Below are 57,671 nucleotides of genomic sequence, written 5' to 3' on the forward strand. Positions count from 1 at the left end.
GGGCCTTTTACCTTTAATACTTTAGTGCCCCCACCAGTGTGTGGAGGAACCTTTACCGATGGTGGAGGAACCGCGGCCAACTATAACAACAATGCCGATCAAACGGTAACGATTTGCCCTCAAAACGTAGGAGAAGTAGTTACAGTAACCTTCACAAGTTTCAACGTAGAGGCGACCAACGACGGATTGTATGTTTTCAATGGAAACTCAACTTCAGCACCACAAATTGCCAGTCCAAACCCTGCAGGGGCGGTACCAGGTGGATTGGCTGGAGCGTATTGGGGAACCACCAGTCCGGGTACGGTAACGTCTTCTAGCCCTGATGGCTGTTTGACCTTCCGTTTCCGCAGTAATGACACAACCACAGCCGCAGGATGGGTAGCTAATGTTACCTGTGCGGCACCTCCCGCTTGTCCTGCGCCTTTCTCTTTAGCACCCACCGTTGTTTTAGGAACCTCAGCTACGTTCAACTGGACGGCTGGAGGCACTGAAACACAATGGCATATTATCGCAGTCCCCTGTGGTTCGCCTGCACCCAATGCAGCGACTACTGGATTCACGGTAGCCAACACCCGTCCTTTCCAATTGACTGGACTATCAGGATTGACTTGTTATGATGTGTATGTTCGTGCCGTATGTTCAGGAACTGATTTGAGTAACTGGGCTGGTCCAGCATCGATTACTACACAAGTAGCACCTCCAGCCTGTGGCGGCGTGTTCTCCGATCCAGGAGGAAACGCAAACTATGCCAACAATACCGATTCAACGGTAACTATTTGTCCTGTAAATGCAGGTGATGTAGTGACGGTGAATTTCACTTTGTTTGCTACGGAAGCCAACTGGGATGGATTATATGTTTTTAATGGACCTACAATAACATCACCTCAAATTGCGAGTACGAATGGAGCTGGTAATGTACCCGGTGGTTTACCCGGTTCGTTTTGGGGAACATTGACAGGAGTGAATTTACCTTCGTTTACTTCTACCGATCCTAGTGGATGTCTAACATTCCGATTCCGTAGTGATGGGTCTGTAACAGGAGCAGGATGGTTAGCCAACGTAGTATGTGCGCCACCGCCAACCTGTCCTAATCCCAATACTTTAGTAGCATCGGCCGTTACTTCAAACAGCGCTACTTTAACATGGAATAACCCTAATACAGCGACAACTTGGAACGTAATTGCCCTTCCTTGTGGTTCGCCAGCACCCACTGCAGCTACGACTGGATTTACCGTAACGACTACCAATCCTCATGTATTTACAGGATTAACACCCGATACTTGTTATGATTTATACGTACAAGCAGTTTGTCCTGGAAACGACTTAAGTAACTGGGTTGGCCCAAGAACTATAACCACACAAATTGCCCCTCCACAATGTGGTGGAATATTTACCGATCCTGCAGGCGCTACAGCCAACTATGCTAATGGAACGGATTACACTGTTACGATTTGCCCCACTATTCCTGGGGAACAAGTAACGGTAACTTTTACTGAATTTAATACCGAAGCCAACTGGGATGGTTTGTATGTTTTTGACGGAAACTCAATTACAGCACAGCAATTAGCAAGTACCAATGGCGCAGGAAATGTTCCAGGTGGATTACCGGGTTCGTACTGGGGTAACTTAACCGGAGCAAATTTACCAGGTCCGTTTACCGCTTCAAGCGCCAATGGATGTTTAACGTTCCGTTTCCGCAGCGATGGTTCTGTAAATGCACCAGGATGGATTGCAAATGTAACCTGTGCTCCACCACCAACCTGTCCAAAACCGTCTAATGTAATTGTAAGCAACGCTACCACTACAACGGCGCAAATTTCTTGGACTGAGATTGGCACAGCGACGCAATGGGAAGTATTGATTTTACCCGCTGGTTCGCCGGTTCCAACCGCTGCATCTACAGGAGTTGTTACAACTTCCAACCCTTACACTGCTACGGGATTAAATCCTGCTACGCAATATGTAGTTTATGTTCGATCATTATGTTCGCCTTCAGATATCAGTTTGTGGTCTAATGTAAGAGCTTTCAATACAGTTATCGCTAATGATGAATGTATTAATGCAACCGTTACACCCGTAAATACTACGAATACGTGTACGGTATTTTCAAGTGGAAGTTTGATTGGAGCGACAGCATCTGCACAACCTAACACTTGTGGAGGCACCGATGATGATGATGTTTGGTTTAGCTTTACAGCGACAAGTACAACACATACGATTAACTTAAATAACATTACAGGCGGAACCACTGATTTGTTCCATGTATTGTATTCAGGGACTTGTGGCGCATTGACTCAAATTTATTGTAGCGATCCTAATAATAGTATTGCGAATAACTTGACTCCTGGACAAACCTACTATGTACGTATTTACTCTTGGACAGCGACACCTAATCAAACGTCTAGTTTCCAAGTTTGTATAGGCACTCCAACGCCTCCACCAAGCTGTATTACCAATACACCAGCTGGGAATACTTGTGCAACCGCAACCCCTATTTGTAATTTAAACGGGTATTGTGGTAACACTTCGGCCTCGTATACTTCAGATTCATGGCCAGAATTAACGGCAGAATTCTGTGGTTCACTAGAGAATAACTCTTTCTTATCGTTTGTAGCTTCAGAAACTACGATTTCATTTGATGTATGGGTAACCAGTAGTGAAGATAACAACGGTATTCAAATTATGGTATTCGGTGCCGCAAACTGTGGCTCTGGACCTGTTACCGAATATACCTGTTGGAGCCCTGGGAATGTTCCTGCGGGATCTACTACCATTACGGCTACGGGATTAACAGTAGGGCAAACCTATTATATCATGATTGATGGTTTCGCGGGTGACGTTTGTGATTATGTTATTGCTTCCAACTCGGGGATTCAGGCTCCAGTTGAAATTACAACCTCGACCAATACCACAACTCCAACCATTTGTTTGGGTCAAACCGCAACCTTAAATGCATCCGGTGGAAACGGCGTGTTTACATGGTCAACGCCTTCAGGAAGTTTAAGTTCTACAACAGGTTCTTCCGTTGTATTTACACCACCTGGAATTGGAACTTTTGATATTACAGCGACTTCAACCGCGGGTAATGTTAACTGTCCTCAATCGGCATCGAGCACGCAAACTATTACTGTTGTTGATTATTTTGTACCAAACTTTAATCCAGTATCGAATTTCTGTGCTGGAACAACGGCACCAACATTACCATCGACATCTACGAATGGTGTAACAGGAACTTGGTCACCCGCTGTAGTAAGCAACGTGGAAGGAACGACCACCTATACCTTTACACCCGATGTAACGTTTTGTGCCAATCCCACAACGTTATCTATCACGGTAGATCCTGGAATCACACCAACATTTGTAACTCCAGCTCCGATTTGTCCTGGTTCACCTGCTCCCGTTTTACCAACTACTTCCGGAAATGGTATCACTGGAACTTGGAATCCAGCTACGGTTAGTAACACAGCGACAGGAACCTACGAATTTACACCCGATCCAGGACAATGTGCTTCTAATGTTACGTTGACTGTTACGGTTTTACCAAGTTGTGATTTTGGTAGTTATGCCAACGCGGTTTGGTTGACCAATTGCGAAACTTCTAATTTCTTTAATACGCAGGGAACAGGAACCGATATTATTGGTCCAACGCAAAACGTTTTCCCAAATAGTGATTTAGGAACGTATGTTCAAAATTCAGGATCATTAAAATTACGTGGGGCTGAAGTAAAAACCTTCAAGTCAGCTACAGCCAATGTTTGTAGTGCACGTTTATTCTATCGAATTTATCCTGTATCAGGAACCCCTGGAACCTTTACTTCCATCGATCTACCATTTTTTGATGATTGTACGATAGACAGTGACTCCAATGGTTCAGTAGATACCTTCCCAACAGGAGGTCCTTGTAACATTCGCGACCAAAAATGGCAACGCGTATTGAGTGATGCCCAATCACCAATTGACCTGACTACCTTCCCTCCTGGGGATTATAATGTTGAAGTATATTATGAATTAACGGGAGATGTAAACTCACCTTCACAATGTGACGACACTCAATTGATTAATAATGGAGGTGCTAACTTCATTGCTACTTATACCATTCAATCGCAACCCGTATATGCAAGTACCAATCCAACCACTTGTGGAGGAAGTGATGGAACCATTACTATCTCAGGTTTGGCGCCCAATACCTCATATAATGTTGGCTATACCTTTGCATTGCCTAATCCACCAACCTCTTACACTGCTGATAATTCAGGGGTAATTGTAATCACCGGATTAACTGCGGGTACTTACTCTAATTTCGTCGTAAGTGTGAATGGATGTATTTTACCAAACGCAACTCCAATTGTTTTGGTTAATCCTACTCCACCTACTGTAAGTGTGAGCAACGTAACGGTTTGTGCTACAAGTCCAGCAACCGTAACGGCTATTCCTTCAGGAAACAGTACCTATTCCTATGTTTGGACTGTGCCCACAGGCGCTACGGACCCAGGTAATGTGAGTACATTTGATGCCACAATCTCGGGTACCTATACCGTTACAATTACCGATACGGTAACCAATTGTGTGGGTAATACGGCGACAGCACAGGTAACTATAAACCCTGTTCAGACACCTTTGTTTGATTCTATTGCGCCTTTGTGTTTGAATGCAACCGCACCAGTGTTATCCACTACGTCCACTAACGGAATAACGGGTACTTGGAATCCAGCAACGATTAATACAAGTGTTGCCGGTCAGGGGATTTATGAATTTACACCCGATGCAGGACAGTGCGCAGCGACAGTTTCTATTACTGTAGTTGTAAACAGTACGCCTACTCCAGTGGTTTCGATTACACAACAAGCTACGTGTACTACACCTACAGGAACAATTACGATAACCGCTCCTGTTTCTAGTACAGGAACGGTAGCTAACGATTTGTTTATTTCAGAAGTAACCGATTCGAATGCAGGTTCTTTATCGTATGTTGAATTATATAATGCGACAGCGAATCCAATCAATTTAGGAACGTACTCTATTCAAACGGCTAGTAATGGAAATACCACTTATGGATTTACGCTGCCTTTGAATAATGTGAATTTAGCTCCAGGCGCAACCTATGTTATCGCCCTAGGAAACGATAATTTCTGTCCATCTACCCCAGGCGCTGACGGCTCTTTAGCTGCTCAATCTAGCGGAACGGGTTCGGTTAACTTTAGCAATGGCGGACATGATCATATCGGACTTTTCAATGGAACTACTTTAGTAGATAGTTGGGGTGTATTCGGTTCAGACAACTGGGCACCAACCTCAATAATAGGTACTGAAGGAGCTTCTTTCCGACGACTTAATACAGTTACATTGCCAAATACAACGTATAATAACGCCGATTGGACTGTTGTTGATTTTGCAGGGAATGGTGTTGCTAACTGTAGTAATAACGATTATAGTGGTATCGGCAACTTTACCCCAGCTACTTCAGGTCAATATGAATATGCTGTGGATAATGGAGCGTACCAAACCAATCCTGTCTTTGCGGGTCTAACTCCAGGACAGCATACCGTAATTGTTCGCGATGTGGTTACAGGATGTGTTTCAGAAGTTGTGACCATCACAATCGATACGCCACAATTATTGCCAGCCGTAACAGGAATTACCTATACAAGTCCGGTTTGTGCCAATGCAGTATCGACATTAACCCCCAACACCTCAATTGCTGGATTTACAACAGGAGGACAGTATACGGCTGATTCACCCAATTTGAGTATTGACGCTACTACAGGTGTAATCAATGTTGCAGCTTCTCAACCTGGAACATACAATGTGACCTATACCATCACTCAAAACACGGCCAACTGTCAAGAGGGTGGAAGTACAACCGTACAAGTTATTATTAATGCACAGCCAACAGTAACCGTATCAAGTGCTACAATTTGTGAAGGTCAAACTGCTACAGTAACGGCAACTCCAGGAGATGCTTCAACTTATTCGTATGTATGGACTGTACCAGCTGGAGTAACTGATCCCGGAAATGTGGCTTCCTTTACGACTACTGTTGCTGGAACATACAGTGTGATTATTTCGAATACAAGTACCACTTGTACAAGCAATAGCGCAAGTGGAACAGTAACAGTTAATCCGCTACCTACCGTTACCGTAAATTCAGCAACCGTTTGTCAAGGGCAATCGGCCACTATTACGGCAACACCAGGCGATGGAAATACATACAGCTATGCTTGGACCGTACCGTCGGGAGTAACCAACCCCGGAAATGTAAGTAGCTTTACAGCAACAGTAGCCGGAACTTATTCCGTTGTGATTACCAACACTGCGACCAGTTGTTCTAGCTCATCTGCATCGGGAACGCTCACGGTAAATGCGCTACCAACAGTGACCGTAACGGGTGAAACAATTTGTTCTGGCTCAACGGCAGATGTAACCGCTACACCGGGAGTTGCAGGTTCTTACACTTATGTATGGACAGTTCCAGCAGGGGCTACCAACCCAGGAAACGTTGCAAATTTCTCAACCACTGTGGCCGGAACGTATAGTGTAACGATTACTGATACGACTACAGGTTGTACCAGTACTTCTGCAAGCGGAACGGTAGTATTTGTTCCTTCATTTAACTTCACTATTGATGCAGGATGTAATGGAGATGAATATGTCTTGGAAGTTCAAGCGATAAATAATACATTTGACATCGGTGGAGCAAGTTTCGACTGGGTATGGATTAATGGCAGCACCTCAACTCCTGTAGGAGCCAATCAAGCTACCTTTAACGTAACCGATTATTTGAATTCAACTACTCAAGTAGAGGAATTACCGCTAACATTTGGAGTCACTGTAACCAATGCTGAGGGCTGTACACAATTCAACACCGTTGTGTTAACTTCAATTTATTGTGACATTCAAAAAGGTATTTCGCCTAACGGTGACGGGTTAAATGATTTCTTTGACCTTGAGCAAAAGAATGTGAAGCAGTTGAGCATCTATAATCGTTATGGAACCAAAGTATACAGCCGTGCTAACTACACGAATCAATGGTATGGTCAATCCGATAATGATAATGAATTACCTGACGGAACCTACTATTATGTGATTGAGTTCAATAACGGTCAGTCAACCAAAACAGGATGGATTTACATCAACAGAGAAGTGAAATAACAAACAAATAATAAATGAAAAATTTCAAAACGATGAAAAAACTATATTTCCTAACCGCTTTTGCACTGCTTGCCGTTCTCGATGCTAGTGCGCAGCAAGACCCACATTACACGCAATATATGTACAATATGAGTGTAATCAACCCTGCTTACGCTGGATCCAAAGAGAACATGTCTGGAGGTTTATTGTACCGCAAGCAGTGGGTTGAAATTGAAGATGCACCTACCACGGGAACCTTCTTTTTACACAGTCCCGTTGGAAAAAATGTGGGGTTAGGTATTTCTGCGATTACCGATAAAATTGGTCCAGTCGAAGAAAATAATATTTACACCGACTTCTCTTATACGTTGAATCTAGGAGGTGAAAGCCGTTTAGCGTTTGGACTTAAAGCGGGGGCCACTTTTCACAAAGTTGGCTTGTTCAGTGAAGTGTATAATAACGTACCCGATCCGAACGACCCTGCGTTTAGAGAAAACACCAACAGTACTTATTTGAATCTAGGAACGGGTCTTTTCTATTATACCAACAAGTTTTATGTCGCTTTATCTGTACCCAACATGCTAAAATCAAAACACCTTGATTTTAATGGGCGTCAGTTTGGTACCGAAACACAACACTACTTCTTAACGGGGGGGTATGTGTTTGACTTATCTCCTTCTGTTAAATTCAAACCTTTTGCCTTGGTAAAAACGGCTTTCCAAGCTCCCGTATCGTTTGATGTTTCTACCAATTTCTTGTTTAATGATAAGTTCGAAATTGGAGCAACCTACCGAAGAGAAGATTCTTTTGGAGCAATGGTAAACTATGCAATTACCCCCAACTTACGTATCGGATACGCTTACGATCACATCGTTTCGGATCTAAAAGTGACGACACCTGCTTCGCACGAGGTCATCTTGTTGTTTGACTTGAACTTCCCGAAAAAAGTTTCTCAGTCTCCTCGTTATTTCTAATCTTAAACCTAACTTTCAAAATGAAAAAACTATATATAGCTTTAAGTTTTGCAGCCATCAGCAGTTCTATTTGTGCTCAAAATAAAGACACAAAGACTGCAGATAAACTTTTCAATCGTTATGAATATGTAAAAGCTGCTGAAGAATATCAAAAATTGGTAGATAATGGGAAGGCAGATGGGTATGTTTACAAGCAATTGGCCGATACCTATTTCAATATGTTTAATTCAGCTGAAGCCACCAAATGGTATGCTAAAGCTGTTGAAACGGATCAAGATGCAGAGACCTATTTCCGCTACGCACAAATGTTGAAAGCCAATGGCAAATATGAGGAAGCCAACAAGCAAATGAGCAAGTTTGCAGCCAAAGCTCCCAACGATCAACGTGCTAAAGCCTTTAAAGAAAATCCAAACTATGTTCCTCGTATTCTGAGTAAACGGGTAGAATATACCGTTGATAATACTACGTTGAGTTCGGATAAATCAGAGTTCGGTGCTGTTTTATACAATAATGAAGTTTATTTTACCAGCGCCCGAAACGGAGCCCGTAAGAATTACGGTTGGAATGATGAACCATACCTCGATGTTTACAAATCCGTACGTAGTGATAATGGAACTTTAGCCGAGCCAACTTTAGTTTCAGAAGTTAATTCTAAATTCCATGATGGCCCTGTAACAATCACAGCTGATGGAAATACCATGTATTTTTCTTCCGATAGTTTCCGTGAAAAATCGTTCCAAAAGGACAAAGCAAATAAACTGAAATTAGGTAGAAACAATTTATATGTGGCCACTAAATCAGGTGATACTTGGGGTAATATTAAGTCATTACCGTTCAATACGAGTGAGTTCTCAACCAGCAATCCAAGCGTTTCTCGCGATGGGAAAACATTGTATTTTTCTTCTGATATGCCAGGAAGTATTGGTGGAGTAGATATCTGGAAAGTAGCTGTTAATGCTGATGGAACCTACGGAAAACCCGAAAATTTAGGATCTAAAGTAAATACTGAGGGCAATGAAAGTTTCCCTTACATTTCCGATGATAATGCTACCTTATATTTCGCTTCAAGCGGACGTCAAGGATTAGGGGGTTATGATGTGTATATGATTGATCTTGCCAAAGGAGGCGAGGCAGTTAACATGGGTAAGCCTATCAACACAGAAAAAGACGATTTTGCTTTTACTTTTAACAAAGACAAAAACATTGGATACCTATCGAGTAACCGTAATGGAAATGATGATATTTTCAGTGCAACCCCAATCTGTGGTGTTGATGTGCTTGTATTGGTTTCTAATGCTAAAACTGGAGAAGTTCTTTCCAACGCTAAAGTTTCAATCTTAGATGATAAAAACAATGTTATTGCGACTGAAACTTCAAACGATAAAGGAGAAGTTTCCTATCGTGTAGAATGTGACAAAGCCTATACAATTCAAGCATCAAAAGACGGATTTGAAGGAAATGCATTCCCAGTAGCTAAAAGCAAAGGACCCAAAGCCGATGTAAAAGCACCGTTGAACCCAATTGAAGTGATTGTAACCGAAACCGAAGTGGTTTTGAATCCGATCTTCTTCGAGTTTGACAAGAGCAATATCACGCAACAAGGCGCATTCGAATTGGATAAACTTGTTCAAGTCATGAAAAACAACCCCAACATGGTTATTTTCGCGAAATCACACACCGACCGTCGCGGAGGCGATAAATACAACTTGAACTTGTCTGAACGTCGTGCACAGGCTACCGTACAGTACATCATTTCTAAAGGTATTGACGCCGCTCGTATTTCAGGTAAAGGTATGGGTGAAACCGAACCCAAAGTGGCTTGTACGTCATGTACTGAAGCGGAACACGCACAAAACCGTCGTTCTGAATTCTTAATCGTTAAGAAATAATCCACAACGATAAATATCAAAAAAGACAGCTCATAAGGCTGTCTTTTTTGTTTTTAACACCAATTAATAGGCGCTCCTATAAAGATTGTGTTTTAGTAAAAAAATAGCGCTTAAAACGCTTTATTTACGCGCAAAGGGAAACATTAAACCCAACACGTGGCTTTAGCCCCCTAAAGTAGCGAAGCAAAATAAACTTATTTCACTACCACACCCCGCTGCCATAAAATCGGCACTTCTTCGGTCGCCCGTTCATTGATCGTATTCTTGCGGAAAATAAACTTTTTATCATACAACGTATTCCCAATAAAATACGTCACCATAAACTCATTGTTCAAGGCCAATACACTTTGTTCAATCATTTCAATCTTTACCGCCGAAACCGAAGGAACCTTAACATACGCATGCCGCAACAACGACGTTTTTTTCATCTCCCCATCAAGAGTACCAAAAGCTTTCGAAACGACCATCACACTCTCCAAATCATGGTCAGAATCGTTGATCAAAAAAACATACCACACCTTATCCATAAAGTCGTCATTCCACTCCTGAACAGCCGCCATAAATACGTTTTCAACTTTCGGAATTACAATATCTGCTTTCATTTTAATCTCGCGTTTATCTCAAAGGGTTACCCACAAAAAAACCGCATTTCTCTCGAGCTGCGGCTTACTATTTTAAATACTCGTTTTGAATTGCTCCAAAAAGCGCACATCGTTTTCATAAAACATCCGAATATCGCCAATCTGATACAACAACATCGCAATACGCTCTATCCCCATACCAAAAGCAAATCCATTGTATTCCTCCGGATTAATCCCGCAGTTCTTCAATACATTCGGGTCGACCATCCCACAACCCATAATCTCCAACCATCCGGTTCCTTTCGTAATGCGGTAATCGGTCTCTGTTTTTAATCCCCAATAAATATCGACTTCGGCACTGGGTTCCGTGAAGGGGAAATACGATGGACGTAAACGTATTTTCGACTTGCCAAACATTTCTTTGGTGAAGTATAAAAGCGTTTGCTTCAAATCGGCAAACGAAACATCTTTATCAATATACAAGCCCTCTACCTGGTGAAAAATACAATGCGAACGCGACGATACCGCTTCATTGCGAAATACCCGCCCCGGTGAAATCGTCCGAATGGGGGGTTTGTGACTTTCCATGTACCGCACCTGTACCGACGATGTATGCGTACGCAACAACACATCGGGATTCGTTTGTATAAAAAATGTATCCTGCATGTCCCGCGCCGGATGGTACTCGGGCAAGTTCAACGCCGTAAAATTATGCCAATCGTCTTCGATTTCAGGCCCCTCCGATACATTAAATCCAATCGTCGAAAAAATATCAATAATCTGATTTTTTACCAACGAAATCGGATGACGCGCACCCACCGCAAAGGGCATTCCCGGCCGTGTTAAATCGCCGTATTTCCCCGCATTGTCCGCACCGCTTTCCAACGATTCCTGCAAACTACGTACTTTTTCTTCGGCCACCGCTTTCAACGTATTGATCACCTGCCCAAACTCCTTTTTCTGGTCGTTCGGAATATTTTTGAACTCGTTAAAAAGCGCTTTCAACAACCCCTTACTCCCCAAATACTTAATTCGGAAAGCTTCCAACGCCTCTTTATTCTTGTCGTTGAACGCTTTAGCTTCTTCAATATGTTGTTTAATTGTATCAATCATGGTCCTGTAATTCTGCTGCAAAAATAGGATTTTCCGCCCAATTGGGGACACGAATCAGCCTTTCGTTTTTTATTTTTTTGGAGCAACAACCCCGTATTTTTTCATAACCTCCCTCCGGTGTTCCGCTGTAGTCCCTCGTTCCTCGGGCGCTGCCGCTTCACCCCGGGCTAGTTAGAAAGGGATGCATTTCAAAACGCAATTTTAAAAATCGCCTTACGTAATCAATCCGTTTTCCAAAAAATACCCCACAATCGCTTCTTTCATTAACAGCGTTTGCTCCCCTGCTTTCAACGCAGGTAAGGCATCTTTGGCCTTGAAATGCGGCCAACCGTCACGGTCAACGTAATCAAATTCGTAGTAGCCATAAGGCACCAACAAGCGACAAATGGCAATATGCATCAAATTGACTTTGTCGTCTTTTTGAAATTTTTGGTGAACTTTACCCAATTCTTGAATTCCAATAAGGTAAATGATGCCATCCAAATCCAACGGCTCTCCATCGGTAAAACGATCAGATAACAATTGAACGACGGCCTCCCAACGGCGTTTTAAGGTTTCGTCTCTAGACAAGGTAGAATAGGTATAAAGAATAGTAAATTTTTAATCGTGCAAAAATACAACATTACCCGCTATTAGGGGTTCAATTCGCGAATCATTGTGCGTTGTATCCATCCCGTGCTCGCATCCGAAAGCCGAACATTCGCCCATTGTGCCGTTTTGGAAAGTACCCAAACCTTGGCTCCTTCACGTAATTTTACTTTTGGTTCACTGCCCATCCGGGGTTCGCTCCAAACCGCTGTATGGTCTTGAAATACAATAGCACTGCGGTCGGAATACACTTCATCTTTTTGAAAAAAACCGGCAAAAAGACTTCCGAAAAGCAACAATAGCGAGAGCGACATGCCCGTAAAAAAACGTCGTTTTTGAACAGGCGAACGCGAAACATAATAGCCCGCAAAACAACCAAAAACCACCAACGCCCAACCAATGGCTACCCTTCCCCATTGATCATACGACAGTACCGTAGTGGCTTGGTGTAGCATTTTTTCAAAACCCACTTGCGGGAATTGTGGCAGCGTGTCTTTACAGCGTTCTTGTGCATAGCCCAGATTGATTTCAATCGCTTTATCAGTCGGATCCAACAATCGCGCTTTTTCCAAATGATAGATCGCAGGAGCAATTTGCTTGCGTTGGTAATAACTGTTGCCTAAATTAAAATGTATGGCCGCACTTGTTTTTCCGGCCGCCAATTCTTTTTCATAATACAAAATCGCCTCAGCATACTTTCCTTTGCTGTAAGCCGCATTGCCCGCGTCAAATTCAGCTTGCGCTCGACCCACAAAGCAACTCAAAAGCAGCCCCAAAAATGCAAGGTTTAACTTCATGACAATTGTTTTTCAAGTTCGGTTATCAATCGTATCGCGGTGTCGTAATCGTTTTGTATTGCCGTCGCCGATGAAGGTGCAAAGCGCGCCATTTCACAACTTTCTAGGAGTTGAATAAATTCAGTTACCGTAGTTGATGCAGCATTTCGTTGAAGCAACAATTCCCGTATGGTTTCTTTTTGCATTTCAGTGGTTTCCAACAATAATTTGGCCTTCAAAAAGTTGTGTAACGCCCGCTCCAATGCATCATAAAATGGTCCTTTCGATTGTAAGTAGGTCCCCGCCTCGGAAAGATAACGTTTTACCAACGCTTTTTTCATTCGGATTGATTTGCCTACCGTATCCGCATCTGCGGCGGCTTTTCGTCGGCGAACCAAAACCAACAAAGGAATTGCCATAAAAGGCAATAGCAACAAACTGAAAAACAGCGGTGAACCCAAGAAATCGTGACGACCTGCCGAAACGAGAGGGCCCATTTTTGGCGTTGTTACAAAGGCATCGCGATCGCTTTTTTGACGTGCGTTACTTGCATAGCCCCCTGCGGGTAATCCAGGACCGTCGGTTACCGTAATGGTCAGCGGGGGACTCGTGAGCGTGCGGTATTGTCTACTGCGCAAATCGAAATAGCTAAATCGAAGATCTTTTAACACATACGTTCCTTTGGCTTGGGGTACTACAGTGTAGCGGTCAGCAATCGAACCCGTCATTCCCGATAGCGGTGTTGTTACGTTCTCCACATGTTCAGGGTCGTAAACTTCCCAATTTTCGGGCAATTCTAAACGCGGAATTTGAAATAGCTTCAGGTTTCCTTCACCTGAAACTTTCAACGTTAAATCGAGGGATTCCCCAAATTTTAAGGTCGTTTTGGAAGGAACAACGCTAAAGCTAAAGTCACCTACAGCGCCACTAAACTTCTCAGGCTTATTGGTTTCCGGCAATGCTTTTACAACAATCGTTTTCCCCGAGGAGGTCAATCGACGGCTATCATCCATCGTGATGATTTCGCCAAAAATCGTTATGCGTCCCGTGGGAACCCGGCAATCCACCTCCAAAATGTAGGGGTCGATTTCAAGACTCCCCGATTTCTGCGGATACAAAACGGCTTTTTTCAGCACCACCGAAAGACAGCGTTTCCCTTTGTAAACCGTTTGTTCGGGTTCAAAATTATCAGTCTCTATTTCTTGACTCCAAAAATCATTAAAGCGCGGTTTTTGGATATCTCGGGCATCATTAATATCGGTGTTATAACTAAAATACAACTTTTGCACCACCGTGATAGGTTCGTTGACATACGGGTTGCTGTTGGACACTTCGGTCACCAAATACATCGTCGAATTTCGAGCTACAGTTGCCGTACTTGGGTCGTTGGAAGGGTCAACGGCAGGTGTTACGGTAATTTTGACGGGATTACTGCGGTAAATACGGTTGTTGAACTCAATTGCGGCAGGCTTAATCGTGAAGGTACCTTTCTTTTCTGCAATTAAAAAAAAGGTGTAGGTTTTATGAAACATGCCTTTTCCGTTATTCCATATCTCACGAATGCTCTGCGAGGGCCCCGAGAATACCGAAAAGCCACTTTCTTCAAAGTCGGGCGCTTCAAAGTTATCGCCATCAACATTCATTGTAAACTCAACACGAAACCGTTCGTTAACGGACACAGTGGCCTTACTCACTTCGGCTTCAAATTTAACTTGGGCCGATACCGTAAGGGAAATCCATACTAGTAATAAGGTTACAATTCGTTTCATCGTTCAATGACAAAAGATTACCAATCTTTCTCGGGTTTTCCGGGAGCCGTTTGGGCACTTTTCTCTTTGCGCTTTAATTGGACTTTTTTCTCTTCATTATTGACAGCGTCCAATAAGTTGTCAATGCGTTGTTTGTTATTCCCCGAAGGACGCGGTTGCGGGTCGGGTTCTTGATTTTGCCCGCTTTTGTTTTCGGGTTTATCTTCTTGACTTTTATTTTTTTGATTTCCTTTGGAATCGTCGGGACGTTGGTTTTTTTCTTTCTGTTTGCTCTTGTCGTCCTTCTTTTTCCCACCATCTTCCGGCGGTGGATTCTCTTTGTTCATTTTTTTTGCCAACGCATAGTTGTAGCGCGTTTCTTCATCCCGTGGATTGTTGCGTAAGGCGTCTTTATAAGCGCGTTCGGCCAAATCGTATTTTTTCTCCAGCATCAAAGCATTGCCCAAATTATGGAATGCTTTGTGTTTTTCAGCTTTAGTTTTGGCTTTCTCAGCGGCTTGTAAAAACTTGAATTTTGCTTCACCGCCTTGGTTTTGTTTATAAATCGAAGTGCCTAAATTATATGACGCTGCTGCTTTATTGGGTTGTTTCGCAGCCGATTCACGGTAAAGCGCTTCTGCTTCGGCGTATTTTTTTTCCGAAAAAGCAGCATTTCCTTTGGGCAATTGCGTATCGGCCTCCTGTCCCCACGAGACAAAGGTCACCCACACCAAAATGCCACACCAAAAGCCGTTATTTCGTTTCATTTTTTTCATTAAATAAATTTAATTTACGCAACCAGGCCGTTCGACGCTCCCGAATGAGAAGATCCAAAAATAAGGCAACAAACGCAAATCCCAAAAACCATTGAAATTGCGATTGATAATCGGCAAGTAATGATTCTCCAAATTCGGTTTTCTCAGAATTGTCGAGTTGCTTTTTCACAAAATCAACCGCTGTTTTGGTGGTATTCCCATCAACGTAGCCTCCGTTTCCAATTTGGGCGACCTCTTCCAAAATTTTTGAATTTCGTTTTGTGCGTACTACTTCATTATTGGAATCGCGAAGGTATTGTACACTTCCATTTTCCATTAATTTAATCGGCCCCCCTTCTTCGGTGCCAATGCCTACGGTAACGATGCGCATTTTTACCTCTTTGGCGATTTCGGCTGCCGCGACTGCATTATTGCTGTGGTCTTCCCCATCAGAGAGGATAACCAGAATTTTACTGGTTTTGTCTTTTTCGTTAAAATACCTTGCCGCTGCGAGTTGAATGGCCAAGTCGATAGAAGTTCCCTGTGCCGAAATCATCTCGGGACTCATACTTTGCAGAAACATTTTGGCCACCCCATAATCAGAAGTCATTGGCAGTACAGGAAACGCACTTCCCGAGTAGGCAATAAGTCCAATACGGTCACCCGACAAGCGATTGATTAGTTGAGAAACAATTTGTTTACTTTTTTCCAAACGGTTGGGCGCGACATCATTGGCGAGCATACTTTTGGAAACGTCAATTGCAAAGACCAAATCGACACCACGCGTTTTCACTTTTTCGGTCGTCGTTCCAATCTTCGGATTGACCAAAGCAATGATAAGCAAAACAATACCTAACAAGCTCAATCCAAACTTCAAAGCGGGCTTGAAAGTGGAGCGGTCTGGACTCAAATAACTAATTTTGTCGGGTTGGCCAAATTCTTGTTGCTTTCGCCGTCTCCAATACCGATTGTATACCCAAAGTCCCAGAAACGCTGGAACGAGCACCAAAGCATAGAAATATAGTTTCTTTTCTAATTCGTACATAACCTATATAAACGAGCGATAAAGCGTTTGACGCAGACCAACCTCCAACACTAAGAGCATTAAAGCAAGGAGTGCGAAGGGGCGAAATTGTTCCTCATAATCATAATACCGCAATTCTTCAATTTCGGTAGTTTCCATCTGATTGATTTCATCATAAATGGCTTCCAAACGGCTATTGCTGGTAGCTCGGAAATACTTTCCACCTGTTTTTTTGGCGATGGATTTCATCAGTTTTTCATCAATTTCCACCTTCATATTCCGATAGACCAAAGTTCCATCAGGGGTATAGCCCACGGGGAAGGGTGCCATGCCGTTGGATCCTAATCCGATGGTATAAACTTTGATTCCGTACTCTTTAGCCAAATCGGCCGCAGTTTCGGGTTCGATAAACCCGGCATTATTGATACCATCCGTCAAGAGAATGATCACCCGACTCTTGGCTTTACTTTCCTTCAATCGGTTGACCGCAGTGGCGAGTCCCATACCAATTCCGGTTCCATCATCAACCGTTGGGTCGTAGTTTAGCTCCTGCAACATCTGTTTTACAATCGATTTGTCGGTGGTTACGGGCACTTTTGTATAGGCTTCCCCCGCATAGACTACAATGCCAATGCGATCGTTGGGACGGTCATCCACAAATCGGTCGGCTACTTTTTTTAAGGCCTCCATACGATTGGGTTCCAAGTCTTTGGCCAACATACTACTCGATAAATCCACCGCCATAACGATATCAATACCCCGTGTCGTTTTGGTTTGGTTACTCACATCAACAGTTCTAGGACGTGCCAATCCAATAATGATCAAGGCTAAAGCGACCAATCGAAACACGATGAGGTAGGGTTTGAGTAAGACTTTCCAATTGACCAAGCTTTCCAAACCTGCAACAGCGGGTAAGGTCAACGTTACCGATTGTTGTTTTCGCGAACGGTAAAGCCATACTCCTGCGATCGGCAATAACGCCAAGAGCAACAAAAACTCAGGATGTAAAAAGCTCACCTTATCCATTGAAATTAAATAATTGTAATTTGATAGAACCTTGAATGCGTTCTAAAATTTTCTTCCCAAACGGATCGTCTTCACAGTAACTTACGGCCACTTGTTGCAATCCGCCATTTTGGTTAAACAGCAAAATTTCATAATAGCGTCGATGTTGTTCGCCCTCTTCACTTTCTACTGTCATGGTACCATAGGCGCGAATGCCTTTTACGCCTTCTGCAATTTCAAACGTTCCGTCATTTTTATACAAAATGTTGCGCGCTCCTTGATTTTCCCAACTTTTGGTGATTCCTTCCAACACTTTGTCGTAGTCAATTTGCGTCGTTTCCTGGTTGTAATACGGATTTTTCTCTTGTTTGTAATAATTTGTTCCCACCAAGACAAACAAGGGTTCTTGTAACGATCCTTGCGTGAAGGTGCGCATTTCCTTGACGACGGCATAGGTGTTTTTCGCCCATTTTTCTGAGTCTACGCGGGTAAGTACTTTAGGCGTTTCGAGTTCCACATTGGGGTCTCCATAGGCACTTGTAATCCATTCGCCTTCATACATTTCTTTCGTGGGATTGCCCAAAATGGCATCTTTTATCGTATCCATTCCAAAATAAACGATCGACCCCCCAATGAGAATCCCAACGGTGGCAACGCTAGCGATAGCGATACGGAGTTGTTTTTGTTTACGGGCTTTCGCTTCTTGTTTTTGACGTGCCAATTCGCGTTGTTGGGCATTCCAAGCTTCAAGTTCATCGGTTACTTCTTCAATTTCGGGAATTGCCTTATTGATGGTAATTATTGTACTTGCAATGCGATTTTTATCCGATTCAATCGCTTGAATGTCGGGACGAACTTTGGCAAATTTTACTAAATCTGCTTGGCGCAGCACCTGTTCTAGCGTAGCAATAGTTTCGGGCGAAAGACGTAAATTCTTATTTTGACTCACGAGTTCTAGGATAGCAATGAGCTCAGATGTTGTGCGTTCCATAGCCGGAATTTCGATTTCTTCCTCGAGATAGGTTCGAACGATTTCGGTAAGTTCGGAGTAAAAATGCTTCACGTCTCCTTTTGAAACCCATTGCGCAGCATCCAAAGCCATGAGTTTCTGCGTCGCTTTTTCGATGGGTTTTACAAGAGGTTCAGGGGTAGCTGTTGGCGTTGTTGTTTTACGATTTTTTAGAATTCGATACAGGATAAAAACGACCACAAGCGCACCTACTATTCCCAAAACAATCCACCACCCCAGCCCATTGTTGGGTGAAGGCGCTGCTTCTATGGTTTTGATATCGTACATTTTTTGTTTCAACGTGTCCACCTGAACAGGCATTACTTCAACGGTAATGGGTTGGGTATACACGTCTTTTTTTGCAATTCTCACCGCTAGTTTGGGAAGGATATATTGCCCGGAGTCAAATTGGGTTAGCCCATATTTTTTGACAAATTCCCAGCGATCGGATTTTTTAACGGTATCAATAGGGTAGGATTCCAAAACTTCCAAGGGGCCAAATTGTTGTCCTTTCGGAAATTGTACCCGGGTATTGGGAGCTACTTGCGTTCGAAGCGTAAGCAGAAATTCCGATCCAATTTTTTTGCGCACCGAGTCCATGGAAGCTTCCACGCGTTGCGCACAAACCGGTTCCAACAACCCAAGGGTCAAAAGGCATCCAACAATCCACTTTTTCATTACGCTCGGGCTTTAAAATAACTTAATAATCGGGTTACATAGCTTTCATCCACACGGGATTGAACGGTACCCGCGCCACAACGGGAAAACAACTCTTTAAAGCGCGCTACTTTTTCGCGATATAAAGCGGCATAGCGTTGCCGAACAATCGCTGTACCGGTATCGATGATGGCGATTTGCCCTGTTTCGGCATCGAGGGTTTCTACAATACCTAGGTTGGGGAGTTCGGCTTCCCGCGGATCATAAATTCGAAAACCCGTTACATCGTGCTTTTTACTGGCAATTTTCAACGGTTTTTCATAATCATCGGGACACAGGAAGTCGGAAATCACAAAGACAATTGCTTTTTTCTTTTGGGTAGCCGACAAAAATTGCAAGGCTTGTCCCAAATGCGTGCGCTTGCTTTGGGGTGTAAATTCGATGAGTTCGCGAATAATCCGTAAAACGTGTGATTTCCCTTTTTTGGGTGGGATATACAATTCGATTTGATCGGTAAACAAAATCAACCCAATTTTATCGTTGTTTTGTGTAGCAGAAAAGGCCAACGTTGCGGCAATTTCAGTGATGATTTCACGTTTTAAATACTGTTGACTTCCAAAGTTTTCCGAACCCGAAACATCCACCATAAGCATCATCGTCAATTCCCGTTCCTCTTCAAAAACTTTGACATAGGGTTCGTTGTAACGTGCGGTTACATTCCAATCAATAGCCCGAACATCATCGCCAAATTGATATTGACGGACTTCTGAAAAGGTCATACCGCGTCCTTTAAACGACGTGTGGTATTCTCCCGAGAACACATGGTCGCTTAGACGACGGGTTTTGATTTCGATTTTTCGAACCTTTTTTAAAATTTCTTTGGTATCCATGGATTTGGAGTCGTAAGTCAATGAAGCCGTAAGTCAATCGTTAATAATTACTAAACTGTAAACTATCACTGCAAACGGTCAACTGATTTATGGCACTTCGATTTGATTGACAATTTTGTTGACGATATCGACCGAAGTGATGTTTTCGGCTTCGGCTTCATAGGTTACGCCCACGCGGTGACGAAGGACATCATGTACAACCGAGCGCACATCTTCAGGGATGACATACCCCCGACGTTTGATAAACGCATAACATTTGGCTGCTGTAGCCAAATTAATACTTCCCCGAGGGGAGGCTCCAAAACTAATGAGAGGTTTAAGACTTTCTAAGCCGTATTTTTCAGGATATCGGGTGGCAAAGATGAGGTCTAAGATATATTTTTCAATTTTTTCATCCATATACACTTCCCGAACGGCTTCTTGAGCGCGCAGAATTTGTTCCACTGAAACTACGGGACGAACGGTTTCATACGATCCTTTTAAATTTTGACGGATAACCAATCGCTCTTCATCGATTTTGGGGTAGTCGATAACCGTTTTCAACATAAAACGGTCGACTTGCGCTTCGGGGAGTGGGTACGTACCTTCTTGTTCAATAGGGTTTTGTGTGGCCAAGACCAAGAAGGGTTTGTCTAATGGGAACGTGGTTTCGCCAATCGTCACTTGTTTTTCTTGCATGGCTTCAAGCAAGGCCGATTGGACTTTGGCCGGCGCACGGTTAATCTCGTCGGCGAGGACGAAATTGGCAAATATGGGTCCTTTTTTGATCGAAAATTCGTTTTGCTTGATGTTGTAAATCATGGTACCTACTACATCCGCTGGGAGCAAATCGGGGGTGAATTGAATTCGGCTAAACGACCCTTGAACAGCTTTTGATAAGGTGTTGATGGCGAGGGTTTTGGCCAAACCTGGCACCCCTTCTAATAAAATATGTCCTTGTCCCAACAAACCAATCAATAGGCGCTCGACCATCGTTTTTTGACCTACAATCACTTTGTTCATTTCTAGGGTCAGCAAGTCGATGAAGGCACTTTCCCGCTCAATTTTTTCATTAATTGCTCGGATATCCAAAGCCGTTGAATTTTCTTCCATAAATGCTATTTTTTTGCGAATATAACCTTTAAATTTTAACAATTCAAAATTGGAGATTTAATCCCCAAACCGATGTTAATGATGCGTTAAATGTTCCTTATTTTCCATAGTATTAAGCTAGAATTATGATTTCATTTTACTATTTTTAAACTTTTAAGAAGCTATGAAAAAAACAGTGCTTTCTCCTGTGATTGCAGGAACGATGAATTGGGGCGTGTGGGATAAAAAATTGAACACGGCTGAAATGGCGCATTTAATTCGCGTCTGTGTTGACAATCAAATCACCACCTTTGACCATGCAGACATTTATGGAGGGTATACCACCGAGGCTGAATTTGGCCAAGCGTTTACGCAAAGTGGTTTATCACGCGATCGCATCCAACTGATTTCCAAATGCGGGATACAACATACCCAAGGGCGACCCAATACGCTCAAACATTATGATTATTCAAAAGATTATATCCTTTGGAGTGTCGATAATTCGCTTAAAAACCTGCAGACCGATTACCTAGATGTATTATTGTTGCATCGCCCTAGTCCTTTGATGCAGCCCGATGAAATTGCCGAAGCGGTTGAAATCCTTCGTGCTCAGGGTAAAATTCGCGATTTTGGGGTTTCCAATTTTACACCCTCCCAAACCGAGTTAATTCGCCAACGGACCGAAGTGCATTACAATCAAATTCAATTTTCGGCGACCCATTTCCAGCCTATGTTGGACGGAAGTTTAGATTATATGCAATTGCATCACATCACGCCCATGTCATGGAATCCTTTGGGTACGGTTTTTCGGGAGGACATTGAGCAAACCCGTCGGTTGAAAAAACTATTGGTCCAAATGGTGGAGCATTATGGCGTAGGCTCAGACACTTTGCTTTTGGCTTGGGTACTGAAGCATCCGGCAGGGGTAATTCCCGTGGCGGGCACCGTCAATATTGCACGGATTCAGCAACTGATGAAAGCGGTGGAGTTACCGTTGACCGATTTGGATTGGTTTGCTATCTGGACGGAAAGTATGGGGAATAAGGTGCCGTAGGGAGTGTTCAGTAATCAGTGTTCAGTAATCAGTAATCAGTGTTCAGTAATCAGTAGTTTGGTTTAATGATTAACAAACGTCTTTTGGTTCGGAATTTACTTGCTCACAATGATGAGAGCAGTTTCTATGACAAAAAGCGGCAACTGAATTTACATACCAAAGAAGGGAAAGCGAAGTTTTTGAAGCACATTTGCGCCTTATCCAATTCCAATCCTTCCAACAATTCGTATATCGTGGTTGGGGTTGAGGATGAGTCCAATGAGATTGTAGGCGATGATTTTTTTGACGACAGTCATATTCAAAATTTAGTCAACGCCTTTTTAGAAAATCCACCTAAAATTCAATACGAGAACGTTCCTTTTCCTAATTTACCCAAAGATCGCGTGGTCGGTTTGGTAACCATCCGGCCCAAATCTAAACCTTCCTATTTTAAAAAAGGAATCCACACTATTCCTGCCCAAGCCGCCTTTGTTCGCATTGGCAGTAATTCGGTTCCCACAGAAGATAAAATTCCGTATACGAAGTTAAATGTAGAGACCGTATTGCGTATTGAAAATAATTCACGCAACAGCATAGCGCATACCTTAGACAGCGTTATTGATTTTGTCAACAACCGTCATCGGGATATGCCTTCTCAGTATCGGGTGTTTCGCGAACTTTTTGTGATTTGTTGGTCGGGAGTGCCCAAGAAAATCCGCAATACGCACTTTTTGTCACGGGTAGATATCGAGTTGGTCAACGAGCAAATTAAACTCTTTTATTCGGCGCAAGATGTAGTGACCATCACCTATGACGAAAGTTCTTTTACCATTACCGAATATGTGCCGTTGGGCTTGAATGACCAAACGAGTTATTATCCATTGGAGGCCCAAAAATTGACATTTTTTGACAATGGGTATTATAAAATTGAAACCACGATGCTTTTTGAACCTCCGCAATACAACCGTAAAATGTTGTATCACATTTACAATGCGGGATTAGCACTGTTGGATAAAATGCAAAAAGGATTGGCGCTTTCTGAAAGAGAACACCATGATTTGGAACAGCTCCCGTACACACTGATGTTGTGTTATCTCAACGGATTTGAGGAGGCCAAGCCTAAACTGATTGAAGCGAAACCCTTATTTAAGCAAACCCATCGGTCTGAGGTATATACTAATTTCAAGGAAGCGATGCGGGTGTTGCGGAAAGTGAAATACAACAAAGACTCATGAGTAGAACATTAGTTATCGGAGACATTCACGGCGGTTTGCGCGCCTTGCATCAAGTAATAGAACGCGCATCAGTGGACGCCCATGACACCTTGATTTTTTTGGGCGATTATGTCGACGGTTGGAGTCAGTCGCCCGAAGTATTGGATTATTTGATCGAACTTCAACACCGGCATCACTGTATTTTTATTCGGGGTAACCATGATGAATTGGTGTTGAATTGGCTTGAACAACGAAATGAAAACATCGATGAAGGTCAATGGTACAAACACGGTGGTGAGGCTACTGTTTTAGCCTATGAAAAGGTGAGTGAAGCGCAAAAAAAAGACCATATTGCTTTCTTGAAAGCCCTAAAAAATTACCATTTAGACGACCACAATCGATTGTTTGTTCATGCGGGATTCACCAACATGAACGGGATTAGCTACGAATACTACCCTCGAATGCTCTATTGGGACCGTACGTTATGGGAAACAGCCTTGGCTATGCCCGATGCGCTCTTTCCTGATAGCCTCTTTTATCCAAGGCGATTCACACTCTACACCGAAATATATATAGGCCATACCCCCGTCACCAAAATAGGACAAACGGTTCCTGTGCACAAAGCAGGCGTTTGGAATGTCGATACGGGAGCGGCTTTCACAGGACCTTTAACGATCCTTGATGTCGATAGCAAAGAATTTTGGCAAAGCGAACCCCTGCCGCAGTTGTATCCTAACGAAAAAGGAAGAAATTAAGACGATTTTCCGCGTGGGAGTTAGGAATTTCTATCTTTGTCCCATCAAAACGCTCAATTATGAAACGACTACTTATGATCGTAGCCCTAGCGGCTACACTCGGATTACAAGCACAAGCATTTAAAGGAAAAGGCGTTGTGAAAGGGCAGGTTGGGGCTACCTTTCAAGATGGCGGTAATGGTATCGCAGTGACCGCCGATTTCGGGATTGGAGAAAATATCTCGTTGGGGATCATGACCAATTATATTTTGAATGCAGAGCGCGATTTGAGTTTTAAACCCCGTTTTGAAGACCGAGCCGATTTGCGCTTACGTTTTAATGCCAATATTGGAAACGTATTCAAAATAGACGAAAAATTAGATATTTATCCCGGCTTAAGTTTGGGCTTGCGTAACTTCGGGGGACATCTAGGCGTGCGTTACTTTTTTACCAACGGTTTCGGATTGTATACTGAGTTTAGCGCTCCTTTTTCACGATATGATTCTGATGTGGTAGGATACGAATACTATAACAATCAGTTCATGTTCAATATCGGTGCATCCTTTAATTTATAATTCCGCCGAAGCGAATGACTCCAATTGAAAAAAAATTACACGACCGCAGTGGCGGAGTTTGTGAAATAAGTGGTGCCACCGAAGCTTTACAGGTCTATACCGTTGCACCAAGGGCTACAGAAAGTCTAGAAAATAGTCTTTTGTTGACCCAAAAATTAATCGACCAAATCAATCATCCTGAGACCACTAATCCCAACGATTGGCGCGGTTTAAGCGACAGTATGTGGAACGAACATCTCCCCGTACAAGTGCTCTCCTGGCGCATGTTGGCCCGCTTGAAAAATCACGATTTACTCGAAATGATGTACCTCGATGAAGACGCTTTGGAGTGGGCGAAAGCCACAGGTGAAGGCGAAGATGAGGAAGGCAAAATCATTCATAAAGATTGTAATGGAAATATCTTAAATGATGGAGATTCCGTAGTATTAATCAAGGATTTGGATGTAAAAGGCGCTAATTTTACGGCCAAACGTGGCGCTGCGGTTCACAACATCAAGTTGGTTTGGGACAACGCCGATCAAATCGAAGGTCGGGTTGAAGGGCAATATATTGTCATTCTGACGCAGTATGTGAAGAAAACAAAATAATTGAAAAGAGCTGTCTTAATTGACAGCTCTTTTTTTAGGAACATGCGCGATACAATAAAAATAGCATTATCAAAACAAAACGCACCGTAACTTGTGTGTCATAAGTGTTGTTTACGTGATGGTAAACTACATCTTGTTGTTGTGGCGCGATGTTTTCATCGACGTACCATTCAATTTCAAGACTTAACCCCGCATTTTTTGCCCATTCTTGTAGCAAAATATACGATTCATCACTGATGTCTTCATTGTATTTTGCTTTTGCTTGCACAATAACTTTATATTCCAGGTTTACCTCTATTGTAGCCTCAATGGTTTGCTCGGTTCCTTTGAATTTTCGCAAAGTAAAGATGGCTGCAGAACCCTCAATACAATCGTATTCATATTCGGCAACACAGTGATACATCGCAGCACCTTCTTCATATAAAGACTCAGAGTTAACTAACTCATAAATGACATACGAAACAGGGGTATCCAAATACAACGTTTTTGAAAAACCTTGAATTCCTGATGTTTCCCATTCTGCTCGTCCTTTAGCTTCCTGGGCTTTACACACATCGATATGCCACACTTGTGCTTGTCGATATAATGCATTCCAGGTTCGACCATTCATATAAAATGTTGCCTCAGCATTTCTTTTGAATTCGATATACTGCAACACCAAATCGACTTGGTCTAATGAGGCGTCAGTGGTTTTAGCTAACCATTGAATAACGGTTTTCCAAAATTCTTCACCATCAAAATGCGTTGCCAAGGAAGACCAAGCTAAGATTTCTGCCATGATATCTGATGCTCCATATCCTTTGGCTTGCGCCCATCGTATGGCTTGATTGATTTCCAATTCATCACTGGCTTGTGTAAAAAAATGGGCCATTTTGGCTGTGAATTGAACAGGAAATCCATTCAATTCAAGAACACTTTTCCCTCTACCCAATTGGATATACCACAACATATGCACTTTATGATCGCTATAAAAAGCACTTTCTAAAAATTTAGCAACGGGATATTGGGCGAAACAATGTTGTATAAGTGTACTTAATTGCGTCTCTGCCTCCCAATGGGTTCGAGTTAAACCGTCGATGGGTCGAACCATTTTATTTCCGAAAAAAGCAATTTTTGCCACGACTTGAATCGCTTCCGCATTCCTTAAAAGCGCGAAATATTTTTTTTCTTCCAACGATAAAAGCAAACTTTTGAACACTTCTTTTCTCCATTCATGTTGTTCTGATGGCATGCGAAGGAAACTATCAGCTATTGTCCAACTCAACGTACCGATTTTTTCGGTATTTCGAGAAAGAGCCGCACAGTACCGTACCTTCCAAGCAAAGGTTGAGGTGTTTGAAGTGATTAAAGAAAATTTGTTAGTCGCCAAAAGCGTTTCCATGATTTCTAAATTTTAAGTCATTTATGTCGTTTTTAAATTTTTAGGTATAAAAAAACCCGATGGTTAAAAAGCATCGGGTGGGGAAATAGATCAGCTATAGATATGCTATATGCACCACCGATACCGGTAACGGAATGGTAAAATGGATTCGTGATTTTGTGTTTTTAGGTTCATAGTTGTACAAAAAAAACCCGAACATATGTCCGGGTTGAAAATATCTTGGTATTGTAATTTACAATTCAAAACGTTGTCCAAACCCGACATCACACACGTCTTCCATCGCGAAGTCGCGTACTAGCGTATAAATTGAAGTGAAATTAGACATAACTTGTTTTTTTAATTCGGCGCAAAAGTACATTTTTCTCTTGGGGCTCAAAATTTTAGCCGTAATTTAGAATTAAACTAAAAAAAAGCGTCCTATTAAATTGGGACGCTTTTCTTTTCTCTTTCTTCTTTTCTCTTTGCTCTAAAAAGAAATTATAAATCAAACTTAATTCCTTGTGCCAAGGGCAAACTCGTAGAATAGTTGATGGTATTCGTTTGACGACGCATATACACTTTCCATGCATCTGATCCTGATTCGCGGCCCCCTCCGGTTTCTTTTTCACCCCCAAAAGCACCCCCAATTTCTGCTCCCGAGGTTCCGATATTTACATTGGCAATCCCACAATCGGAGCCCGCAGCCGACAAGAAGGCTTCAGCCTCACGCAAATTATTGGTCATAATCGCTGATGACAAACCTTGGGCTACACCGTTTTGAATTTCGATGGCTTCAGTGACATCGCCGCTATATTTTAATAAATACAATACCGGAGCAAAGGTTTCGTGTTGCACAATAGCAAAGTCGTTTTTCGCTTCAGCAATAGCGGGTTTCACATAACAACCGCTTTCATAACCAGCGCCCGTAAGTACGCCGCCTTCCACCAAAATTTTGCCCCCTTCAGCCACTACTTGTGCCAAGGCTTTGTTGTATTGTTCTACCGCATGGGTGTCGATGAGCGGCCCCACGTGATTGTTTTGATCCAACGGATTTCCAATACGCAACTGCCCGTAAGCGGCCACAATAGCGTCTTTTACTTTGTCATAAATACTTTCGTGAATAATCAAACGGCGGGTTGAGGTACAACGCTGTCCCGCGGTTCCTACAGCTCCAAAAACCGCACCGATAACTGTCATTTTTATATCGGCGTCGGGCGTGACAATAATGGCATTGTTTCCACCCAATTCCAATAAAGAACGACCCAAACGTGCCGCTACTTCTTGGGCTACAATTTTACCCATACGGGTCGAACCGGTAGCCGAAACCAACGGAACTCGAGTATCGCGATTTAACAATTGGCCAATTTTGTAATCGCCATTGATTAAACAAGAGATTCCTTCAGGTAAGTTGTTTTCACGTAGAACTTCGGCGATGATGTTTTGACAGGCGACGCCGCACAACGGTGTTTTTTCAGACGGTTTCCATACACAAACGTCACCACAAATCCACGCCAAAGCCGTATTCCACGACCATACCGCCACAGGAAAGTTGAAAGCCGAAATGATTCCGACCACGCCCAGCGGATGGTATTGTTCATACATACGGTGGGAAGGACGTTCCGAGTGCATCGTTAATCCGTGCAATTGACGCGATAAACCAACGGCAAAGTCACAAATATCAATCATCTCTTGTACTTCTCCCAAACCTTCTTGGTAGGATTTTCCCATTTCATAAGAAACCAATTTCCCAAGCGGTTCTTTATATTGACGTAATTTTTCTCCAAATTGACGCACGATTTCGCCGCGCTTTGGGGCAGGCATCAAACGAAAGGTTTTAAAGGCTTCGGTAGCCGCTTGCATTACTTTTTCGTAATCGGCTTCGGTGGAAGCTTTTACTTTAGCAATTAATTGGCCGTCTACAGGGGAGTAACTTTCGATTACTTCACCTCCCGAAAACCACTGGCTTCCTGTAGAAGTTCCTTCGTTTACCGCTTTAATTCCTAAGAGTTCCAAGGCTTCGGTCATGCCGAATTGTTGTGCAATAGTTGCCATAAATTCTAGTTTGTTTGTTGGGTCAAAAATAACGGATTCTCGCGTAAAAAAAAGCTATTTTATAAAATTCGGATGGACAGGCATTTCTGTACCACATTGGGTGCATTTTCGCAAGGTCTCGGAGGTGTAAAAGGCTTTAAAATGCGGTAAAAAATCGGTTTCAATATCGGTCAATTCAAAATAAACTTCGTGGAGTTTGTGATTGCATTGGCCACAAAACCATAGCAATCCATCTTTATAACCTTGGTTTTCGCGCTTTCGTTCAATCACCAAACCAATAGAACCTTCTGTTCGGGCTGGGGAGTGCGGTGTGCGCGCAGGAAGTAAAAACATGTCGCCAGGGCCCAAAGCGATAGCCTTTTTTTCACCGTCTTCTTGAATGTAAACCGTAATATGTCCTTCCAATTGGTAAAAAAGTTCTTCCGTTTCGTTGTAATGAAAATCATTGCGGGCATTCGGACCCCCAACAATCATAACGATGTAATCTCCTGAATCGACATAGAGATTTTTATTGGCCACTGGAGGTTGCAAAAGATGTTTGTTGTTTGCAATCCATTGCGGAAGATTAAAGGGTTTTGCCGCTGCCATAAGGATAGAAGTTAAAATACAAATTTTGGACACGAAAGGTACAAAATAAAAAAGTCAGCTGCTGCTGACTTTTGCTATTATTTTACTTCCCGAACGAGGTAAACATACACCGGAAAGTGGTCGCTGTAACCAATTTCGGTGAGCGTATGCCTCAAAGGATAGCCTTTGTATTGGCCAAAATTTTGAATCATATAGGGTTTATTGTAAATCCCAGCTTTCCAGTATTGGAATTTCTTATAGTCTTTATCAATAAAAGCTTCCGAAACCATGATTTGATCAAAAATATCACCGGCATCACGATGGAATAAGGTCGCATGTCCTTTGTAAAACATTTCTTCAAATGGATTGTAAATTCCTTTTTCCTTGACCTCTTCTTTTTTGCGTTTGGCGCCAATACCTTCTTTGACACTTTTATTGTAGGTACCGTCATTCAAGTCGCCCATGGTAATGATTTTTGCTTTGGGATTAATCGCAAACAGCGAATCCATGATCTTTCGGTTCAACAAACCGGCAGCTTCACGAAACGGTGCACTCTTTTTTTCACCTCCTGAACGGGAAGGCCAGTGGTTGACGATAATACTCACCTCTTCCCCATCCAACAATCCTGTGACCAACAATTGATCACGAGTATAGACACGATTGGAGGATTTGTCGGCTTCCACTTTATCGTCGGATTCTTCTTTTTCCTTGTCTTTATCTTTATCACCTTTTCCTTCCATACTGCGATAAATATAAAGTGGAATACTAGCGTAACTGGTGGGCTTGAAATGTTTTTTCTGATACAGTAAAGCCACATCGATACCGCGTTTGTCGGGCGAATCAAAATGGATGATGCCGTAATCTTTATTGACCAACAAGGGTTGTTTCACCAAATCTTCCAAAACCCCACGGTTTTCAATTTCACAACCGCCAATGAGCACAGGGCTATTGGTTTGTTGTTCTCCTGTTCCGATTTCAGAAAGTACTTTGGAAAGATTGTGTAATTTCTGACGGTATTTTTTATGGGTCCAATTTTGAGCACCATTTGGCAACCATTCCTCATCATTATTCTCTTGGTTAATGGTGTCAAACAAGTTTTCGAAATTGTAAAAGGCTACGGTGTGGAGTTCGAATTTCCCTTGAGAAAATAGAGCGTTTGTTGCTAATATGGCAAAAACAAACACGATATTTTTAATTTTCTTCATTTTAGTCAATTTAAATTAAAGTTAAGCTTGCGCAAACTTAACGCCAAAAGTAAATATTATAATGAAAAAATGTACCTTTGCTGGCTGTTAAGTTTATCTTAACTTTTTTTATATCAAAATTAACATTGCTTTATTTATGAAAAAACTTGTTTATGTTACTTTACTGCTCCTTCAGTGCTGGGCTGCCGTTGCGCAATCTGGAAGCGGAGTGAAAGGTAAAGTAGTGGAAGCGAAGACGAACAAGGCCTTGCAAAACGTCATCGTTTCTATTCAGAACACCAACTTTACCCAAGTGACCAACCGCGAGGGGGAGTTTGTATTCAACGATTTAAATCCTGGAGCTGTCCTTTTGAAAGTGAGTAGCACCGGATTTAAAGACCAACTTCTAAATGTAGAAGTCGCTAAGGGTCAAATCTCTGATTTAGGATTAATTATCTTGGAAGAGGATGTGACCTTAGAGCAGCAAATCAACTTGATTACTATTCTTGAAAACGACTTGAATGATGACAACAGCGGTTCTGAAAATACAGCAGGTTTGTTGCAAGCTTCTCGGGATACGTATCAACAAGCCGCCGCGTTCAACTGGGGACAAGCTCGTTTCCGTATCCGTGGTTTAGACAATGAATATGCGACCACTATGATCAATGGTGTGGTGATGAATAAATTGTTGGACAACCGTCCACAATGGGGGAACTGGGGGGGATTAAACGATGCTACGCGTAACCAAGAATTTACCATGGGTTCTGCCCCTTCTGATTATACCTTCGGTGGAATTTTAGGAACGCAAGAAATCAATACCCGCGCATCAATTTACCGCAAAGGTACCCGTTTGTCGTATGCTGGGACCAATACCAACTACAACTGGCGTGCCATGGCTACCCATGCTTCTGGAATGAATGCCGATGGATGGGCGTTTGTCATTTCGGCCTCGCGTCGTTGGGCACAAGAAGCGTATTTTGAGGGAACTGATTACTCTGCAAATTCGCTTTTTGCTAGCATTGAAAAACGAATCAACGACAACCATAGTTTGAACTTAACCACCATTTATGCACAAAACCGTCGGGGTCGTAACTCTTCCAATACCGATGAAATCAACAGTATTGCCGGAGTGAACTACAACTCTTTCTGGGGTTGGCAAGATGGAGAAAAACGCAATTCTCGTGACCGTGAGGTGGACGAACCTATTTTGATGCTTACCCACTATTGGAAACTAAGCGACAAAACACGTTTGACTTCCAATGTAATGTACCAGTTCGGTAAAATTGGAAACTCGCGTTTGGACTTCGTGAATGCAGCGAATCCTGATCCAACGTATTACCAAAACTTACCTAGTTATTTTACCTCTTTGTATGAAAATGATCCTTCTGTGGTACCCGCATCTGCTTACCAACCTGGAGGTTTAGGAGGTGTATTTACGCCCAACTTGGTAGGAGCTATGGACGCGCCGTTTTTAACCCAACGTCAAATCGATTGGAATGCCATGTACCGCGCCAATACAACGCCTATTTTGGACGCCAATGGTAATGAAATTGGTCGTCAAGCCGCTGAAAGTAAATACGTTTTGTATGAAGATCGTACAGATGATAACTTGTTTGTCGCCAATACCATCTTAAGTTCACAGCTAGCTGATAACATTGTGATGAATGGGGGAGCGAGCTACAGCCGTTTGAAATCGGCCAACTTCCAAATGTTGACCGACTTATTGGGAGGTTCTCATTTTGTAGATGTTGATCCATTTCAGTCTGGGACAGCACAACAACCCGACTTAAATAATCCGAATCGTCGTGTAGGTGAAGGGGATAAATATGGCTATAATTACAATTTGTTTGCCGACCATATCGACGCCTTTACCCAGTTTAAATTTACGTACAAAAAAGTAGATTTTTACTTGGGACAGTCCTTTAGCCGTAAAACATACCAACGCGAAGGGTTATACCGAAATGGAATTTACGCCAACTCTTCTTTTGGGAAAAGTGAAAAAGTTGATTTTGACAATTTTGGATTCAAAGGAGGGTTAACCTATAAAGTTACAGGTAAACACTTTTTGACCATGAACAGTCTTTTCATGACCAAAGCGCCATCGATGCGTAATGTGTTTTTCAATGCTCGTTTAAGCAATACTCCGATTCGCAATTTAGAAAGCGAGCGCGTGTCTAACTTGGATTTGAGTTATGCGATCAAAACGCCAACCTTCAAAGCGCGTATCACAGCTTATTACGCTAACATTCAAAATGCTACCGAAACCTCTTTCTTCTTTGCTGAGGGAGCTTTTGAAGATAACGATGGTGACGGAGGCGATGCTTTCGTAGCTGAGATTGTTACGGGATTGGATAAATTGAATTTTGGAGCCGAGTTAGGTTTGGAATACCAAATCACTTCTACCATTAAAGCTACTGCGGCGGCTTCCTATGGACAGTTTACGTACAACAGCAATCCAAATGTAGTGTTGAACGATGACACCCGAGCAGCTCGTGGATTATCGACTTTAGTGAATTTAGGAGAATCTAAATTGAAAAACTACCGTCAACCGGGTATCCCTAATCAAGCGTATGCCGTCGGTTTAGAATACCGCGATCCTAAGTTCTGGTGGGTAGGAGCCAATGTAAACTACTTGGCCGATACGTATTTGGATGTTTCTTCTGTATTACGCACCAATAGTTTCTTACGTAATCCATTAGATGCCAATGGATTCCAATTCCCCGAAGCCACTCAAGAACGTGTGGATCAATTGTTGAAACAAGAAAAATTCGATCCGTACACACTTGTCAACTTAACCGGAGGAAAATCGTGGAGAATTTCTGGTAAAAATCCAATCACCTTGGGATTATTTGCCACGTTAAATAATATCTTTGATGTACGTTACAAAACGGGCGGATTTGAACAAGCACGTAATGCCAATTTCCGTGAGTTAAACCAAGATGTATCTAGTGGAACTCCTGCTTTTGCACCACGTTATTTCTACGGTTTCGGACGTACCTACTTCTTCAATTTTTACATTAATTTCTAAAAAAAATAAAAGCACAATATGAAAACAACTTTTTTTAAACCCGTTCTTGCGCTAACGCTTTTAGCAAGTACTTTTGTCGGTTGTGTGAACGACGATGATTACGATACGCCTCAAGTTAATTGTATCGAAACGACCTTGGTGAAAACCAAAGAAGTTGCGGAAATTACTGCGGGATCTACCGTAGCACAGTACACCCAAGACGATGTGATTGAAGCCTATGTAGTTTCTTCCGATAAAGGGGGTAACTTCTTCAAATCGATTTCTTTTCAAACGATTCCTACGACAGCAAATCCTGTTCCTTCTGCGTTCAGTGTGCCTGTAGATGTAACGTCAACGTTTATTACGTTTGAACCCGGACGTAAAGTATTAATCAAAATGAAAGATTTGTACACCGACGTAAGCAATGGAGGTCGTCGTTTTGGGGGATTGTTTGTAAATTCTACGGGAACCGCGTCGGTTGGTCGTTTGGCGCCAGCACTTTACCGTTCCGTTTTGAACAAAGCTTGTACCCTTGTTCCTGAAGACCAATTAAAGCGCACCTTGACGATTCCTCAATTGTTGAATGATGCCAACATCAATACTTTGGTAGAATTGGAAAATGTTCAGTTTTCTAACCAAGCGATTACCACTACGTATTACGATGCAAATAATGACTTAGGTGGAGCGACCAATCACTTGTTGGTAGATGCCGATGGAAATACAGTAATTTTCCGTACCAGTAGTTTTGCCAACTTTGCTTCTCGTCCTGTGGCTTCTGGCCGTGGGAAAGTGCGTGGTATCTTGACAAAATTTGGTTCTGACTACCAGTTTGTTGCCCGTACGGAAGAAGATATTAAATTGACAGGACCTCGTTTGGTACCGTTGTTCTCTGAAAACTTTGAAGGAATTGCCAACACAGGAAACAACCAATTCATTGCTTTACCCGGATGGAGTAACGTATCAATGAATGGTGGAAATGAACGTTGGGAAGCTCGTATCTTCAGCGGAAATAAATACGCGCAGTTTTCTCCTTTTGGATTAACGCCAGCTGAAAACAACGTAGATACGCGTTTAATTACACCAGGAATCAATTTGACAGGTACCACTGGAGCTTTCTTGCGTTTTGGGTCAAAAATTGGTTTTGCCAATGGTGAGGCGGTTACGGTATGGATTTCGACCAACTATAATGGTTCAGGATTGGTTGCCGATGTAAATGCTGCAACTTGGACCCAATTGCCGGCTACTTTTGCACCACAAACGACAAGTTTCCCAACCAACTTTACCAGTTCAGGAAATGTGGATTTATCTGCGTATACCGGAACCGTGTACATTTCGTTCCGTTATGTAGGAGGTACCAATAATATTACCTCGACGTACCAAATTGACAACATTGAAGTTATTGCACAATAAGATGAAGAAGTTCGTATTCCTTTTAATGGCACTCCCTTTGCTTTTTACCGCTTGTGGAGAAGACGAAGAGACGTTTGTGCAACAAAATTACCTCGTGGGCAAATGGGAAATTACCCAAACGGGGACGATGAATGCACAAGGCGCCATCAACTACACCAATTATGTAAATGATGCCAATTGTGATAAAGACAATTACATCTTTAATGCTGATTTTACCTATCAACAAAACGATTTTGTGAATTCAGGAACGTGTACCAACCAATCAATTTCGGGAACGTACAACCGTTTGTCGACCAGTCTAACTTTGCGTTATACCACCAACGCTGGAGGTTCGACTCAAGTAATTACGCAATCGCTAACCATAGTATCGTTAACCTATACCGAAATTGTAGTGGCCTACACCACCAGTAACTCCAATCAATTGGTGTACTTAAAAATGACCAAAGTATAGTCTATTCGATACCGATAGTCCAAAAAAAGAGCCTCAATTTTGAGGCTCTTTTTTTAATCCAATTGTTCGGTTAATGTTTTAAATGTGCTTTTGGCATCTTTCCCTTCATACAAAACGGCATAGACCGCATCAATAATGGGGGTTTTCGCTTTATAGTCTTGATTGAGTTTGTAGGCACTTTTTACAGCGTAATAGCCTTCAGCGACCATACTCATTTCCATCATGGCCGATTTGACCGTATACCCTTTTCCAATCATGTTTCCAAACATGCGGTTGCGGGAAAAAACTGAATAACCCGTGACCAACAAATCGCCCAAATAAGCCGAATTGTTGATATTGCGTTTCATACGGTGCACTTTTTTGATGAACTTTTTCATTTCTCGAATGGCATTACTCATAATGACCGATTGGAAATTATCGCCATAGCCCAAACCATGGGCAATCCCGGCTGCAATGGCGTAAATGTTTTTCAACATAGCCGCATATTCCGTACCAATGATGTCATCGGAGGTTTTGGTCTTGATGTAATTTCCCGCCAATAGTTTGGCCATTACGCGTGCTTTTTTGGTATCTCCACAGGCAATGGTCAAATACGATAAACGCTCAAGCGCCACTTCTTCAGCATGACAAGGCCCCGTAATTACTCCAATGTTGTGGTAGGGAATGGCGTACGTAGTATGAAAATGTTCGCCAACAATCAAAAAGGTTTCGGGCACAATGCCTTTGATAGCCGAAAAGATAATCTTATCGTCAAGGCTCACGGTCAACTTTTCTAATTCACGGCTTAAAAAGGCCGAAGGAATGGCAAAAATCACATAATCCGCATAGGCAACAGCTTCATTGATGTCTTGTGTCAACCGTAATTTGGTAATATCAAATTCCACCGAGCTCAAATAGTTCGGATTGTGTTTATACGCTTTCAAATGATCAATGGCCGAACCGTTGCGCATGTACCAGGCGATTTCGTCCAAGTTAACGCATAGCATTTTGGCGATAGCTGTGGCCCAACTGCCGCCACCGATCACCGCAACTTTAGGTTGTTTTTGCATGGGTGTGGGTTTGATTTTTCAAAAATAGGTTTTTTATTTTGGCTACCCAAGATTCCACCGAAACGGGACCTTAAAAACTTTAACGTTTATTTTAACACAGCAAACTACAATTTCGAGTTTTTACCCTCGTTATCTTTTCAAAGGTTAGTTTAGTGAATTTTTGTTTTGGGTTGAAAAAAAGGCGTTCGGTTTTAAACGGAACGCCTTTTGTGTTGTAAGCCATTGGATTAATAACTGAGCGTTACAATCTCGCGCACTTTTTCAAGGGTTACATTTTGTCGTTCTCCAAGGCCCAACCAACCCCGTTCTTCAAAGCGTTGCACGATGAAATCGGCTGTGCCTTCAATATTTTCAGCATTTTCCGAAATACGGGTTTTCATGCCCATTGTATGGAAAAAGTTTACGGTTTTGTCAATCGCAGCTTTGGCAATTTCGTCAGGAGTTCCTGTTAAATTCCAAACGCGTTGCCCGTATTGGGCCAATTTTTCTTTTTTCGTTTCAAACATCACACGGTAGAGGTTTGGACCGATAATCGCTAACGTACGGGCATGATCAATCTCATACAAAGCGGTCAATTCGTGCCCAATCATGTGTGTCGCCCAATCGGAAGGAACTCCTTTTTGAATCAAACCGTTCAAAGCCATCGTCGCCGACCACACAAAATTGGACGCCAATTTATAATCGGTAGGGTTTTCGACTACCGAGGGGCTAATTTCAATCAAGGTTTGCAAAATACTTTCTGCAATACGGTCTTGCAACTGTGCGTCATGAGGGTAAGTTAAATACTGTTCCATTACATGGGTAAACGCGTCGACCACTCCGTTTTGCAATTGACGTTTGGGTAACGAGGCAATAACCGTAGGGTCTACTATCGAGAATTTCGGAAACAAAGCACTGCCGCCTAAGGTCAATTTTTCTTGGGTTGCATCGATGGTGACTACGGCCCCCGAATTCATTTCCGAACCCGTTGCAGGTAACGTCAATACTGTACCAAAAGGCACACAAACTGAAGCGTCTTTAAACAAAATGCGTTGCTTTAAAATTTCAATTGCATCGCCGGGATAGTTGACCGCGGCCGAAATAAATTTCACGCCATCAATCACACTTCCACCACCAATAGCCAAAACAAAGCCAATGTTTTCAGCACGAATCAATTCCACTGCCTTCATCAAGGTTTCATACCGCGGATTGGGTTCGATACCCCCAAATTCGATACAATCATACCCTGCCAAAGCGGTTTTCACTTGGTCATAGACGCCATTTTTAAAGATACTCCCTCCGCCATACGCCAACAAGATTTTAGTGTTTTTGGGCGTTACTTCGGCCAATTTTGCGATTTGTCCACGGCCAAAAATATAATTGACCGGATTGTATAGTTCAAAATTATTCATCATTCAAAAAATTAAACCCCAAAGGTAATTCATTCCCTTTATAACGGGTGGTAAGGGAATGTTAAGGTTCTATCTGCCACATTAAACATATATTCTTTTCTGTCTATTTAGAAAAAAAGTTTAGGCGGTAATTACTTTTTTGCAACCCACCGATGAATTAGAAATAAACCAAAACCAACAACAAATAAAAGAGAGGTATATTCAGGAATTTTTTTATCCATTAATTTGGCTCCTAATTGAATTGTAGCCCCAATGAAAAGGAAAATTAACCCTAAAATGCGTAATTGAGGGCGAAGAAGGGTGAAGAAGGTTTTTTTTTCACGATTTACGTTGGAATTGTTTTGAGTTGTCTTCATATCTAAAACTATTATTTTACCGATACAACAAATTCGCATCAACATAGTCCCAAACCGCATCGGGTAGGAGCGGACGCACATTTTTTTGTTGCGCAATGCCCTCGCGTATCGCTGTAGAGGAAATTTCTACTATGGGTGCGTTAATCTTGTGCACGTGCGGATGTTCCAGCAGTTCGGGTAAGGCTTCCCCAGCGGCTACACGCGGATAGACATAAATCGCGTGGTGTTCCAAGATGTACTCGTAATTTTTCCATTTGTGCAGTGAATTCAGATTGTCTTCCCCCATGATTAAGGCAAACTCGTGTTGCGGAAACTTTTCCAACAAATGTACCAAGGTATTCACGGTATAATTGGGCTGCGGTAACTTAAACTCAATGTCCGAAGGCTTGATTTTTGGATAGGCTTCTGTTGCCAAATGCACCAAATGTAGGCGTTGGTAATCGTCCAATAACGTACGTTTCTCTTTATGCGGATTGTGCGGCGTTACCACCATCCAAATTTGATCCAAATCGGAATACTCTGCCAAATGATTCGCAATAATCATATGCCCCACATGAATGGGGTTGAAGGTGCCGAAGTAGAGACCGATTTTCATAGAGTGACTAGTGATTAGTGACTAGTTCCGATATTTCGGGAGTGTCTAGTTACGAGTATATTTATGTTGTAAAGTAAGAACTTTTTTTAATGTAATGTTTTCGAAAATGCATTTATCATTTTACCTTCTTCTTGGATTTGAAGAAGAACAGTATGCAGTAATTGAACATCTTTGATATAGTGAAAACGTTCGGCTAGTAGTAACTGCGTTTCTAATTCGTAAAGTGAACCTCTTGCTATTGCGAGAAAATATATAAAAGATCGATTTGAATTTCTTCCAAATCCCTCTGCAATGTTTGAAGGAATTGACAGAGCACAGCGTTTCATTTGGTTAGTTAGAATGTCTTTTTCTTCTTTTGGGAATGATTTTACAAGTCGAAAAATAGCTTCCGTGATATCCATTCCTTTTCTCCAAATGTGGAGATCTTTGTGGCTTTTAATTGAATTCATAATGGCTAAGATTTAAAAATCAAATATATAAATTTCAGCCTTAATCTTCAATCACCAATCACCAATCACCAATCACTAGTCACCAATCACTAGTCACCAATCACTAATCACTAGTCACTAATCACTAGTCACTAATCACTAGTCACTAATCACTAGTCACTAATCACTAGTCACCCCCAACAAACCCCCTTACCAACTCCACCGCTTCTTGCTTTGCCGTGTCCAAGTCATAATTTTTAATGATTTTGTCAAACTGTGGGGCGGTGGCCAATTCGACGTGGGCTTTGGCGATACGCATATTGATTTTTTCGTCGGTTTCTGTGGAGCGTTCTTTCAAGCGGCGTTTCAATTCGTCTACGCTTGGGGGTTTCACAAAGACGGCTAAGGTTTGCTCGGGAAATTTCTTTTTGATCCGTAACCCACCTGCCACGTCGATGTCAAAAATTACATTTTTACCCAAGGCCCAAATGCGTTCGACTTCACTTTTTAACGTGCCATAAAAATTATCGCGGTATACTTCCTCCCATTCCACAAAATCCTCGGCTTTGATGTGCTGTTTAAAATCGGCGATGCTGATATAGTAGTAGTCTTTGCCGTGGACTTCATTGCCGCGCGGGGCACGGGTGGTACAGGAAACCGAGAACTCTAAATTCAGCTCTGGAATACCCAATAGGTGACGAACAATGGTGGTTTTTCCTGACCCTGAAGGGGCTGAGAAGACGATTAATTTTCCTGTTGACATGTGTGTTGTTTATGGTGCTAACGTTTACAGAACGTTTAAAACCTGTTCTTTAATTTTTTCCAATTCATCTTTCATCAAAACGACACATTTTTGCATTTCAGCATGGTTCGATTTTGACCCCATCGTATTGATTTCACGGCCCATTTCTTGCGTGATAAAGCCAAGTTTACGACCGTTGGCCTCATTTCCTGCTAGGGTTTCAAGGAAATAATTGAGGTGATTGTCGAGGCGCACACGTTCTTCGGTAATGTCGTATTTTTCAAGGTAGTAAATGAGTTCTTGCTCAAAGCGATTCTCGTCTACGTTGGCGCTAAGTTCTTCCAAAGCCGTTCGTAAGCGCGTTTTCACGGTATCTATACGCTCCGCGTCGTAACTCACAGCCTCTTGCATGAGTGCGCGAATGTTGGCAATGCGCTGGGTAAACTCTTTTTCAAGCGCCAATCCTTCATCACGGCGAAAGTTGATCATTGCCGTTAGCGCCTCATCAATTACCGATTGGATATGTGCCCATTCGGCCTCGTCGATATCGTCGCGTTCGGTTTTTAAAGCATCAGGCATACGGACGGCCATTTTCATGAGTTCGGTGGCATCGGCCTCCGGGAGAATTTCCCGCATTTGTGCAATATACCCCTTCACGATAGGCGCATTGATTTTGGACGCTGTTTCTTCTCCCGTAATTTCTATAAACAAGGAGAAATCGATTTTACCGCGTTCCAAACGTTGCGATAGTAAGTTCCGCACACCAAGTTCCATCTCGCGGTACATCGAGGGCATACGGGTATTAACATCGAGCCCCTTGCTGTTCAACGATTTGATTTCAACGGTGATTTTTTTGGTCGGCAAAGGCAATGAAGCCTTCCCAAAACCTGTCATGGATTGTATCATACATTTCGTAAAGGAGCAAAGATAGTTTTTTTGGAGGGAATGTGGTAATGGGGTAATGTGGCAATGTGTCGATGTGTCAATGTGGCAATTTGAAAATGTGTCAATTTGAAGATTTGAAGATGTTCTTTCTAAGAAATACTTGTTGACTTACGACTTACGACTGGCTGACTTACGACTTTTAATTTGAAAATGTGTCAATTTGAAAATTTGAAAATGTTCTATCTAAGAAATACTTGTTGACTTACGACTTACGACTTTTAATTTGAAAATGTGTCGATGTGCCGATGTGTCAATGTGCCGATGTGTCAATGTGTCGATGTGTTAATTTGAAAATGAGGCGATTTGAAGATTTGAAAATGTTCTATCTAAGAAATACTTGTCGACTTACGACTTACGACTGGCTGACTTACGACTTTTAATTTGAAAATGTGTCAATTTGAAGATTTGAAAATGTTCTATCTAAGAAATACTTGTTGACTTACGACTTTTAATTTGAAAATGTGCCGATGGGGCAATGTGTCGATGTGTCAATGGGTTAATTTGAAAATGAGGCGATTTGAAGATTTGAAAATGTTCTCTCTAAGAAATACTTGTTGACTTACGACTTACGACTTTGTGACTTACGACTGTAAATTTGAAAATTCACGTTCTTAGAACGCAACCTGAAACCTGAAACTTGAAACCTGAAACCTGACGCGAGGCTTTAGCCGACTGATGTAGCGAAGCGAAATAAACCTGAAACTTTAAACCTCAAACTTGAAACTAACAACTCCCCTTTGGGGTTGGGGGTTACTTCTTACGCGTCACCAGATACACTCCCGCAAAGATCAATCCCGCTGAGAGTAGCTTTATAAGGTTTACGTCGTCTTTGCCTAAACTCACAGCAAAAAACGTTGCAAACAAGGGTTGTAAGTAGATAAATACCGCTACAGTCGTGGGTTTTAACTCCCGCATCGATACTAAGTTCAATAAATAGGTCAAAAACGTAGAAAATACCACAACAAAACCAATTTTCCAGAGAATGTCAATACCCAGGGTCGGCCAAGCAATGGCTTGAAATTCGCTCCACCCAAACGGCAACACCATGAGGAAACCAAAGGTATAAATCCATTTCACAAAGGTGAAGGCGTTGTATTTGTCCATCAATTTTTTGACAATGATGAGGTAAAACCCATACGATACCGCATTGACAAACACGAGCAAGTTACCCAACGTTGCATTGGAAGCATTCACCACCGATTTCCCATACAAAATCAAGGTAACCGTTCCAATCAGTCCCAACACGATTCCCAAAATCTTTGAGGTTTTCATGCGTTCTTTCATCAAAAGGGCCGAAAGCACCAACACAATCATAGGGGTAGAGACCATCAATACGGCGCCCATAATCGGTGAGGTATAACTCAATCCTTTGAAAAATGTTAGCATATTGAACGCCACTCCAAACAAGGCTGCGGCAGCAATTCGAGGGAAATCAGTACGGGCAATTTTTTCTTTGGGACCAAAAAACGATAACAGCCAGAACAAGATCACCGAACCCCCAACGCGCAATACAATAAACCCAAAGGGTTCAACATAGCGCGGCATAACGTCTTTGGCAATCGTAAACGTTACCCCGTAAATTATCGAAACCAAAGTGGCAGCGACGAGCGCCCAAGCACGTTTACTCATGATAAGGCGGCTATGGCTTGTGCCACAACTTTTGGACTGTTGCCAACAAAAACTTGGTTCTCTACCACAATCACCGGACGGTTCAAAAAGGTGTAATGTTCCAAAATGTAGCGCTTGTAATCGACTTCGGTTAAAACATCATCTTTCATATTGCGTTCTTTATACAACTTCGCGCGCTTGCTGAACAACACTTCATAGGATCCCGTCAGGGCGTGAATTTCATCGAGTTGTGCAACCGTGAGCGGCGCCTCTTTGATGTCCTGAAATACAAATCCCTCCGTATTGGGGAGTGATTTCAAGATCCGTTTGCAGGTATCACACGTTTTGAGGTAGTATATTTTTCGCATGAGAATGTTTTTGGCAAAAGTAGGGATTCTGGGGGAGAATTCAGTAAGCAGTGATCAGTGGGCAGTCATCAGTGATCAGTGGGCAGTCATCAGGAATCAGGAATCAGTATTCAGTCAACAGTCATCAGTCAACAGTGAGCAGTATTGGACAATATTTTGAAATGGACATATAATCAAGGAGAAACTTTTAACTTGTAATCCATTGTGCTCATAAAAACAACATCACGTATCCAACATTTATAATTTGGCAGTCAAAATTTAAAATAGTAAAAACTTTATCTTCGTAAGAAAATTAAACCTACATGGAATCCTTTCTTAAAACCTGGGAAACTAGTCGTAAATTGTATCTTAAATTCCTAGATGCGTATACCTTAGACCAACTTAACACAATCCCTGAGGGCTTGTCCAACAATATGATTTGGCAAGCAGGACACGTTATTGTTTCCCAACAAAAACTGATGTATACCTTGTCCAATTTGCCGATCAATATCCCACAAGAGATGGTGGTGAAGTATCAAAATGGTTCCCGACCTGACGGCAACGCTACCCAAGAAGAGGTGGATGAAATCAAAGCGTTATTGCTTTCCACCGTCGAACAATTCAAGCACGATTGGCAATCGGGTAAATTCACCACATTCAACGAATACCAGTCCCAAACCGGATTTCACTTGGCAACCTTTCAAGATGCCGTAACCTTCAACGCGTTCCACGAAGGCATCCATTATGGGATGTTGATGTATTTGAAGAAATTGGTTTAGCAATATGCAATGTTCAGTTTAACAACCGACAACCAACAACCGACAACCGACAACCGACAACTAACAACCAAATTCCCTACCTTTGCCCACAATTTAGATTTTACCTTATGAAATTTAATACCAAAGTAATTCATGGTGGACAACACCACGAACCCGTAACTGGAGCGGTAATGCCTCCCGTATTTCAAACGTCAACGTATGCACAAGCGAGTCCCGGGAAACCCGTAGGCGACTACGAATATAGTCGAGCAGCCAATCCTACTCGTCAAGCATTGGAAGATGCCTTAGCGTCAATCGAAAATGGCGCACGTGGGTTAGCCTTTGCTTCCGGTTTGGCAGCAACCGACTGTTTGTTACGCCTTTTTAAAGCGGGAGATGAAATCATCGCTATGGACGATTTGTATGGCGGTACGTATCGTTTGTTTACGCGTTTATATAAAGATAGCGGCCTAAAATTTCATTTTGTCGACATGAACGATTTAGATGCGTTTCAGGCTTTAATCAATGAAAACACCAAATTGGTTTGGGTAGAAACCCCCACGAATCCCTTAATGAAATTGGCCGATATTGCTGCTATTGCCGAGATCACGAAGAAACACAATATTTTATTTGCAGTCGACAATACGTTCGCTACGCCGTATTTGCAAAAACCGTTAGACCTAGGAGCGGATATCGTAATGCACTCAGCAACCAAATACTTAGGAGGTCATAGCGATGTTATTGCTGGGGCGTTGGTCATCAAAGACAAAGCGCTAGGGGATGAATTGCATTTTAAACAATTTGCTACGGGAGGAACCCTCGGACCCATGGATAGTTATCTTGTACTGCGCGGCATCAAAACGTTGCATTTGCGGGTACAACGGCATTGCGAAAATGGCCATAAGGTGGTAGAGTTTTTAAGCAACCATCCTGCGGTAGATCAAGTGTTTTATCCCGGTTTACCCGATCATCCTTTTCATGCCATTGCCAAAAAACAAATGCGCGATTTTGGGGGCATGGTCTCGTTTACATTTAAATCGGGAAAAGGCGAAGATGCCATTGCATTTTTGGAGAAAGTAAAAGTATTTACCTTGGCAGAATCATTAGGGGGCGTAGAATCTTTAGCCAATCACCCGGCGTTGATGACCCATGCGTCGATTCCCGAAAACGTGCGAAAAGCCGGCGGAATTTCTGATGACTTGGTCCGTTTGAGTGTAGGAGTCGAAGACATTGACGATCTACTTGCCGATTTGGAACAAGCGTTTCGATAGATTATTTAAAAAGGAATAAAAAAATAAAGCTCCAAATTAACTTGGAGCTTTATTTTTTTTGGAATTAATAATCCTATTGTAAGTAATAAATATAACCGAAGTTCAACATCAAGTTCCAGTCGTTTGCGCGGTTTTCAGTATACACGCGGGGATCTGGACTTAAACCATCCACCCAGTTGGAAAAGTAATATTGCCAACGCAATTCTACCATTAAGTCGGAGAGTTCTGTCAATTTATATCGGGTTCCGATACTCGATACCAAAGACCATGTGGTACCTCCACGAGTATCAAACGCTTCCAAATATTTGATAGGAGTCACGGTTGGTAACTCTCCTAAACCAGGTCCTAATTCAGAGTAAGCGGTGGGTTTGAAAAACGAGAATTGTGCTCCAAAACCTAAGAATGGCGCCCAAGAGCCTGTGGTTGCTGTAAAATCACGAATACTGAATGGGTAAAATTCCAATTGCATCCCGATATTGGTTACCGCAGTGCTCCCACGCATGGCACGCAATTGTTGTGCTGTTAAAGAGCTTTTACGTTCGTCTACCCATTGACCAAAATGCTGTAAGTTGGTTTTGTTATAGGAAAGTTCTGAACGTAATTTAAAGTGGTCATTGAAATACGTTTCTGGGGTGTAACAGTTACACTCCGCGCGATACGAGAAATTAAGGTAATGAATCAATCCAATACCAAAACCTGTGTTACCAGCATTGGTAGAAAAGTCATTACGCTCTCCATAATCAGATTGAAAGGCCACCGGACCAAAAATACCCCCGATTTCGTGGGAAAACCCAAATTGCGCTGCCGTACGGTGGGTTAATCCCAGCAAAAGCAATAAGGTCAAAATAAAATACTTAGACGTCCGCATACGAGTTTTTTCAATTCCCGACAAATATATAAAAACATCATTCACTTGGAAAACAAATTAAAAAAATACTTCTTTATCTACGAAAAAAAGCATAAAATGTTTTAAAATGGCTTCAAAACCACAAACTTCTTTAAGATATCTTAACGTTTAAATAAAAATTATGCGGATTTAAAAAAAATGAACCCCATATTTTTATAAAATGTATATTTGTCGAAATTAAAACGAAAACGTTTTCTTAAACAAACTGATAAAGTATGTCACAAGCAATCCACAATTTCTTAGCCGAAGTGGCTAAAAGAAATGCCAATGAGCCTGAGTTCATGCAGGCCGTAAAGGAAGTGGCGGAGACCGTAATTCCTTTCATTGAACAGAATGCCAAATACCAAAACAAAATGCTCTTAGAGCGTATGGTTGAGCCCGAGCGTGTCATCATGTTCCGCGTGTGTTGGATTGATGATCAGGGGAATACACAGGTAAACCGTGGGTATCGTATTCAAATGAATTCAGCTATCGGACCTTACAAAGGAGGGATTCGATTCCACCCTTCAGTAAACTTGAGTATTTTAAAATTCCTTGCGTTTGAACAAGTATTCAAAAACAGTTTAACCACACTTCCTATGGGCGGTGGTAAAGGAGGTTCAGATTTTGACCCAAAAGGAAAATCAGACAATGAGATTATGCGTTTTTGTCAGGCCTTTATGACAGAACTTTCGCGCCATATTGGAGCTGATACCGACGTACCTGCTGGAGATATTGGTGTGGGAGGACGTGAAGTCGGCTATATGTTTGGTCAATATAAAAAATTACGCAACGAATTTACAGGCGTTTTAACAGGAAAAGGCATCACGTTTGGAGGTTCGTTAATTCGTCCTGAAGCAACCGGTTACGGCGATGTTTATTTTGCCCAAAATATGTTGGCAACTCGTGGCGAAAGTTTTTCAGGAAAAACGGTAGTGGTTTCTGGTTCTGGAAATGTAGCCCAATACGCCATCGAAAAAGCAACCCAATTGGGAGGAAAAGTTGTAACGGCTTCTGACTCTTCTGGATACATCTACGATGCTGATGGAATCGATGCTGAGAAATTGGCCTATATCATGGAAATCAAAAATGTTCGTTACGGTCGTATCAATGAGTACGTAGCGAAATATCCCAACGCCACTTTCGTAGCGGGCAAACGTCCTTGGGAAGTGAAATGTGACATTGCGTTACCTTGCGCTACTCAAAACGAATTAAATGGAGAAGAAGCCAAAATGTTGATTGCCAACGGTTGTATTTGCGTGGCTGAAGGTGCTAATATGCCTTCCACACCTGAAGCTATCGAGGCCTTCTTGGCTGCCAAAATCTTGTTTGCTCCTGGAAAAGCATCCAATGCGGGTGGGGTAGCCACTTCTGGATTGGAAATGTCACAAAACTCCTTGCGTTTAAGCTGGACCCGTGAAGAAGTTGACCAACGTTTACACAAAATTATGAGTGATATTCACGAATCTTGTGTGAAATATGGTAAAGATGAAACGGGTTTTGTTGACTACGTTCGTGGAGCAAATATTGCAGGTTTCGTAAAAGTAGCCGATGCGATGTTAGGGCAAGGCGTCGTCTAGTCGTTAAAAACATGATTATAAAGCAAACCTTCTCTCGTTTTGAGAGGAGGTTTTTTTTATGCTTTCGATATGATTTTACGTAATATTGCGTTACGATACTACTATCCTTTCGCTATGAAAAAACACCTACTGATATTCCTGTTCCTCGTTCAATGTGTTGGAGCGCAAACCAACCGCTTGTGGCAGGGGTATTTTTCGTTTAACCAACTGGGGGCTTTAACTCAGCGCGGGACTACCGTATATGCAGCCTCCGAGAACGCCCTTTTTTTTCAAAAACCCGATGGATTCCTAGAAACCATTACCAGTGTCAATGGTTTAAAAGCAGAAAACATAACGGCCATTCATTACAGCGAGGCTTTTCAAGTACTTTTAGTGGGTAATAGCAATGGCTTATTATTGGTTATACAAGCCGATGGAACCGTAGCTTTCAAAAACGGTATCCTTACCGAAGTACCCGTTCCCGCCGGCCAAAAGCGCATTAATCATTTTTCGGAGTTTGATGGGAAGGTCTATCTTTCTACCGATTATGGGATTTCGGTGTTCAATTTGAACCAACAAGAATTTAGCGACACTTACTATATCGGGGATGGTGGCGCCCAAACAAGGGTTATTCAAACCACGGTATACAACAATTCGATCTACGCTGTCATGGGGAACTTTCGTATCAAAAAAGCGGCTGTGACCAATCCGTTTTTGATCGATTTTTCCCAATGGGTTTTGCACGACAGCGGCTTTTGGTATGGTGCACAAGCGTTTCAAAATCAGTCCGTTTTCTTCAACGCCGATGGAAATGTTTACCGCTGGAATGGAACGTCCTATACGTTATTGTTTTCGGTGGGACAACCACCTATTGATTTTCGAACCACCGCCGATTACATTGTGCTGACTACTGCCCAAAAAGTAATGGTAGCCAATGCGGCGGGTGTAGTTTTGGTCAATTACAATACTTCCAATTATACCCCACAACCCGTAACCTTCAATGCGGCCACGGTAGCTGATGAAACGGTTTACATTGCCACCAATGAAGTAGGCTTGCTACAGTTTCCCATAAGCGCTCCTAGTAATGTCACTACACTAAAACCCGATGGTCCCGATTTAAACCAACCTTTTCGATTGAAAAAGACCGAAGACAAGCTGTTTGTAACGTATGGCCGATTTAGTTTTACCTACGATCCGTACAACCCCAATCCGCCGTTTCAACCCTACCTTTTTCCCATCAATTATTTTGACAAAGAACAAGGATGGAGCAAAATACCAACCACCGATGTGCTCAACGCCCGAAGTTTGACGAGTCTAGTAGTTAACCCCTCCAACGCGAATGAAATTTTTGTAAGTTCTTATTTCTCGGGAATTTTAAAATTGGAAGATCTGGTCCCGACTACCTTGTTTAACCAAACCAACACAGGAGCGAACGGGTTGGAATCGCTACAATTAACCCCGCCCGATCCTTCGTATGTTGACATTCGTATCAATGGATTGGCCTACGATTCCCGCGGTGATTTATGGTTAACCAATGCTTATGTCGATAAAGGGTTGAAAGTGTTTCGAAAAACAGGACAGTGGCAATCGTATGATTTAACCAATATTTTCACCGAGCCCTTTTTTGAGCGGTATGGACAAATAGCCATCGATAAAAACAACACCAAATGGATTCCCACCTACCGGGCCAATGGGTTGGTAGCCTTTAATGAAAATTACAGCAATAAATTTTTATTTGTCAAAACCGGAACCGAAGGCAACCTGCCGAGTTTGGACGTACGTTGTGTAGCCATCGACAACCGAAATCAGGTGTGGATTGGCACAGCACGGGGACTGCGAACGTTATCCTCAGCCGATGCATTTATTAACGCCGAGTCCTTGCAATCGCGTCCCATTATTATCAATGAAATTATCAACGGTCAAACCCTTGCGCAAGAACTCTTTTTTGAACAAGTGGTGTTGGATATTTGTGTCGATGGCGCCAATCGCAAATGGGTTTCCTTGGCCGATTCTGGGGTGTTTTTGGTGTCTCCCAACGGGCAAGAAACGATTTATCAGTTTACCAAAGAAAATTCCCCCTTACCGAGCAACACCGTAAATGATATTGAGATTGACGGAACCACCGGAGAGGTCTTTTTTGCCACCGAAAAAGGATTGGTTTCTTTCAAAGCCAATGCTACCGCACCCAGCGATGATTTGGCTAGTGTATTTGTATATCCGAATCCCGTTCGCCCTGAATATGCGGGTACGGTAAAAATTGCGGGTTTGACCGATAAAGCGGTGATCAAAATTACCGATATCGAAGGAAATTTGGTTTTTGAAACCACCGCAGCGGGAGGTACTATCGAATGGGATACGACCGCTTTTGGAAAATACCGTGTGGCCTCGGGCGTCTATATGATTTTCATTTCTGCTCAAGACGGAATTGAGACTACGGTGCGTAAAGTAATGATTATTCGATAGTGTTACCATGAAAGTTGTGTTTTCACCCTGGGTAATTTCTTTGTCAACCTTGTGTTGTTACTAAAGGTAAATTTTTAACCATGCTCGTAAAAACCAAAGCCATCGTTTTATCGGCCTTAAAATATCAAGAGAAAAGCTTGATTGTAAAGTGCTATACCCAAAGCGACGGCCTCAAATCGTATTTTGTGCCGAATGCGTTTTCGGGAAAAAAGAGCGCCTCCAAAATGGCCTATTTTCAACCGTTGACGCTGCTCGAAATTGAAGCCAACCATAAGAATAAAGGGACGTTGGAACATTTTAAGGAAATTCGCTTGGCAGTACCGTACCAGTCCATCCCGAGTCATATTGTGAAAAGTACCATCGTAATTTTTCTCTCCGAAATATTGCACCACAGCATTCGGGAGGAAGAGAAAAATAGCCAACTGTTTGCCTTACTAGAATCTGCATTATTATGGTTGGATGCCCACGATGATATTGCCAATTTTCATTTGATTTTATTACTCGAAGTGACCAAATACCTTGGATTTTATCCCGAACAAGACAATACTACCGATCCTTTTTTTGAAATGATTGAAGGCATATTTGTGCCTTTTCAAGGAGTCAGCTGCTTGAATGCCCACGAGACGGTACTTTGGCGTAAACTCATGGAACAAAAAATCGAAAATCCAGGAAAAGTGTTCACCAGCACCGAACGCGCGATTTTACTCAAAATTCTTTTGGATTTTTATGCCATCCACCTCGATGCGTTCAAAAAACCAAAGTCGTTGGAGGTACTTCGCGAGGTGTTTGCTTAGGAGGAGTCACTAGCCACTAGTCACTAATTACTAGTCACTAATTACTAGTCACTAGTCACTAATCACTAGTCACTAATAACTAATCACTAGTCACTAGCCACTAACTATCAATCAACCTGATTTTGTTACGCTATCCGTAAGCAGCCTTAGCAACGTTGCATTTCCAACAAACGCTATCTAAATTATTCCTAAAAATCAGTGCCCTTGCATCAATTTTAGCTACTTATATGCCAAATTTCATTACTTTCGCAAACTGATTTAAGAAAACCACAAAATGCGTACTAAGTTTACTGAATACAAAGGACTTGACTTGCCGCTAGTAGCCGAGGAAGTGCTGAAGTTTTGGAAAGAAAATAACGTTTTTGAACAAAGTGTTACTTCGCGCGACGGAGCTACGCCTTATGTGTTTTTTGAAGGACCGCCATCAGCCAATGGATTGCCGGGGATTCACCACGTGATGGCACGTGCAATCAAAGATATTTTTTGCCGGTATAAAACCCAAAAAGGGTTCCAAGTAAAACGAAAAGCGGGCTGGGATACCCACGGCTTACCGGTTGAATTAGGCACCGAGAAAGAATTAGGCATCACCAAAGAAGATATCGGGAAAACCATTTCCGTAACCGAATACAACGAAGCGTGTAAACGCACCGTTATGCGCTACACCGATGTGTGGAATGATTTGACGGAAAAAATGGGCTACTGGGTCGACATGAACGATCCGTATGTAACCTACAAATCCAAATACATGGAAACCGTTTGGTGGTTGTTGCAACAAATCTATAACAAGAACTTGTTGTATAAAGGATACACCATTCAACCCTATTCACCCAAAGCAGGAACGGGTTTGTCTTCCCACGAAGTGAACCAACCCGGCACCTATCGCGATGTGACCGATACCACGATTGTGGCTCAATTTAAAGCGGTTCCCGATAGTTTGCCGACCTTCTTACAAGGTTTCGGAGACATTCATTTCTTGGCTTGGACGACCACACCTTGGACGTTGCCTTCGAATACCGCGTTGACGGTCGGACCCAAAATCGATTACGTGTTGGTAAAATCATTTAACCAATATACATTCGAACCCATTCAAGTAATTCTGGCCAAACCCTTGCTAACTAAAGTTTTTGGTGGAAAATATACGGCAGCTGAAAGCGAAGCCGATTTTACCAACTACAAATCGGAAGATAAGAAGATTCCGTATGCCGTGCTAGCCGAAGTCAAAGGTGCTGATTTGGTAGGGATTCGCTACGAACAACTGTTACCGTATGTATTACCGTATCAATCGCCAGAAAATGCGTTCCGTGTGATCTCGGGTGATTTTGTGACTACCGAAGATGGAACGGGTATCGTACATACCGCCCCAACCTTTGGTGCAGATGATGCCAAAGTGGCTAAAGAAGCTACACCCGAAGTTCCCCCTATGTTGGTGTTGGACGAAGCAGGTAATCCGGTACCGTTGGTAGACTTGCAAGGTCGTTTTATCCAAGGTTTGGGCGACTTGTCGGGTAAATATGTGAAGAATGAATATTACAACGAAGGCGAAGCCCCCGAGAAATCGGTCGACGTCGAAATCGCTATTCGTTTAAAAGAAGAAAATAAAGCCTTCAAAGTGGAGAAATACGTACACAGTTATCCCCACTGCTGGCGCACCGATAAACCAATTCTTTACTATCCGTTAGATTCGTGGTTTATCAAAATTACAGAAGTCAAAGACCGCATGTTTGACCTAAACGATACCATCAACTGGAAGCCTAAAGCGACTGGGGAAGGCCGTTTTGGGAATTGGTTGAAAAACGCCAACGACTGGAACTTGTCGCGTTCGCGCTACTGGGGTATTCCGTTGCCGATTTGGCGTACCGAAGACAAAACCGAAGAAATCTGTATCGGTTCGGTCGAACAGTTGTACAACGAAATTGAAAAAGCGGTGGCTGCTGGTGTAATGAATGAGAATCCTTACCGCGGATTTGAAATCGGGAATATGGACGAAGCCAACTATGATTTGGTGGACTTGCATAAAAATATCGTGGATAACATCGTATTGGTAGCCCCTTCAGGGAAAGCCATGAAACGGGAATCCGATTTGATTGACGTGTGGTTTGATTCGGGCGCTATGCCGTATGCGCAATGGCATTATCCGTTTGAAAATAAAGCGTTCATTGACAACAACGAAGCCTTCCCTGCGGATTTTATTGCAGAAGGTGTGGACCAAACCCGTGGCTGGTTTTATACCTTACATGCCATTGGTACCTTGGTGTTTGATAAAATAGCCTACAAAAATGTAGTGTCAAACGGCTTGGTATTGGACAAAAACGGGCAAAAAATGTCCAAGCGATTGGGCAATGCCGTAGATCCGTTTGAAACATTGAAAGAATACGGCCCCGATGCGACGCGTTGGTACATGATTTCCAATGCGAATCCTTGGGACAACTTAAAATTTGATATCGAAGGTGTGGCAGAAGTGCGTCGTAAGTTCTTTGGTACACTGTATAATACGTATTCGTTCTTTGCGTTGTATGCCAATATCGATGGGTTTACCAACCAAGAAGCCGAAGTGCCTTTACAAGAGCGTCCCGAGATTGACCGTTGGATTCTTTCGGAATTGCATACGTTGATCCAAACGGTAGATGAAGCCTATGCCGATTATGAACCGACCAAAGCTACACGTGCGATATCTGATTTCGTTCAAGAGAACTTAAGTAATTGGTATGTACGTTTATGCCGTCGTCGTTTTTGGAAAGGCGAATACGGTACCGATAAGATTGCAGCGTATCAAACGCTATATACCTGTTTGGTTACAGTGGCAAAATTGTCGGCTCCTGTGGCACCCTTCTTCATGGATCAGTTGTACCGCGACTTGGTCAATGCAACGGGAAGCCCCGAATTTACTAGTGTTCACTTGGCAAATTTCCCTCAATTTGTTGAAAAATTTGTTGATAAATCGCTGGAGCGTAAAATGTTAAAGGCGCAAACCGTTTCATCGTTGGTATTATCCTTGCGTAAGAAAGAGATGATTAAAGTACGTCAACCCCTGCAAAGAGTAATGATTCCAGTACTTGACGCCACTTTTAAAGCGGAGATTGAAGCGGTTTCCGACTTGATAAAATCCGAGGTAAACGTCAAAGAAGTGGCATTATTAGACGATGCATCTGGGGTGTTGGTCAAGCAAATTAAGCCAAATTTTAAGGCCCTCGGACCCCGTTTTGGTAGAGATATGGGATTGATTTCCAAAGCGATACAAGACTTCTCCCAAGAGCAAATTAATACGCTTGATGCTGAAGGAACGTTGGATATTGAAATTTCAGGAAAAAATTTAACTTTAACCTCCGAAGACGTCGAGATTACCTCGCAGGACATTCCAGGGTGGTTGGTGGCTAATGCCAACGGGATTACAGTGGCGCTAGACATTACCTTGACCTCCGCTTTGAAAGAAGAAGGAATAGCCCGCGAGTTGGTCAATCGAATCCAAAATATCCGTAAGGACTCGGGATTTGAAGTTACCAATACAATCGAAGTTGTTTTGCAACGCAACGGCGAACTAGAACAAGCCATTGAAAACAATAAGGCTTATGTGTGTTCTGAAACGCTGACCCGTTCGCTAACTTTTACCGACGTGTTGGAAGAAGGTATCGAACTCGAATTTGATGATATAAAAACCAAAATACTAATCTCAAAATAGGAAAATTATGGTAGAAGAAAAATTGAGATATTCAGACGCTGATTTAGCAGAATTCAAGGAATTAATCTTAAAAAAGATTGAAAAAGCACAAGCCGATTTAGAGCTAATTAAAAGTGCGTATATGAACGATTTAAACAATGGAACAGACGATACTTCGCCTACGTTTAAAGCGTTTGAAGAAGGAAGTGAAACCATGAGTAAAGAAGCGAATTCACAATTGGCTATTCGTCAAGAGAAGTTTATTCGCGACCTGAAAAATGCGTTATTCCGTGTAGAAAACAAAACCTACGGGATCTGCAAAGTGACCGGTAAATTGATTTCCAAAGAACGTTTAAAAATTGTTCCACACGCTACGATGAGTATCGAGGCCAAGAACATGCAACGCTAAGAAATTTCAATAGTACAGTGAAACGCTCCGATACGGGGCGTTTTTCTTAAAAATTGAGTACTTTTGCCGCACCGTATAACAAACCCGTTACATTCCTGTTTGTCATGAAACTAAGAAATGCCGCCTTACTAATTTTTCTCTTATTGGTGATCGACCAATATTCCAAAATTTACGTGAAAACCAATTTTATCTTGGGCGAACAGGTGAAGGTATTTAATTGGTTTAAATTATATTTTATTGAAAATGAAGGAATGGCATGGGGAACCGTGATTCCGGGCGAATATGGCAAATTGTTTCTAACGCTTTTCCGTATTATCGCGGTAGGTGTTATCGCCTATTGGTTATGGGATTCTGTGAAAAAACGCAAAAACAATTTCTTGATTGTTGCCATCAGTTTGATATTCGCAGGAGCCCTCGGAAATATTATAGACTCTGTATTCTATGGGGTTATTTTTGACGATAGTACACACCGTTTGGCCACCCTATTTACCGATCAACCTTATGGAACGCTATTTCATGGAAAAGTAGTGGATATGTTCTATTTTCCTATAATTGAAGACTATGTACTGCCCTCGTGGATTCCGTTGTGGGGCGGCAAAGAAATTACATTCTTCAATGCAATATTCAACGTAGCCGATGTAGCCATTTCTACCGGTGTTGGGATTTTGATCGTATTCAACAAACGTGCCTTTGCGCACACACCCGAGCCTTCAAATGTAACCATCGCTCCCTGGGAAGGCGAAACTCATGAGGAAGTCTCCACACCAAAAGAATAAACCCTCTCGGGTGTGACACAATAATCCAAGCGAATATCTTCCGCCGATGCGTCGGTAATTTCTGGAACCGCTTCAAATAGTGATATCCCTATTTTTAAAGTTTCTGGCCGACATTTTGCCAAAAATCGGTCGTAAAAACCTTTGCCATAGCCTACGCGATTGCCTTTGGTATCAAAAGCCAATAACGGTATAAAAACGACATCCAATTTGCTTTCGGGCACTTCAATGCCATCCACAGGCTCGGGAATGTCATACGCATTTTTGCGAAGTTGGGTATTTTCAGTGAGTAAAAAATGAGTGAGCGTCCCCAATTCAAAATCGCTTTTCGACAGCACCACTTCTTTGTCTTTTCCAAAAAGAATTTGCAAAATATATTCGGTTTGAATTTCTTTTTGGGTTTCAATTGTCATAAAAAGATGGTAGTATACATAGTCCCAAATAGGCATACGCAACAGTTGGTTGGCAATTTCCACGCTGTTGAATTCGATTTCTTCTTCAACCAATGCCGCGCGTTTCGCTTTATACAAGGACCGTAATTCTTTTTTGAGCATGGGGTACATTTTCAGTTCTCGGGTAAAGGTACGGAATTGCAGCGATGTCCCCCAAATCCAACGGGATGGGTGTTCGTAAAAATAAAGCAGGCCGATCCCAAGTGAGCTAAGGCGTTAAAAATTAATTTCAGGATAATTTTACGCGCTTGTTCTGTGTATTTTTGTAAAAAAGAATTCGATGGCGCTCTCTCCTTCTTTGGAACTTCAAGTACAAACCTTACCCGATAATCCCGGCGTGTATCAGTATTTTGACGCCGAAGGAAAACTCTTGTACGTGGGAAAGGCCAAGAATTTGAAAAAGCGGGTTTCCTCGTATTTCAACAAAGTCCACGACAATGCCAAAACCAATGTCATGGTGCGAAAGATTCACGAGATTCGCCATATTGTTGTAGCCACTGAAGCCGATGCCTTGTTGCTGGAAAATAATTTGATTAAAAAACTCCAGCCGCGCTACAACGTACTGCTTAAAGATGACAAGAGTTATCCGTGGATTTGCATTAAGCGCGAACCCTTTCCTCGAGTTTTTTCTACCCGAAAAATGATCAAAGACGGATCGGAGTATTTCGGTCCTTATACCAATTTTAAAGTCGTGCATACGATTTTGGATATGATCAAAGAATTGTATCCGTTGCGCACGTGTCAATTGGATTTAAAGCCGGCCAACATCAAAAGTGGCAAGTTTAAAGTGTGTTTAGAGTACCATATCGGCAATTGCAAAGGCCCTTGCGAAGGCTTGGAGTTAGAGCAACAGTATCTCGACCAAGTGGCGGCCATTCGGCAAATCTTGAAAGGAAATTTTAAAGATAGTTTACGCGATTTTAGAAAAAAAATGCAAGACTATGCCGCCAAAATGCAATTTGAAGAGGCCCAAAAGATGAAGGAGAAAATCGAAGTCTTGGAGAATTACCAAGCCCGATCGACCATCCTCAATCCTAAGATTTCCAACATCGACGTTTTTTCTATAGTTTCCGATGAAAGCATGGCTTTTGTCAATTTTTTACAAATAGCCCACGGAGCCATCATTCGTTCGCATACCCTTGAACTTAAAAAGAAATTGGACGAAACCGACGAAGAACTCTTAGCCCTTGCGGTTGTGGAGATGCGCGAGCGTTTTGGGTTGACTTCCAAAGAAATTGTCGTTCCTTTTCCTTTAGATTTTGGCGAAAATATAAAAGTGACGGTACCGCAATTGGGCGATAAAAAACAAATTTTAGAATTGTCGCAACGCAATGCTAAATACCATCGTTTGGAGCAGTTGAAACAATTGCAAATCGTCGATCCCGAACGGCATACCCAACGAATTATGGCGCAGATGCAAAAAGACTTACGCTTGTCGGTTGAGCCGCGACATATCGAGTGTTTTGACAACTCCAATATTCAAGGAACCAATCCCGTTTCGGCCTGTGTGGTGTTTAAAGATGGCAAACCGAGTAAAAAGGATTACCGTCATTTTAATGTAAAAACCGTCGAAGGGCCCAATGATTTTGCGACCATGGAAGAAGTTGTGTATCGCCGCTATAAACGCTTGTTGGACGAAAACGAACCTTTGCCCCAATTGATCATAATTGACGGAGGCAAAGGGCAATTATCGTCGGCATTGAAAAGTTTGGAAGCCTTGAATTTACGCGGAAAAATTGCCATCATTGGCATTGCAAAACGCTTGGAGGAATTGTTTTATCCCGGCGATTCTGTGCCTTTGTATTTGG

Annotated in this window: 46 protein-coding genes (1 of these 46 running past the window's edge); 20 read left to right on the top strand and 26 right to left on the bottom strand. The window is 42.3% G+C overall.

Going from position 1 to position 57,671, the window contains the following annotated elements; genetic code table 11:
* Positions 1-24 precede the first annotated feature (24 nt).
* From BUC17_RS03510 to BUC17_RS03520, 3 genes are read left to right on the top strand one after another with little or no spacing between them, the layout of a single operon-like run.
* Positions 25-7,149 (top strand): T9SS type B sorting domain-containing protein, encoded by a 7,125-nt coding sequence (locus BUC17_RS03510; protein WP_234977683.1) that lies wholly within the window; start codon positions 25-27, stop codon positions 7,147-7,149.
* Between the two features lie 32 nt (positions 7,150-7,181).
* The gene (locus BUC17_RS03515) at positions 7,182-8,102 is read left to right on the top strand and encodes a PorP/SprF family type IX secretion system membrane protein (RefSeq protein WP_073362047.1); all 921 of its coding nucleotides are present in this window, start codon (positions 7,182-7,184) and stop codon (positions 8,100-8,102) included.
* 20 nt (positions 8,103-8,122) lie between these two features.
* Entirely contained in the window at positions 8,123-9,991 is a 1,869-nt protein-coding gene (locus BUC17_RS03520; RefSeq protein ID WP_073361683.1) for an OmpA family protein, read from the top strand.
* A gap of 194 nt (positions 9,992-10,185) precedes the next feature.
* On the opposite strand, the gene BUC17_RS03525 is transcribed toward BUC17_RS03520, so the two are convergent.
* From BUC17_RS03525 to BUC17_RS03575, 11 genes are all read right to left on the bottom strand, one after another.
* Positions 10,186-10,593: a hypothetical protein gene (locus tag BUC17_RS03525; RefSeq protein WP_073361685.1), complete on the bottom strand. Its 408-nt coding sequence runs from the start codon at positions 10,591-10,593 to the stop codon at positions 10,186-10,188.
* Between the two features lie 72 nt (positions 10,594-10,665).
* The gene (gene pheS / locus BUC17_RS03530; RefSeq protein ID WP_073361687.1) at positions 10,666-11,685 is read right to left on the bottom strand and encodes a phenylalanine--tRNA ligase subunit alpha; all 1,020 of its coding nucleotides are present in this window, start codon (positions 11,683-11,685) and stop codon (positions 10,666-10,668) included.
* A 213-nt stretch (positions 11,686-11,898) separates the two neighbouring features.
* Positions 11,899-12,255 carry a hypothetical protein gene (locus BUC17_RS03535; protein ID WP_073361689.1) on the bottom strand — a complete coding sequence of 119 codons (357 nt, stop codon included), beginning with the start codon at positions 12,253-12,255 and terminating at the stop codon, positions 11,899-11,901.
* Between the two features lie 62 nt (positions 12,256-12,317).
* Positions 12,318-13,070 (bottom strand): tetratricopeptide repeat protein, encoded by a 753-nt coding sequence (locus BUC17_RS03540; protein ID WP_073361691.1) that lies wholly within the window; start codon positions 13,068-13,070, stop codon positions 12,318-12,320.
* Positions 13,067-14,818: a BatD family protein gene (locus BUC17_RS03545; RefSeq protein ID WP_073361693.1), complete on the bottom strand. Its 1,752-nt coding sequence runs from the start codon at positions 14,816-14,818 to the stop codon at positions 13,067-13,069. The genes BUC17_RS03540 and BUC17_RS03545 overlap by 4 nt, the downstream gene beginning before the upstream one ends.
* Before the next feature lie 17 nt (positions 14,819-14,835).
* A complete protein-coding gene (locus BUC17_RS03550) occupies positions 14,836-15,564 on the bottom strand; it encodes a tetratricopeptide repeat protein (RefSeq protein WP_083544732.1) in 729 nt (242 codons plus the stop codon).
* Complete coding sequence (locus BUC17_RS03555; protein WP_073361697.1) at positions 15,551-16,597, bottom strand: vWA domain-containing protein; 1,047 nt, start codon at positions 16,595-16,597, stop codon at positions 15,551-15,553. The genes BUC17_RS03550 and BUC17_RS03555 overlap by 14 nt, the downstream gene beginning before the upstream one ends.
* A gap of 3 nt (positions 16,598-16,600) precedes the next feature.
* Complete coding sequence (locus tag BUC17_RS03560; RefSeq protein ID WP_073361699.1) at positions 16,601-17,602, bottom strand: vWA domain-containing protein; 1,002 nt, start codon at positions 17,600-17,602, stop codon at positions 16,601-16,603.
* The gene (locus BUC17_RS03565) at positions 17,595-19,268 is read right to left on the bottom strand and encodes a hypothetical protein (RefSeq protein WP_073361700.1); all 1,674 of its coding nucleotides are present in this window, start codon (positions 19,266-19,268) and stop codon (positions 17,595-17,597) included. The genes BUC17_RS03560 and BUC17_RS03565 overlap by 8 nt, the downstream gene beginning before the upstream one ends.
* Complete coding sequence (locus BUC17_RS03570; protein ID WP_073361702.1) at positions 19,268-20,137, bottom strand: DUF58 domain-containing protein; 870 nt, start codon at positions 20,135-20,137, stop codon at positions 19,268-19,270. The genes BUC17_RS03565 and BUC17_RS03570 overlap by 1 nt, the downstream gene beginning before the upstream one ends.
* 87 nt (positions 20,138-20,224) lie before the next feature.
* Positions 20,225-21,229 carry an AAA family ATPase gene (locus BUC17_RS03575; RefSeq protein ID WP_073362049.1) on the bottom strand — a complete coding sequence of 335 codons (1,005 nt, stop codon included), beginning with the start codon at positions 21,227-21,229 and terminating at the stop codon, positions 20,225-20,227.
* 163 nt (positions 21,230-21,392) lie between these two features.
* Between BUC17_RS03575 and BUC17_RS03580 the strand changes: the two genes are divergently transcribed.
* From BUC17_RS03580 to BUC17_RS03600, 5 genes are all read left to right on the top strand, one after another.
* Positions 21,393-22,262, top strand: a complete 870-nt coding sequence (locus BUC17_RS03580; protein ID WP_073361704.1) for an aldo/keto reductase — start codon at positions 21,393-21,395, stop codon at positions 22,260-22,262.
* 65 nt (positions 22,263-22,327) lie between these two features.
* A complete protein-coding gene (locus tag BUC17_RS03585) occupies positions 22,328-23,476 on the top strand; it encodes an ATP-binding protein (RefSeq protein ID WP_073361706.1) in 1,149 nt (382 codons plus the stop codon).
* The gene (locus BUC17_RS03590; protein WP_073361708.1) at positions 23,473-24,210 is read left to right on the top strand and encodes a metallophosphoesterase family protein; all 738 of its coding nucleotides are present in this window, start codon (positions 23,473-23,475) and stop codon (positions 24,208-24,210) included. The genes BUC17_RS03585 and BUC17_RS03590 overlap by 4 nt, the downstream gene beginning before the upstream one ends.
* 59 nt (positions 24,211-24,269) lie before the next feature.
* Entirely contained in the window at positions 24,270-24,764 is a 495-nt protein-coding gene (locus tag BUC17_RS03595; protein ID WP_073361710.1) for a DUF6646 family protein, read from the top strand.
* Between the two features lie 14 nt (positions 24,765-24,778).
* The gene (locus tag BUC17_RS03600) at positions 24,779-25,351 is read left to right on the top strand and encodes a PhnA domain-containing protein (protein WP_073361712.1); all 573 of its coding nucleotides are present in this window, start codon (positions 24,779-24,781) and stop codon (positions 25,349-25,351) included.
* Positions 25,352-25,385: 34 nt separating this feature from the next.
* Here BUC17_RS03600 and BUC17_RS03605 read toward each other — a convergent pair whose 3' ends face one another.
* The 4 genes from BUC17_RS03605 to BUC17_RS03620 form a co-directional block, all read right to left on the bottom strand.
* Positions 25,386-26,732 carry a PcfJ domain-containing protein gene (locus BUC17_RS03605; protein ID WP_073361715.1) on the bottom strand — a complete coding sequence of 449 codons (1,347 nt, stop codon included), beginning with the start codon at positions 26,730-26,732 and terminating at the stop codon, positions 25,386-25,388.
* Positions 26,733-27,209: 477 nt separating this feature from the next.
* Positions 27,210-28,763 (bottom strand): L-piperidine-6-carboxylate dehydrogenase, encoded by a 1,554-nt coding sequence (amaB, locus tag BUC17_RS03610; protein ID WP_073361717.1) that lies wholly within the window; start codon positions 28,761-28,763, stop codon positions 27,210-27,212.
* 54 nt (positions 28,764-28,817) lie between these two features.
* On the bottom strand, positions 28,818-29,351 hold the full coding sequence (locus tag BUC17_RS03615) for a 3-hydroxyanthranilate 3,4-dioxygenase (protein ID WP_073361719.1): 534 nt from the start codon (positions 29,349-29,351) through the stop codon (positions 28,818-28,820).
* Positions 29,352-29,428: 77 nt separating this feature from the next.
* The gene (locus BUC17_RS03620) at positions 29,429-30,535 is read right to left on the bottom strand and encodes an endonuclease/exonuclease/phosphatase family protein (RefSeq protein ID WP_073361721.1); all 1,107 of its coding nucleotides are present in this window, start codon (positions 30,533-30,535) and stop codon (positions 29,429-29,431) included.
* Between the two features lie 136 nt (positions 30,536-30,671).
* On the opposite strand from BUC17_RS03620, the gene BUC17_RS03625 reads away from it, so the two are divergent.
* From BUC17_RS03625 to BUC17_RS03635, 3 genes are read left to right on the top strand one after another with little or no spacing between them, the layout of a single operon-like run.
* A complete protein-coding gene (locus tag BUC17_RS03625) occupies positions 30,672-33,542 on the top strand; it encodes a TonB-dependent receptor (protein WP_073361723.1) in 2,871 nt (956 codons plus the stop codon).
* Between the two features lie 18 nt (positions 33,543-33,560).
* Positions 33,561-34,931, top strand: a complete 1,371-nt coding sequence (locus tag BUC17_RS03630) for a DUF5689 domain-containing protein (protein WP_073361725.1) — start codon at positions 33,561-33,563, stop codon at positions 34,929-34,931.
* 1 nt (position 34,932) lies between these two features.
* Entirely contained in the window at positions 34,933-35,382 is a 450-nt protein-coding gene (locus BUC17_RS03635) for a lipocalin family protein (protein ID WP_143161703.1), read from the top strand.
* Positions 35,383-35,435: 53 nt separating this feature from the next.
* On the opposite strand, the gene BUC17_RS03640 is transcribed toward BUC17_RS03635, so the two are convergent.
* The 9 genes from BUC17_RS03640 to BUC17_RS03680 form a co-directional block, all read right to left on the bottom strand.
* On the bottom strand, positions 35,436-36,431 hold the full coding sequence (locus tag BUC17_RS03640; protein WP_073361729.1) for an NAD(P)H-dependent glycerol-3-phosphate dehydrogenase: 996 nt from the start codon (positions 36,429-36,431) through the stop codon (positions 35,436-35,438).
* Positions 36,432-36,658: 227 nt separating this feature from the next.
* Positions 36,659-37,822, bottom strand: coding sequence for an iron-containing alcohol dehydrogenase (locus BUC17_RS03645; protein WP_073361731.1), 1,164 nt, complete (start codon positions 37,820-37,822; stop codon positions 36,659-36,661).
* 131 nt (positions 37,823-37,953) lie between these two features.
* The gene (locus BUC17_RS03650) at positions 37,954-38,178 is read right to left on the bottom strand and encodes a hypothetical protein (RefSeq protein WP_073361733.1); all 225 of its coding nucleotides are present in this window, start codon (positions 38,176-38,178) and stop codon (positions 37,954-37,956) included.
* Positions 38,179-38,194: 16 nt separating this feature from the next.
* Complete coding sequence (gene nadD / locus BUC17_RS03655; protein WP_073361735.1) at positions 38,195-38,773, bottom strand: nicotinate (nicotinamide) nucleotide adenylyltransferase; 579 nt, start codon at positions 38,771-38,773, stop codon at positions 38,195-38,197.
* Positions 38,774-38,859: 86 nt separating this feature from the next.
* Positions 38,860-39,222 carry a four helix bundle protein gene (locus tag BUC17_RS03660; protein ID WP_073361737.1) on the bottom strand — a complete coding sequence of 121 codons (363 nt, stop codon included), beginning with the start codon at positions 39,220-39,222 and terminating at the stop codon, positions 38,860-38,862.
* A gap of 166 nt (positions 39,223-39,388) precedes the next feature.
* Positions 39,389-39,964, bottom strand: coding sequence for a guanylate kinase (gene gmk, locus BUC17_RS03665; RefSeq protein WP_073361739.1), 576 nt, complete (start codon positions 39,962-39,964; stop codon positions 39,389-39,391).
* Between the two features lie 24 nt (positions 39,965-39,988).
* Positions 39,989-40,849, bottom strand: a complete 861-nt coding sequence (locus BUC17_RS03670) for a YicC/YloC family endoribonuclease (RefSeq protein WP_073361741.1) — start codon at positions 40,847-40,849, stop codon at positions 39,989-39,991.
* Positions 40,850-41,638: 789 nt separating this feature from the next.
* Entirely contained in the window at positions 41,639-42,517 is an 879-nt protein-coding gene (locus BUC17_RS03675) for a DMT family transporter (protein WP_073361743.1), read from the bottom strand.
* Positions 42,514-42,864 (bottom strand): arsenate reductase family protein, encoded by a 351-nt coding sequence (locus tag BUC17_RS03680; RefSeq protein WP_073361745.1) that lies wholly within the window; start codon positions 42,862-42,864, stop codon positions 42,514-42,516. The genes BUC17_RS03675 and BUC17_RS03680 overlap by 4 nt, the downstream gene beginning before the upstream one ends.
* A 302-nt stretch (positions 42,865-43,166) precedes the next feature.
* Here BUC17_RS03680 and BUC17_RS03685 point away from each other — a divergent pair, with 302 nt between their 5' ends.
* Together BUC17_RS03685 and BUC17_RS03690 are read left to right on the top strand one after the other, a co-directional pair.
* Positions 43,167-43,622 carry a DinB family protein gene (locus BUC17_RS03685; RefSeq protein ID WP_073361747.1) on the top strand — a complete coding sequence of 152 codons (456 nt, stop codon included), beginning with the start codon at positions 43,167-43,169 and terminating at the stop codon, positions 43,620-43,622.
* Positions 43,623-43,729: 107 nt separating this feature from the next.
* Positions 43,730-44,872, top strand: a complete 1,143-nt coding sequence (locus BUC17_RS03690; RefSeq protein WP_073361749.1) for a cystathionine gamma-synthase — start codon at positions 43,730-43,732, stop codon at positions 44,870-44,872.
* Positions 44,873-44,945: 73 nt separating this feature from the next.
* Here BUC17_RS03690 and BUC17_RS03695 read toward each other — a convergent pair whose 3' ends face one another.
* Positions 44,946-45,740, bottom strand: a complete 795-nt coding sequence (locus BUC17_RS03695) for a THC0290_0291 family protein (protein WP_073361751.1) — start codon at positions 45,738-45,740, stop codon at positions 44,946-44,948.
* 254 nt (positions 45,741-45,994) lie between these two features.
* On the opposite strand from BUC17_RS03695, the gene gdhA reads away from it, so the two are divergent.
* The 6 genes from gdhA to BUC17_RS03725 all read left to right on the top strand — a co-directional run bounded on the left by gdhA (position 45,995) and on the right by BUC17_RS03725 (position 55,414).
* The gene (gdhA, locus tag BUC17_RS03700) at positions 45,995-47,338 is read left to right on the top strand and encodes an NADP-specific glutamate dehydrogenase (protein WP_073361754.1); all 1,344 of its coding nucleotides are present in this window, start codon (positions 45,995-45,997) and stop codon (positions 47,336-47,338) included.
* Between the two features lie 114 nt (positions 47,339-47,452).
* Positions 47,453-49,780, top strand: a complete 2,328-nt coding sequence (gene porZ, locus BUC17_RS03705) for a type IX secretion system anionic LPS delivery protein PorZ (protein ID WP_073362051.1) — start codon at positions 47,453-47,455, stop codon at positions 49,778-49,780.
* An 80-nt stretch (positions 49,781-49,860) separates the two neighbouring features.
* Positions 49,861-50,574, top strand: a complete 714-nt coding sequence (gene recO / locus BUC17_RS03710) for a DNA repair protein RecO (protein ID WP_073361756.1) — start codon at positions 49,861-49,863, stop codon at positions 50,572-50,574.
* A 274-nt stretch (positions 50,575-50,848) separates the two neighbouring features.
* On the top strand, positions 50,849-54,250 hold the full coding sequence (gene ileS / locus BUC17_RS03715; protein WP_073361758.1) for an isoleucine--tRNA ligase: 3,402 nt from the start codon (positions 50,849-50,851) through the stop codon (positions 54,248-54,250).
* Positions 54,251-54,257: 7 nt separating this feature from the next.
* Positions 54,258-54,638, top strand: a complete 381-nt coding sequence (locus tag BUC17_RS03720) for a TraR/DksA family transcriptional regulator (RefSeq protein ID WP_073361760.1) — start codon at positions 54,258-54,260, stop codon at positions 54,636-54,638.
* Between the two features lie 104 nt (positions 54,639-54,742).
* Complete coding sequence (locus BUC17_RS03725) at positions 54,743-55,414, top strand: lipoprotein signal peptidase (protein WP_083544724.1); 672 nt, start codon at positions 54,743-54,745, stop codon at positions 55,412-55,414.
* Here BUC17_RS03725 and BUC17_RS03730 read toward each other — a convergent pair.
* The gene (locus tag BUC17_RS03730; RefSeq protein ID WP_073362053.1) at positions 55,384-55,965 is read right to left on the bottom strand and encodes a 5-formyltetrahydrofolate cyclo-ligase; all 582 of its coding nucleotides are present in this window, start codon (positions 55,963-55,965) and stop codon (positions 55,384-55,386) included. The genes BUC17_RS03725 and BUC17_RS03730 overlap by 31 nt on opposite strands.
* Positions 55,966-56,143: 178 nt before the next feature.
* On the opposite strand from BUC17_RS03730, the gene uvrC reads away from it, so the two are divergent.
* Positions 56,144-57,671: the 5' portion of an excinuclease ABC subunit UvrC gene (uvrC, locus tag BUC17_RS03735; RefSeq protein WP_073361762.1), read on the top strand. 299 nt of this gene lie beyond the right edge of the window; only the first 1,528 of its 1,827 coding nucleotides appear in the window; its start codon is at positions 56,144-56,146; the stop codon falls past the right edge of the window.

It is taken from the genome of Flavobacterium fontis (genome assembly GCF_900129405.1).
Lineage (GTDB): Bacteria > Bacteroidota > Bacteroidia > Flavobacteriales > Flavobacteriaceae > Flavobacterium > Flavobacterium fontis.

Coding starts and splice junctions, on each gene's coding strand:
- amaB (WP_073361717.1), bottom strand. CDS start 28,763: ATGGCAACTATTGCACAACAATTCGGCATGACCGAAGCCTTGGAACTC.
- BUC17_RS03620 (WP_073361721.1), bottom strand. CDS start 30,535: ATGAAGAAAATTAAAAATATCGTGTTTGTTTTTGCCATATTAGCAACA.
- BUC17_RS03635 (WP_143161703.1), top strand. CDS start 34,933: ATGAAGAAGTTCGTATTCCTTTTAATGGCACTCCCTTTGCTTTTTACC.
- BUC17_RS03525 (WP_073361685.1), bottom strand. CDS start 10,593: ATGAAAGCAGATATTGTAATTCCGAAAGTTGAAAACGTATTTATGGCG.
- BUC17_RS03595 (WP_073361710.1), top strand. CDS start 24,270: ATGAAACGACTACTTATGATCGTAGCCCTAGCGGCTACACTCGGATTA.
- BUC17_RS03670 (WP_073361741.1), bottom strand. CDS start 40,849: ATGATACAATCCATGACAGGTTTTGGGAAGGCTTCATTGCCTTTGCCG.
- porZ (WP_073362051.1), top strand. CDS start 47,453: ATGAAAAAACACCTACTGATATTCCTGTTCCTCGTTCAATGTGTTGGA.
- BUC17_RS03675 (WP_073361743.1), bottom strand. CDS start 42,517: ATGAGTAAACGTGCTTGGGCGCTCGTCGCTGCCACTTTGGTTTCGATA.
- BUC17_RS03580 (WP_073361704.1), top strand. CDS start 21,393: ATGAAAAAAACAGTGCTTTCTCCTGTGATTGCAGGAACGATGAATTGG.
- BUC17_RS03570 (WP_073361702.1), bottom strand. CDS start 20,137: ATGGATACCAAAGAAATTTTAAAAAAGGTTCGAAAAATCGAAATCAAA.
- BUC17_RS03560 (WP_073361699.1), bottom strand. CDS start 17,602: ATGGATAAGGTGAGCTTTTTACATCCTGAGTTTTTGTTGCTCTTGGCG.
- BUC17_RS03720 (WP_073361760.1), top strand. CDS start 54,258: ATGGTAGAAGAAAAATTGAGATATTCAGACGCTGATTTAGCAGAATTC.
- BUC17_RS03690 (WP_073361749.1), top strand. CDS start 43,730: ATGAAATTTAATACCAAAGTAATTCATGGTGGACAACACCACGAACCC.
- BUC17_RS03540 (WP_073361691.1), bottom strand. CDS start 13,070: ATGAAGTTAAACCTTGCATTTTTGGGGCTGCTTTTGAGTTGCTTTGTG.
- BUC17_RS03660 (WP_073361737.1), bottom strand. CDS start 39,222: ATGAATTCAATTAAAAGCCACAAAGATCTCCACATTTGGAGAAAAGGA.
- pheS (WP_073361687.1), bottom strand. CDS start 11,685: ATGATTGATACAATTAAACAACATATTGAAGAAGCTAAAGCGTTCAAC.
- BUC17_RS03555 (WP_073361697.1), bottom strand. CDS start 16,597: ATGTACGAATTAGAAAAGAAACTATATTTCTATGCTTTGGTGCTCGTT.
- nadD (WP_073361735.1), bottom strand. CDS start 38,773: ATGAAAATCGGTCTCTACTTCGGCACCTTCAACCCCATTCATGTGGGG.
- gdhA (WP_073361754.1), top strand. CDS start 45,995: ATGTCACAAGCAATCCACAATTTCTTAGCCGAAGTGGCTAAAAGAAAT.
- BUC17_RS03630 (WP_073361725.1), top strand. CDS start 33,561: ATGAAAACAACTTTTTTTAAACCCGTTCTTGCGCTAACGCTTTTAGCA.
- BUC17_RS03520 (WP_073361683.1), top strand. CDS start 8,123: ATGAAAAAACTATATATAGCTTTAAGTTTTGCAGCCATCAGCAGTTCT.
- BUC17_RS03605 (WP_073361715.1), bottom strand. CDS start 26,732: ATGGAAACGCTTTTGGCGACTAACAAATTTTCTTTAATCACTTCAAAC.
- BUC17_RS03685 (WP_073361747.1), top strand. CDS start 43,167: ATGGAATCCTTTCTTAAAACCTGGGAAACTAGTCGTAAATTGTATCTT.
- BUC17_RS03625 (WP_073361723.1), top strand. CDS start 30,672: ATGAAAAAACTTGTTTATGTTACTTTACTGCTCCTTCAGTGCTGGGCT.
- BUC17_RS03600 (WP_073361712.1), top strand. CDS start 24,779: ATGACTCCAATTGAAAAAAAATTACACGACCGCAGTGGCGGAGTTTGT.
- BUC17_RS03640 (WP_073361729.1), bottom strand. CDS start 36,431: ATGCAAAAACAACCTAAAGTTGCGGTGATCGGTGGCGGCAGTTGGGCC.
- BUC17_RS03575 (WP_073362049.1), bottom strand. CDS start 21,229: ATGGAAGAAAATTCAACGGCTTTGGATATCCGAGCAATTAATGAAAAA.
- BUC17_RS03545 (WP_073361693.1), bottom strand. CDS start 14,818: ATGAAACGAATTGTAACCTTATTACTAGTATGGATTTCCCTTACGGTA.
- BUC17_RS03695 (WP_073361751.1), bottom strand. CDS start 45,740: ATGCGGACGTCTAAGTATTTTATTTTGACCTTATTGCTTTTGCTGGGA.
- BUC17_RS03515 (WP_073362047.1), top strand. CDS start 7,182: ATGAAAAAACTATATTTCCTAACCGCTTTTGCACTGCTTGCCGTTCTC.
- ileS (WP_073361758.1), top strand. CDS start 50,849: ATGCGTACTAAGTTTACTGAATACAAAGGACTTGACTTGCCGCTAGTA.
- BUC17_RS03565 (WP_073361700.1), bottom strand. CDS start 19,268: ATGAAAAAGTGGATTGTTGGATGCCTTTTGACCCTTGGGTTGTTGGAA.
- gmk (WP_073361739.1), bottom strand. CDS start 39,964: ATGTCAACAGGAAAATTAATCGTCTTCTCAGCCCCTTCAGGGTCAGGA.
- BUC17_RS03650 (WP_073361733.1), bottom strand. CDS start 38,178: ATGAAGACAACTCAAAACAATTCCAACGTAAATCGTGAAAAAAAAACC.
- BUC17_RS03680 (WP_073361745.1), bottom strand. CDS start 42,864: ATGCGAAAAATATACTACCTCAAAACGTGTGATACCTGCAAACGGATC.
- BUC17_RS03550 (WP_083544732.1), bottom strand. CDS start 15,564: ATGAAACGAAATAACGGCTTTTGGTGTGGCATTTTGGTGTGGGTGACC.
- BUC17_RS03730 (WP_073362053.1), bottom strand. CDS start 55,965: ATGCTCAAAAAAGAATTACGGTCCTTGTATAAAGCGAAACGCGCGGCA.
- BUC17_RS03590 (WP_073361708.1), top strand. CDS start 23,473: ATGAGTAGAACATTAGTTATCGGAGACATTCACGGCGGTTTGCGCGCC.
- recO (WP_073361756.1), top strand. CDS start 49,861: ATGCTCGTAAAAACCAAAGCCATCGTTTTATCGGCCTTAAAATATCAA.
- BUC17_RS03725 (WP_083544724.1), top strand. CDS start 54,743: ATGAAACTAAGAAATGCCGCCTTACTAATTTTTCTCTTATTGGTGATC.
- BUC17_RS03645 (WP_073361731.1), bottom strand. CDS start 37,822: ATGAATAATTTTGAACTATACAATCCGGTCAATTATATTTTTGGCCGT.
- BUC17_RS03615 (WP_073361719.1), bottom strand. CDS start 29,351: ATGGCAGCGGCAAAACCCTTTAATCTTCCGCAATGGATTGCAAACAAC.
- BUC17_RS03585 (WP_073361706.1), top strand. CDS start 22,328: ATGATTAACAAACGTCTTTTGGTTCGGAATTTACTTGCTCACAATGAT.